The sequence below is a fragment of the Sphingomonas sp. SFZ2018-12 genome (assembly GCF_022496715.1).
GTDB lineage: Bacteria > Pseudomonadota > Alphaproteobacteria > Sphingomonadales > Sphingomonadaceae > Sphingomonas.
The window spans coordinates 506,053-562,824 of sequence record NZ_WTFM01000002.1 but is presented as its reverse complement, the minus strand read 5'-3'; the positions used below and the strand labels follow the sequence as shown (position 1 = coordinate 562,824).

The 56,772-nt window shown below is 68.6% G+C and carries 54 protein-coding genes (1 of these 54 only partly in view); 23 read left to right on the top strand and 31 right to left on the bottom strand.

Features of this window, described 5'->3' with window-relative positions; translation table 11 throughout:
* Nucleotides 1-62: 62 nt before the first annotated feature.
* From GO308_RS11705 to GO308_RS18725, 11 genes are all read right to left on the bottom strand, one after another.
* On the bottom strand, nt 63-1,403 hold the full coding sequence (locus GO308_RS11705) for a terminase family protein (RefSeq protein ID WP_240885551.1): 1,341 nt from the start codon (nt 1,401-1,403) through the stop codon (nt 63-65).
* Entirely contained in the window at nt 1,390-1,953 is a 564-nt protein-coding gene (locus tag GO308_RS11700; RefSeq protein ID WP_240885550.1) for a hypothetical protein, read from the bottom strand. Before GO308_RS11700 ends, GO308_RS11705 begins: the two co-directional genes overlap by 14 nt.
* Before the next feature lie 232 nt (nt 1,954-2,185).
* Entirely contained in the window at nt 2,186-2,545 is a 360-nt protein-coding gene (locus GO308_RS11695) for an iron-sulfur cluster assembly accessory protein (protein WP_066546576.1), read from the bottom strand.
* Nucleotides 2,545-3,018 carry an SUF system Fe-S cluster assembly protein gene (locus GO308_RS11690; protein ID WP_240885549.1) on the bottom strand — a complete coding sequence of 158 codons (474 nt, stop codon included), beginning with the start codon at nt 3,016-3,018 and terminating at the stop codon, nt 2,545-2,547. Before GO308_RS11690 ends, GO308_RS11695 begins: the two co-directional genes overlap by 1 nt.
* Nucleotides 3,015-4,280 (bottom strand): cysteine desulfurase, encoded by a 1,266-nt coding sequence (locus GO308_RS11685; RefSeq protein ID WP_240885548.1) that lies wholly within the window; start codon nt 4,278-4,280, stop codon nt 3,015-3,017. The genes GO308_RS11690 and GO308_RS11685 overlap by 4 nt, the downstream gene beginning before the upstream one ends.
* Complete coding sequence (locus GO308_RS11680; RefSeq protein ID WP_240885547.1) at nt 4,273-5,046, bottom strand: SufD family Fe-S cluster assembly protein; 774 nt, start codon at nt 5,044-5,046, stop codon at nt 4,273-4,275. The genes GO308_RS11685 and GO308_RS11680 overlap by 8 nt, the downstream gene beginning before the upstream one ends.
* A complete protein-coding gene (sufC, locus tag GO308_RS11675) occupies nt 5,043-5,879 on the bottom strand; it encodes a Fe-S cluster assembly ATPase SufC (RefSeq protein WP_240885546.1) in 837 nt (278 codons plus the stop codon). The genes GO308_RS11680 and sufC overlap by 4 nt, the downstream gene beginning before the upstream one ends.
* Nucleotides 5,880-6,228: 349 nt before the next feature.
* Nucleotides 6,229-6,747 (bottom strand): DUF559 domain-containing protein, encoded by a 519-nt coding sequence (locus tag GO308_RS11670; protein ID WP_346769088.1) that lies wholly within the window; start codon nt 6,745-6,747, stop codon nt 6,229-6,231.
* Nucleotides 6,744-8,207, bottom strand: a complete 1,464-nt coding sequence (gene sufB, locus GO308_RS11665; RefSeq protein WP_240885545.1) for a Fe-S cluster assembly protein SufB — start codon at nt 8,205-8,207, stop codon at nt 6,744-6,746. Before sufB ends, GO308_RS11670 begins: the two co-directional genes overlap by 4 nt.
* A 4-nt stretch (nt 8,208-8,211) precedes the next feature.
* Nucleotides 8,212-8,643, bottom strand: a complete 432-nt coding sequence (locus tag GO308_RS11660; protein ID WP_066477311.1) for an SUF system Fe-S cluster assembly regulator — start codon at nt 8,641-8,643, stop codon at nt 8,212-8,214.
* A gap of 58 nt (nt 8,644-8,701) precedes the next feature.
* On the bottom strand, nt 8,702-9,553 hold the full coding sequence (locus GO308_RS18725) for an AraC family transcriptional regulator (RefSeq protein WP_240885544.1): 852 nt from the start codon (nt 9,551-9,553) through the stop codon (nt 8,702-8,704).
* Between the two features lie 287 nt (nt 9,554-9,840).
* Here GO308_RS18725 and GO308_RS11650 point away from each other — a divergent pair, with 287 nt between their 5' ends.
* From GO308_RS11650 to GO308_RS11635, 4 genes are all read left to right on the top strand, one after another.
* On the top strand, nt 9,841-10,830 hold the full coding sequence (locus GO308_RS11650; protein WP_240885543.1) for a quinone-dependent dihydroorotate dehydrogenase: 990 nt from the start codon (nt 9,841-9,843) through the stop codon (nt 10,828-10,830).
* Nucleotides 10,831-10,960: 130 nt separating this feature from the next.
* On the top strand, nt 10,961-11,197 hold the full coding sequence (locus GO308_RS11645; RefSeq protein WP_240885542.1) for a DUF2061 domain-containing protein: 237 nt from the start codon (nt 10,961-10,963) through the stop codon (nt 11,195-11,197).
* A 46-nt stretch (nt 11,198-11,243) separates the two neighbouring features.
* Nucleotides 11,244-12,911, top strand: a complete 1,668-nt coding sequence (gene ggt / locus GO308_RS11640; RefSeq protein ID WP_240885541.1) for a gamma-glutamyltransferase — start codon at nt 11,244-11,246, stop codon at nt 12,909-12,911.
* Between the two features lie 67 nt (nt 12,912-12,978).
* Entirely contained in the window at nt 12,979-14,772 is a 1,794-nt protein-coding gene (locus GO308_RS11635; RefSeq protein ID WP_240885540.1) for a long-chain fatty acid--CoA ligase, read from the top strand.
* Nucleotides 14,773-15,155: 383 nt separating this feature from the next.
* Here GO308_RS11635 and GO308_RS11630 read toward each other — a convergent pair whose 3' ends face one another.
* Complete coding sequence (locus GO308_RS11630) at nt 15,156-16,421, bottom strand: aspartate kinase (protein ID WP_066547728.1); 1,266 nt, start codon at nt 16,419-16,421, stop codon at nt 15,156-15,158.
* 55 nt (nt 16,422-16,476) lie between these two features.
* Between GO308_RS11630 and ubiG the strand changes: the two genes are divergently transcribed.
* The 7 genes from ubiG to GO308_RS11595 all read left to right on the top strand — a co-directional run bounded on the left by ubiG (nt 16,477) and on the right by GO308_RS11595 (nt 25,250).
* The gene (ubiG, locus tag GO308_RS11625; RefSeq protein ID WP_240885539.1) at nt 16,477-17,226 is read left to right on the top strand and encodes a bifunctional 2-polyprenyl-6-hydroxyphenol methylase/3-demethylubiquinol 3-O-methyltransferase UbiG; all 750 of its coding nucleotides are present in this window, start codon (nt 16,477-16,479) and stop codon (nt 17,224-17,226) included.
* Between the two features lie 259 nt (nt 17,227-17,485).
* Nucleotides 17,486-19,036: a S41 family peptidase gene (locus GO308_RS11620; RefSeq protein ID WP_240885538.1), complete on the top strand. Its 1,551-nt coding sequence runs from the start codon at nt 17,486-17,488 to the stop codon at nt 19,034-19,036.
* A 119-nt stretch (nt 19,037-19,155) separates the two neighbouring features.
* Nucleotides 19,156-19,440, top strand: a complete 285-nt coding sequence (locus tag GO308_RS11615; protein WP_240885537.1) for a DUF427 domain-containing protein — start codon at nt 19,156-19,158, stop codon at nt 19,438-19,440.
* A gap of 50 nt (nt 19,441-19,490) precedes the next feature.
* On the top strand, nt 19,491-22,262 hold the full coding sequence (polA, locus tag GO308_RS11610) for a DNA polymerase I (protein WP_240885536.1): 2,772 nt from the start codon (nt 19,491-19,493) through the stop codon (nt 22,260-22,262).
* Nucleotides 22,259-23,521, top strand: coding sequence for a cation:proton antiporter (locus tag GO308_RS11605; protein ID WP_240885535.1), 1,263 nt, complete (start codon nt 22,259-22,261; stop codon nt 23,519-23,521). The genes polA and GO308_RS11605 overlap by 4 nt, the downstream gene beginning before the upstream one ends.
* Nucleotides 23,518-25,026 carry a lipopolysaccharide biosynthesis protein gene (locus tag GO308_RS11600; RefSeq protein ID WP_066477283.1) on the top strand — a complete coding sequence of 503 codons (1,509 nt, stop codon included), beginning with the start codon at nt 23,518-23,520 and terminating at the stop codon, nt 25,024-25,026. Before GO308_RS11605 ends, GO308_RS11600 begins: the two co-directional genes overlap by 4 nt.
* Nucleotides 25,027-25,091: 65 nt before the next feature.
* Nucleotides 25,092-25,250 (top strand): Flp family type IVb pilin, encoded by a 159-nt coding sequence (locus GO308_RS11595; RefSeq protein WP_066477281.1) that lies wholly within the window; start codon nt 25,092-25,094, stop codon nt 25,248-25,250.
* A gap of 15 nt (nt 25,251-25,265) precedes the next feature.
* On the opposite strand, the gene purH is transcribed toward GO308_RS11595, so the two are convergent.
* The 5 genes from purH to htpX all read right to left on the bottom strand — a co-directional run bounded on the left by purH (nt 25,266) and on the right by htpX (nt 31,717).
* Nucleotides 25,266-26,855, bottom strand: coding sequence for a bifunctional phosphoribosylaminoimidazolecarboxamide formyltransferase/IMP cyclohydrolase (purH, locus tag GO308_RS11590; RefSeq protein ID WP_240885534.1), 1,590 nt, complete (start codon nt 26,853-26,855; stop codon nt 25,266-25,268).
* Between the two features lie 38 nt (nt 26,856-26,893).
* Nucleotides 26,894-28,630 (bottom strand): heparinase II/III family protein, encoded by a 1,737-nt coding sequence (locus GO308_RS11585; protein WP_240885533.1) that lies wholly within the window; start codon nt 28,628-28,630, stop codon nt 26,894-26,896.
* Nucleotides 28,627-29,289, bottom strand: coding sequence for a ribulose-phosphate 3-epimerase (gene rpe, locus GO308_RS11580; protein ID WP_066670947.1), 663 nt, complete (start codon nt 29,287-29,289; stop codon nt 28,627-28,629). The genes GO308_RS11585 and rpe overlap by 4 nt, the downstream gene beginning before the upstream one ends.
* Nucleotides 29,290-29,331: 42 nt before the next feature.
* Nucleotides 29,332-30,615: a transcription antitermination factor NusB gene (locus GO308_RS11575; protein WP_240885532.1), complete on the bottom strand. Its 1,284-nt coding sequence runs from the start codon at nt 30,613-30,615 to the stop codon at nt 29,332-29,334.
* Between the two features lie 154 nt (nt 30,616-30,769).
* Nucleotides 30,770-31,717 (bottom strand): zinc metalloprotease HtpX, encoded by a 948-nt coding sequence (gene htpX / locus GO308_RS11570; protein ID WP_240885531.1) that lies wholly within the window; start codon nt 31,715-31,717, stop codon nt 30,770-30,772.
* A gap of 66 nt (nt 31,718-31,783) precedes the next feature.
* On the opposite strand from htpX, the gene GO308_RS11565 reads away from it, so the two are divergent.
* Nucleotides 31,784-31,969: a DUF1674 domain-containing protein gene (locus tag GO308_RS11565; RefSeq protein ID WP_240885530.1), complete on the top strand. Its 186-nt coding sequence runs from the start codon at nt 31,784-31,786 to the stop codon at nt 31,967-31,969.
* Between the two features lie 146 nt (nt 31,970-32,115).
* On the opposite strand, the gene GO308_RS11560 is transcribed toward GO308_RS11565, so the two are convergent.
* Both GO308_RS11560 and tsaD read right to left on the bottom strand, forming a co-directional pair.
* A complete protein-coding gene (locus GO308_RS11560; protein WP_240885529.1) occupies nt 32,116-33,087 on the bottom strand; it encodes an NAD(P)H-dependent glycerol-3-phosphate dehydrogenase in 972 nt (323 codons plus the stop codon).
* On the bottom strand, nt 33,084-34,118 hold the full coding sequence (tsaD, locus tag GO308_RS11555) for a tRNA (adenosine(37)-N6)-threonylcarbamoyltransferase complex transferase subunit TsaD (RefSeq protein WP_240885528.1): 1,035 nt from the start codon (nt 34,116-34,118) through the stop codon (nt 33,084-33,086). The genes GO308_RS11560 and tsaD overlap by 4 nt, the downstream gene beginning before the upstream one ends.
* 42 nt (nt 34,119-34,160) lie before the next feature.
* Here tsaD and hemC point away from each other — a divergent pair, with 42 nt between their 5' ends.
* The 7 genes from hemC (at nt 34,161) to GO308_RS11520 (ending at nt 41,183) form a co-directional block, all read left to right on the top strand.
* Nucleotides 34,161-35,081, top strand: coding sequence for a hydroxymethylbilane synthase (gene hemC / locus GO308_RS11550; protein WP_240885527.1), 921 nt, complete (start codon nt 34,161-34,163; stop codon nt 35,079-35,081).
* Nucleotides 35,078-35,746, top strand: coding sequence for a uroporphyrinogen-III synthase (locus tag GO308_RS11545; protein WP_240885526.1), 669 nt, complete (start codon nt 35,078-35,080; stop codon nt 35,744-35,746). The genes hemC and GO308_RS11545 overlap by 4 nt, the downstream gene beginning before the upstream one ends.
* Before the next feature lie 32 nt (nt 35,747-35,778).
* Nucleotides 35,779-36,714 (top strand): hypothetical protein, encoded by a 936-nt coding sequence (locus tag GO308_RS11540; RefSeq protein WP_066477260.1) that lies wholly within the window; start codon nt 35,779-35,781, stop codon nt 36,712-36,714.
* A 9-nt stretch (nt 36,715-36,723) separates the two neighbouring features.
* Complete coding sequence (locus tag GO308_RS11535) at nt 36,724-37,908, top strand: acyl-CoA dehydrogenase (RefSeq protein ID WP_066671042.1); 1,185 nt, start codon at nt 36,724-36,726, stop codon at nt 37,906-37,908.
* A 135-nt stretch (nt 37,909-38,043) separates the two neighbouring features.
* A complete protein-coding gene (locus GO308_RS11530) occupies nt 38,044-38,565 on the top strand; it encodes a GNAT family N-acetyltransferase (protein WP_240885525.1) in 522 nt (173 codons plus the stop codon).
* A complete protein-coding gene (locus GO308_RS11525; RefSeq protein WP_240885524.1) occupies nt 38,562-39,689 on the top strand; it encodes a CaiB/BaiF CoA-transferase family protein in 1,128 nt (375 codons plus the stop codon). Before GO308_RS11530 ends, GO308_RS11525 begins: the two co-directional genes overlap by 4 nt.
* Nucleotides 39,690-39,797: 108 nt before the next feature.
* The gene (locus GO308_RS11520) at nt 39,798-41,183 is read left to right on the top strand and encodes an alpha-amylase family glycosyl hydrolase (RefSeq protein ID WP_240885523.1); all 1,386 of its coding nucleotides are present in this window, start codon (nt 39,798-39,800) and stop codon (nt 41,181-41,183) included.
* On the opposite strand, the gene GO308_RS11515 is transcribed toward GO308_RS11520, so the two are convergent.
* The 6 genes from GO308_RS11515 to GO308_RS11490 form a co-directional block, all read right to left on the bottom strand.
* Nucleotides 41,167-41,994: a DUF72 domain-containing protein gene (locus GO308_RS11515; RefSeq protein WP_240885522.1), complete on the bottom strand. Its 828-nt coding sequence runs from the start codon at nt 41,992-41,994 to the stop codon at nt 41,167-41,169. The genes GO308_RS11520 and GO308_RS11515 overlap by 17 nt on opposite strands.
* Complete coding sequence (locus GO308_RS11510) at nt 41,987-43,012, bottom strand: AI-2E family transporter (protein ID WP_276616524.1); 1,026 nt, start codon at nt 43,010-43,012, stop codon at nt 41,987-41,989. The genes GO308_RS11515 and GO308_RS11510 overlap by 8 nt, the downstream gene beginning before the upstream one ends.
* 117 nt (nt 43,013-43,129) lie before the next feature.
* Nucleotides 43,130-44,140, bottom strand: coding sequence for a DNA polymerase III subunit delta (gene holA, locus GO308_RS11505; RefSeq protein ID WP_240885521.1), 1,011 nt, complete (start codon nt 44,138-44,140; stop codon nt 43,130-43,132).
* 10 nt (nt 44,141-44,150) lie between these two features.
* Nucleotides 44,151-44,648 (bottom strand): LPS assembly lipoprotein LptE, encoded by a 498-nt coding sequence (gene lptE / locus GO308_RS11500; RefSeq protein ID WP_240885520.1) that lies wholly within the window; start codon nt 44,646-44,648, stop codon nt 44,151-44,153.
* The gene (gene leuS / locus GO308_RS11495) at nt 44,645-47,200 is read right to left on the bottom strand and encodes a leucine--tRNA ligase (protein ID WP_240885519.1); all 2,556 of its coding nucleotides are present in this window, start codon (nt 47,198-47,200) and stop codon (nt 44,645-44,647) included. The genes lptE and leuS overlap by 4 nt, the downstream gene beginning before the upstream one ends.
* Before the next feature lie 10 nt (nt 47,201-47,210).
* Nucleotides 47,211-47,645: a DUF3576 domain-containing protein gene (locus GO308_RS11490; RefSeq protein WP_066477351.1), complete on the bottom strand. Its 435-nt coding sequence runs from the start codon at nt 47,643-47,645 to the stop codon at nt 47,211-47,213.
* A gap of 188 nt (nt 47,646-47,833) precedes the next feature.
* Here GO308_RS11490 and GO308_RS11485 point away from each other — a divergent pair, with 188 nt between their 5' ends.
* On the top strand, nt 47,834-48,556 hold the full coding sequence (locus tag GO308_RS11485) for a hypothetical protein (RefSeq protein WP_066477350.1): 723 nt from the start codon (nt 47,834-47,836) through the stop codon (nt 48,554-48,556).
* Here GO308_RS11485 and GO308_RS11480 read toward each other — a convergent pair.
* A complete protein-coding gene (locus GO308_RS11480; RefSeq protein WP_240885518.1) occupies nt 48,529-49,092 on the bottom strand; it encodes a thiamine phosphate synthase in 564 nt (187 codons plus the stop codon). The genes GO308_RS11485 and GO308_RS11480 overlap by 28 nt on opposite strands.
* A gap of 22 nt (nt 49,093-49,114) precedes the next feature.
* Here GO308_RS11480 and GO308_RS11475 point away from each other — a divergent pair, with 22 nt between their 5' ends.
* Nucleotides 49,115-49,798, top strand: coding sequence for a YggS family pyridoxal phosphate-dependent enzyme (locus GO308_RS11475; protein WP_240885517.1), 684 nt, complete (start codon nt 49,115-49,117; stop codon nt 49,796-49,798).
* Nucleotides 49,795-50,475: an HAD family phosphatase gene (locus GO308_RS11470; RefSeq protein ID WP_240885516.1), complete on the top strand. Its 681-nt coding sequence runs from the start codon at nt 49,795-49,797 to the stop codon at nt 50,473-50,475. Before GO308_RS11475 ends, GO308_RS11470 begins: the two co-directional genes overlap by 4 nt.
* Nucleotides 50,476-50,562: 87 nt before the next feature.
* On the opposite strand, the gene GO308_RS11465 is transcribed toward GO308_RS11470, so the two are convergent.
* The 5 genes from GO308_RS11465 to GO308_RS11445 all read right to left on the bottom strand — a co-directional run bounded on the left by GO308_RS11465 (nt 50,563) and on the right by GO308_RS11445 (nt 55,941).
* A complete protein-coding gene (locus GO308_RS11465; RefSeq protein ID WP_240885515.1) occupies nt 50,563-50,787 on the bottom strand; it encodes a hypothetical protein in 225 nt (74 codons plus the stop codon).
* A 5-nt stretch (nt 50,788-50,792) separates the two neighbouring features.
* Nucleotides 50,793-51,854, bottom strand: coding sequence for a GTP cyclohydrolase II (ribA, locus tag GO308_RS11460; protein ID WP_240885514.1), 1,062 nt, complete (start codon nt 51,852-51,854; stop codon nt 50,793-50,795).
* Nucleotides 51,851-52,645, bottom strand: coding sequence for an exodeoxyribonuclease III (locus GO308_RS11455; protein WP_240885513.1), 795 nt, complete (start codon nt 52,643-52,645; stop codon nt 51,851-51,853). The genes ribA and GO308_RS11455 overlap by 4 nt, the downstream gene beginning before the upstream one ends.
* Before the next feature lie 248 nt (nt 52,646-52,893).
* Entirely contained in the window at nt 52,894-53,523 is a 630-nt protein-coding gene (locus tag GO308_RS11450; RefSeq protein WP_066477220.1) for an outer membrane lipoprotein carrier protein LolA, read from the bottom strand.
* A 78-nt stretch (nt 53,524-53,601) separates the two neighbouring features.
* Nucleotides 53,602-55,941 carry a DNA translocase FtsK gene (locus GO308_RS11445; protein ID WP_240885512.1) on the bottom strand — a complete coding sequence of 780 codons (2,340 nt, stop codon included), beginning with the start codon at nt 55,939-55,941 and terminating at the stop codon, nt 53,602-53,604.
* A gap of 128 nt (nt 55,942-56,069) precedes the next feature.
* On the opposite strand from GO308_RS11445, the gene GO308_RS11440 reads away from it, so the two are divergent.
* Nucleotides 56,070-56,772, top strand: the 5' portion of a protein-coding gene (locus tag GO308_RS11440; protein WP_240885511.1) for an FAD-dependent monooxygenase. 515 nt of this gene lie beyond the right edge of the window; only the first 703 of its 1,218 coding nucleotides appear in the window; its start codon is at nt 56,070-56,072; its stop codon lies beyond the right edge, outside the window.

Genomic DNA, 56,772 nt, shown 5'->3' with positions numbered 1-56,772 from the left:
CCCCGCCGGCCGGGGCGGGCGCCGGGCGGCGGATAGCCGCAGCTATCCGCCTGCGCCCGCCCTCACACCACCCGTACCCCCGCCATCGCCCGCTTCCCCAGCATCAGCTCGGTCAGCGCCCACACCAGCGCATCCGCCCGGTCCGGCGACCGCCCCGGCCCGGCATAGCCGCCGCCCGCCACCAGCCCGCACAATTCATCCTCCAGCTCGGGGAACGCCCCGACATGGTGCACCCGCCCACTTTCATACAGCGTCGCGACCGGCTCCGCGCGCGCTGCCTTGCCGTGGCTCGCGTGCACCAGCGTGATCGGCAGGCGGTGGTCCGCCGCCATCAGCACGCTGCGCACCATCGCCCCGCCCTGATTGGCTTCCGCCACCACGCGCATCGCGCCATGTCGCGCCGCACATGCCGCGACCGCCGCTGCCCAGCGTTCGGGCGACGCGCCCGCGACGCTCGAATCCGCGACGACATAGCCATGCCCATCCACCCCGAGCGCGACGGCGACGATGCCGCACGCGTCGCCCTGTTCACCCGCCGGCGGATCAACCCCGACCACCACGCGCACGCTCGATGGAGCCGCGCGCACCCGGCACGCCTCGATCGTCGCGCGCGTCCACAGCGCGCCCTCGACATCCTCGATCAGCTCGCCGTCCAGTTCCTGACGCCCCAGCCGCGTGCCCTGATAGGCGGCGATCATCGCATTCAGAAAGGCCGGGGCCAGGTTGGCGCGATTGTCCCGCGTCCGCCCTTGCGTCTCCACGACGCCGGCATCCTGCTTCAATCGATGGATCAGCGGCACCGCGCGCGGGGTCGTCGTCGCCATCACCCGTGGCCCCTGCCCCTGCCCCCCGTTCAACCGCAGGGTCAGCATCAGATTGTCCCACGCTTCCTCGCCACGCGGCCATTTGGCGATCTCGTCGGCCCACGCCAGGCTATGCTGCGGCCCGCGCAGCCCCTCCGGGTCGGCCGCCGAATAGACATAAGCCACCGCGCCATTGGCCCAGCTCAGCTTGCCGATTGACGGCTCCCAGCGTGGCCGCGTTGCCATCGGCGCAATCCCCAGCAGCCCGCTCTCGCCTTCCACCATCACCCGTCGCACCTCCAGCATGCTTGCCCCGACCAGCGCGATGCGCTGCGCGCCGTCGGCTTCGGCGGCAGCGCGCACCCACTCCGCCCCCATCCGCGTCTTGCCGAAGCCGCGTCCGGCCATCACCAGCCACACCCGCCAGTCGCCGGGCGGCGGCACTTGTCCGGGCCGCTGCCACCACCGCCAATCGTGCAGCACCTGACAGGCGGTGCGTTCCTCCATATCGGCCAGCACCTTTGCCCCCAGGCCATCGGGGTTCAGGAGCGCGCGCTCGATCATCGACCGGTCGGCCATCGCCGGGTCAACCCGCGTCATCGTCGCCTGTCGCGGCCGGCTTTTGTCCTTCATCCTCGGCAAGGGCGACCCGCATCCGCTCGAACATGGCGTCCAGCTTCATGCGCGCATCCGCTTCCTCGACGCGCGCGCCGGCAGCACTTCCGCCGTCACGCTCGCGCTGTTCACGGATCGCCTGGCGGTGGTGCTGGATCAACGCCAGCATCGCGCGCTCCGACAATTCCGGCCCATTCGCGGCCTTTCGCCGCACCTTGACCGGCTCTGGCGAAGCAGCTTCGGCGGGCTCGGCCTCATCCTCGGGATCGAGCGTCTGGAGCGCACGCTCCAGCAGCATCATCTCCAGCCGGACGAACCCTTCCGACAGCGCCTCGGCCATCGCCGCGCGAAACGCCGGATCGGCGCGGCGGCGGCGCTGCACGCCTTCCTCGGAAATGCCCGCCGCCTTGGCCGAACGCCGGATGTTGCAAGTCATCGCCAGCGCGCTCAGGAACCGGTCGATGTCCTTCTTGGTATAGCGCGCGCCCGGCGTGCGCTTGCGGGGTGGTCGCGCCTGTGTCTTTGCCCGCGCCATTTGGTCCTCCCCCTGACTGTCCGAACCGCCGCTGGCCGCCCTAGACGCAATCGGGCCGGAAGGCGTCGCCGCCCCGGCCCGACTCGCAATTCGTCATCGTTCCCGTTATGTGCCAGATCAGCGTGACGATGTCAAGCAAATCTAACCTCTACGGTTAAATGTTGCGGCCGTCACAAAGCCCACTCCCCTTCAGGGGAGGGGTTGGGGTGGGGGCTATCCGTTGCAACCGCCCTCAGACGGTAAAGCTCTCCCCACACCCGCACGCACCCTTTGCGTTAGGGTTGTTGAACACGAAACCGGCGGTGAAATCATCCTCCACCCAGTCCATTGTCGAACCGATCAGGTACAAAACCGAACCGCCATCGACGAAGAAGGTGCCGCCCGGCGTCTCGATCCGCTCATCCATCGGGTTGGCGGCGGTGACATAATCGACCGAATAGGCCAGCCCCGAACAGCCGCGCTTGGGCGTCGACAATTTGACCCCGATCGCATCGGCGGGCGCGCGCGACATCAGCTCGGCGATGCGCGCTTCGGCGCGTTCGGTCAGCAACACGGCGGCGGGCCGCTGGCGGGTGGTGGTCGTCGTGGTCATCACAGCATTCCCAATTCGAGCCGCGCCTCGTCGGACATCTTGCCCGGGTCCCAGGGCGGATCCCACACCAGGTTGACGTCGACGGTGCTGACGCCCGGCACCGCGCCGACGCGCAACTCGACTTCGCCCGGCATCGTTTCGGCAACCGGGCAATGCGGCGTCGTCAGCGTCATCATCACGTCGACATGCCCCTCCGCGCTCACCTCGACGCCATAGATCAGGCCGAGCTCATAGATGTTGACCGGAATTTCCGGGTCATAGATTTCCTTGAGCGCGGCGATGACGTTTTCGTAAATCTCGCCGCCCGGCGCGTCGGGGGCCACGCCCTCGGGCTTGTGCGCCAGGAACCCGTCCAGATAGTCGCGCCGGCGCGGGCCTTCGGTCGCACCTTCGGGCGCGTCCTGCACCCGGGCACGCGGCGGCGGCGCGACCGCGTCGACTTCCTCGATCCTGAAACCCGGTTCGTCGCTCATCCGAAGATCCTCGTCACTCGCTTGATGCCCTCGACCAGCCGCTCGACATCCGCCGCCTGGCTGTGCACCCCGAAACTCGCCCGCGCCGTCGCCGGCACGCCCAGCACGTCCATCAGCGGCTGCGCGCAATGATGCCCGGCGCGGATCGCCACGCCGCTCTCGTCCAATATGGTGCCGATGTCGTGCGGGTGCACGCCCTCGATCGCAAAGCTGACGATGCCCGCCGAATCCGCCGGCCCGAACAGCGTCACCGAATTGATCTTCGACAATGCCTCGCGCGTCATGGCCACCAGTTCGGCTTCGTGGCGGTGAATGCGATCCAGCCCGATCGCGTCGACATAATCGATCGCCGCGTGCAGCCCCAGCGCGCCGACGATATGCGGCGTCCCCGCCTCGAACCGGCCCGGCGGCGGGGCATAGGTCGTGCCCGCAAAGCTCACCCGGTCGATCATCGCGCCGCCGCCCTGCCATGGCGGCATCGCCTCGAGCAGCTCGGCCCGCGCCCACAACGCCCCGATCCCGGTCGGACCATAGAGCTTGTGCGCGGACAGGACGTAGAAATCGCAATCCAGCGCCTGGACGTCGACCGTCATGCGCGGCACCGCCTGGCACCCGTCGAGCAACAGCTTCGCCCCCACGCCGTGCGCCAGATCGGCGGCGCGGCGCGCATCCAGCACCGATCCCAGCACGTTGGAGACATGCGCCAGCGCGACCAGCTTGTGCGCGGGCGTCAACATCGCCGCCATCGCGTCCAGGTCGATCCGGTGATCCGGGGTCAGCGGCACCACGTCGATATGTGCGCCAATGCGCTCCGCGACCAGCTGCCACGGCACGATGTTGGAATGATGCTCCAGCGCGGACAGCAGGATGCGGTCGCCCGGCTTGAGCTGGCTCGCTGCCCAGCTGTGCGCGACCAGGTTGATCCCCTCGGTCGCGCCGCGCACGAACACCACCTCGCCCGCCTCGCGCGCATTCAGGAACGTCGCCACCCGCGCCCGCGCGGCTTCATAGGCGATCGTCATGTCGGCCGACCGCCGGTAGACGCCGCGATGCACCGTCGCATAGCTCGTGTCATAACCGCGCGCGATCGCATCGATCACCGCCTGCGGCTTCTGCGCCGTCGCAGCCGTATCCAGATACGCCCAACCCGCCGGAATCGCCGGAAAATCCGCCCGCACATCCAGCGGCGCCCTGTGCTCCCCCTCCCGCGCGCGGGAGGGGGTCGGGGGGTGGGTCTGGTCCAGCCGAACCGCTTCACCCATGCCCGCCATCCTTTTCACCCGGCATCGCTTCCAGCACCGCCTGCGCCGCGATTTCAAGCGCCGCGCCTTCCGCACCCGCAGCCGTGAAGGCTTGCGTCACGAACGCCTGCAGCATCAGCCGCTTGGCCAGTTCCGGCGGAATGCCGCGCGCCGCCATGTAGAACAGGCCGGCCTTATCCAGCTCGCCCACCGTCGCGCCATGCGCGCACTTCACGTCATCGGCAAAGATTTCGAGCTGCGGCACCGCATTGGCGGTGGCCGTGCGGTCGAGCAGCATCGACTTGACCGACTGGCTGCCGTCGCTCTTCTGCGCGTGGCGCGCGACGCGCACCGCGCCGATATAGCTGCCCGTCGCCCGTCCGCCCAGCACGTTGCGCACCGTCTGGTTGCTGGTCGCTTCCGGCTCGGCATGATGCACGTCGGTGACGATCTCCAGCGTCTGCGCGCCCGTGCCCAGGATCGCGCCGCCCAGCTCGAAATGGCTGCCGCGCGCCAGCCGCACGCCGATCGACAGCCGCCCATAGTCACAGCCCGCGACCAGCGCCTGGACGTTGAGCGTCGCGCCCTCGCCCAGCTCCGCCTCGATCGCGCGCACCGCCACGCCGTCGACCGGCTCCAGCGCCGGGATCAACAGGGTTTGCGCTTCGCCCGCTGCCACGACAATCTTCTCCGGCGCGTCCAGCCGCGGCCAGACGCGGGCGAGCGCGTCCAGATCGGCATAGCGCCATGTCTCGTCACGCCGGGTGGGAAGCGCGGCAATATTCACGCCGCCACCCCCGCATAGCCTTCGCGCTCCAGCTCCAGCGCCAGCTCCGCCCCGCCCGATCGCACGATGCGCCCATCGGCCAGCACATGGACGAAATCGGGCCGGACATAGTCGAGCAGCCGCTGATAGTGCGTGATTAGAATGACCGACTTGTCGGGCGCGCGCATGATCCGGTTGATGCCGTCGCCCACCGCCTTCAGCGCATCGATGTCGAGGCCGGAGTCGGTCTCGTCCAGGATGGCGAGCCGCGGGGCGATAATCCCCATCTGCACCATCTCGTTGCGCTTCTTCTCGCCGCCCGAAAACCCGACATTGACCGGGCGCTTCAGCATCTCGGCATCCATGCCCAGCGCCGCCGCCTGCGCGCGGGCGAGCTTCAGGAACTCCGCGCCCGACAGCGGTGCCTCGTCCCGCCCCTTGCGCTGCGCATTCAGCGCCTCGCGCAGGAACTGGACGTTCGACACGCCGGGAATCTCGACCGGATACTGAAAGCCCAGGAACAAGCCGGCAGCGGCGCGCTCATGCGGGTCTAAATCAAGGAGATCAACCCACCCTTCGTCGCCCCGGACTTGATCCGGGGCCCCGCTGCCTTGCGCGTCAGAAGAAGAAGCGGGACCCCGGGTCAAGCCCGGGGTGACGGCTGTTTGGAACCGCACCGATCCCCCCGTCACCTCATAACCCGGCCGCCCGCCCAGCACATACCCCAGCGTCGACTTGCCCGCGCCATTCGGCCCCATGATCGCATGCACCTCCCCCGCATTCACGGTGAGGGACAGCCCCTTGAGGATCGGCTTGCCGTCGATTTCGGCGTGGAGGTTATCGATTTCGAGCATGGATGATCGCGATCTTAATGATAAATGAACGTTTAAATTACGTCGGGATTTGGAAATAGAAGCTTATGAAGATCAGAACCAACTCTCTCTCCATATTTCGTCGACAAAAGTGATATCAAATAAAAAGGAATAGAGAAAATTACGAATAAAAATACAACGAAAAATATTCGCATTCCCAAATCCCCATCCCAACTATATACCCAACCAAACAATATTGCCGGCGAGATTAAAGCGATAACATAATTAAAGGGTTTTTTATGAAATACAGTGTTGAATACAATGAAGAATATTATAGATGAAATAACAAACTGGCATAGGAGTATTGCTACGCAGAAAATCAACAATAGCATCACTCCATGCTCCTCTCGCGCGAAATCCCCAAAATTTTCTCCACCTCGACCTCCTTAAGCCCCTCCCCTTCAGGGGAGGGGTTGGGGTGGGGGCTCTCCGCACGCCCCAACGCATGCAGGATCGTGACCTTCACGCCTTCGACATTGCGCATCACGTCGTCGTTCGTCACACGAAGCACGCGAAAGCCTAGGTGACCCAACTCGGCATCGCGAACGGCATCCGCCTCTGCGTCATGGGTATCGCCATCGACCTCCACGATCAGCTTTGCTGACGGGCACACAAAGTCGGCGATGAACCAGCCGATCACCTGCTGGCGGCGAAATTTCCAGCCGCCGAGCTGGCGGTTCGACAGGTTGCGCCACAGCCGCTTTTCCGGCTCGGTCGGGTTATTGCGCATGTGGCGGGCGCGTTCGTTGAGTTCAGCGAGGCGATTGGCGGAGAGGCCCCACCCCTTGCCCCTCCCCTGAAGGGGAGGGGTTTGCAGGCGCTTCGCATCATCGGTCGGCGTCAGGTTCACCCCACGCTCCCCTCGAGCGAAATCCCCAGCAGCTTCTGCGCCTCCACCGCGAACTCCATCGGCAGCTGCTGCAGCACTTCGCGGGCGAAGCCGTTGACGATCAGTGCGACTGCCGCTTCCTGATCCAGCCCGCGCTGCATCGCGTAGAACAACTGATCGTCGGAAATCTTCGACGTCGTCGCTTCGTGCTCGATCTGCGCCGAGGGATTGCGCACCTCGATGTAGGGCACGGTATGCGCGCCGCACTGGTCGCCCAGCAGCAGGCTGTCGCACTGGGTGAAGTTGCGCACCCCTTCGGCGCCCGGTGCCACGCGCACCAGCCCGCGATAGGTGTTGTCGCTGCGCCCGGCCGAAATCCCCTTCGACACGATCGTCGATCGCGACCCCCTGCCGTTGTGGATCATCTTGGTGCCGGTGTCTGCCTGCTGGCGATTATTGGTCACCGCGACCGAATAGAATTCGCCGACCGAATTCTCGCCGTTCAGCACGCAGCTGGGGTATTTCCAGGTGATCGCGCTGCCGGTCTCGACCTGGGTCCAGCTGACCTTGCTGTTCCTGCCCTGGCACAAGGCACGCTTGGTCACGAAGTTGTAGATGCCGCCTTTGCCGTCGGCGTCGCCGGGATACCAGTTCTGGACGGTCGAATATTTGATCTCGGCATCGTCCAGCGCGACCAATTCGACCACGGCGGCGTGCAGCTGGTTCTCGTCGCGCATCGGCGCGGTGCAGCCTTCCAGATAGCTGACATAGCTGCCCTTGTCGGCGACGATCAGCGTGCGCTCGAACTGGCCGGTATTCTCGGCATTGATCCGGAAATAGGTGCTCAGCTCCATTGGGCAGCGCACGCCTTCGGGAATGTACACGAAGGTGCCGTCCGAAAAGACCGCGCAATTGAGCGCCGCGAAATAATTGTCGTGCATCGGCACGACCTTGCCCAGCCACTTGCGGACCTGATCGGGATATTCCTTGATCGCTTCGCTGATCGACCGGAAGATGACGCCGGCGGCTTCCAGCTCCTTGCGAAACGTCGTCGCCACCGACACGCTGTCGAACACCGCATCCACCGCCACCCGCCGCGCGCCCTCGACGCCGGCGAGCACCTTCTGCTCCTCGATCGGGATGCCGAGCTTCTCGTAAACGCGCAGGATTTCGGGATCGACCTCGTCCAGGCTGCCCAGCTTCGGCTTCGCCTTGGGCTCGGCGTAATAATAGGCGTCCTGGTAATCGATCGGCGGCACATTGAGCTTCGCCCAGTCGGGCGGCGTCATCGTCAGCCAGTGGCGATAGGCCTTCAGCCGCCAATCGAGCATCCATTCCGGCTCGTTCTTCTTGGCGCTGATGAAGCGGACGGTGTCCTCGCTCAGCCCTTTGGGCGCGAACTCCTGCTCGATGTCCGAGCTGAAGCCCCATTCATATTTCTTGTTGGCGGCGGCAATCGCCTCGACATTCTTGGTGGCCATCGGTTCAGTTTCCAATTGCATGAGGCCGGGCGTCGGCGGACAGGCTGGCCAAGCTGACCCCGGCGAGCGCGCCGCGCATCGCGTCGTTGACCATGCCCCAGTGCGGCTTGACCCGGCAATTCGCTTCGACCGCGCAGTCATGCCGGCCATGATCGACGCACGCGGTGAGCGCGATCGGGCCTTCAATCGCCTCGACAATGTCGGCCAGGCTGATCGCGGCGGGGGGCCGCGACAGGCGAAAACCGCCGCCGGTGCCGCGCGCGCTTTCGATCAAACCCGCCGCCGACAGCTTGCTGACCAATTTCTGCACCGTCGGCAGCGGCAGGCCGGTTTCCTCGCTCAGCACCGTGGCGTTCAGCCGCCCCGACACCCCGCAATGGCGCGCGGCCGCGCTCAACATCACGACGGCATAGTCGGCAAGGCTGGAAAGACGCATCGGATCCAATCAGACGAATTCAATCTGATTTTGCAGATGGGCTTCCGTACCGGGGGAGTCAACCGGCCGCGTGCGGGGGCGCCGTCACTGGCGCAAGTTCATTGAACGCGGTCGATTGCAGCGTGAGCGCCAGCACCGGGTCGATGGCGCTCGCCAGCGTGCCCGGCGTGTGGCCGGTGAAATGGCGGATTTCGCGGATCATGTGCGACTGGTCGTAAAAGCGACCGGCGACTTCGGCCGGGTCCGCCCCCTCGACCAGGTCGCTCGCCGCGCGGACCGCCCGGAACTTGCGTTCCAGGAATTTGGGTGGCGCGCCGAAATAATGGTTCACCCACCGCGTCACCTGGCGCGGGCTGAGCGCGACGCGCGCGAACAAGCCGTCGACACAGATCGGGCCGTCGCTCGCCAGCCACTGGCGGACCGCCTCGGCCAGCCGGTGATGCGCATCGGGGATGGGCCGTGCATGGGCAAGCAGCGCCGGCTCGACGATCGCCTTCATCGCCTCGACATCATCCACTGCACGCAGCCGGTCGATGAGCGCGACCATCCCGTCACCGAAGATCGTCGCGCCATCGGTCAGATGGTCGGCGCGCTCGTGCGCGGGCAGCCCGACCAGCGCGCCCCAGCCGATCGGGCGCAATGCAACGCCGAAACAATGAAAGGGCCCCTCGACACGATAGCGCGCGGCGCCGGTGCCGGGGCCATGGATCATCACCGGGGTCGACCGTTCGCACCGGCCATCGGGAAAGGTGACCGAACCCGCGCCGTTCAGCATGAAGCGGATCTGGCCGATATCGGCGCGTTCGATCCCTTCGACCACCGGTGCCTCGGAGCGGAACAGATAATAGAGCGTCGCGAAAGGTGCCGCGGCCGGCGAGGGCTGCGCAAAGGCGAGCAAGGGCTGCGACACTCAGCCCGCCTCGCGTCGACGGAAAATCTGCGATCCCATGCGCTGCGTGCCCCCGTCCAACTTGCCGCAAGCTAGCGTCGTGGCTGAAAAAAAAGAAGCCCGGCGCAAAGGCCGGGCTCAAAGGAAAAGGTTCCCGTTACCGGGAGCCTTTGGGTCGCGTGTGTCCCTTAAATCGGCGGATCACCGATTCGCTTGGACGAATTGGACATTCGTGCGGCGCCGGTGGCGAACTGTCCCAGATCGGGAGGCGCTTTACGCCGCCGTGCCACGGTGTCATGCGCGGCGACATGCTGTTCCGCCTCGCTCGCCCCGCGCTGTTCGCGCTCGACCCGGAGGTTGCGCACCGCGCCACGATCCGTGCGCTGGCAGCATGGTCGGCCCTCGGCGCACCGGCCGGCGGCGGCCCGGCCCCGCGGCGACCGGTCACGATTGCGGGCCTGGCTTTCCCCAATCCCGTCGGGCTCGCCGCCGGTTTCGACAAGGACGGCGAGGCGATCGACGGCGCGTTCGCGCTCGGCTTCGGCTTTGTCGAAATCGGCACGCTGACCCCGCGGCCCCAGCCCGGCAATCCGCGCCCGCGCCTGTTCCGGCTGGTCGAGGACGAAGCGGTCATCAACCGCATGGGCTTCAACAATGGCGGGATCGACGCCGCGCTAGGCCGCGTGGCGCGGGCGCGGCGCGCCGGCGTGCTCGGGATCAATGTCGGCGCGAACAAGGATTCGGACGATCGCATCGGCGACTATGCGACCGGCGTCGCCCGTGTCGCGCCTGCCGCCGACTATGTGACGATCAACATCAGCTCGCCCAACACGCCGGGCCTGCGCGATCTGCAGAGCCAGCCCGCGCTCGGCGAGTTGCTCGCGCGCTGCGACGCCGCCCGCCACCTCGGCGACGGCACCCGCCGGCCGCTGTTCCTGAAAATCGCGCCCGACCTTGATCGCGCGGCGATCGACGTCGTCGTCCGTGCGGCGTGCGACCATCATGTCGACGCGCTGATCGTCGGCAACACCACCCTTTCGCGCCCGCCGCTCGACAGCCCGGAAGCGGGCGAGACGGGCGGGTTGTCGGGCCGGCCGCTCGCCCCGCGCGCGCGGAAGGTGCTGGCGCAAGTCCATGCGGCCAGCGGCGGCGCGATTGCGTTGATCGCGGCCGGAGGAATCGACAGCCCGGCGGAGGCTCGCGCTCGGCTGGATGCGGGTGCCAGCCTCGTTCAGCTCTATTCGGCACTGGTGTTTCACGGGCCCGGCCTCGCCCGGTACATCGCTACCCACCTCTGATCGTCCAGAACGATCACTTTTCCAAAACTGATCGTACAAGTCGATAACTCTGCCCGGATCAATCCGTTGGCGCGTCGCCCCGGATGGGCGCATCTCCAGCGTACATCCAATCGGGTGCGAGGAGCTGAGCATGTCGCACGACCTGGCCAAGACGTTGACCTATCTGGCGGTCCACCTGACGATCGGCTTTTCGGTCGCCTATCTGCTTACCGGCTCGGTCGCCGTCGCCGGCGGGATTGCGCTGATCGAACCCTGTGCCAACGCGGTCGCCTTTTTCTTTCATGAGCGCGCCTGGCGTGGCGACTATGCCGCGTTCGTGCGCCGCTGGTTCGGTCGCGACGACCTGCGCGCCGCAACCGACGTTTGACGTAGCGGCTTTGCCCCGGCGCGAAAGCCCGCTACCACTCCGTGCCATGATCCGTTTGTTCGTCGCGCTCCTCGCGCTCTTCGTCGCGACCCCCGCCACCGCGCAGGGTGTCGTTGCCTCGGCTGATCCCCGCGCGACCGAGGCCGGTCGGGACATCCTGCGCCAGGGCGGGACCGCGGCTGACGCAGCGATGGCGATGATGCTTGCCCTGACCGTGGTCGAGCCGCAGTCGAGCGGCTTTGGCGGCGGCGGCTTCATCATTCATCACGGCGGCAAGACCGGGCTGCTCGAATCGATCGACGGCCGCGAAAAGGCCCCTGCCGCCGCGCGGCCCGACCGGTTCCTGACGCCCGACGGCAAGCCGATGGGCTTTCGCCAGGCGGTGCCGGGCGGGCTTTCGGTGGGCGTACCGGGCAATATCCGGCTGGCGGCGATGACCCATGCCAAATGGGGCAAGCTCGAATGGCGGGCGCTGTTCCAACCGGCGATCAAGCTGGCGGAGGATGGCTTTGAAGTTACCAAGCCGCTCAACGGCGCGGCCGGCTATTTCCCGGAGCTGTGGAAGAACTTCCCCGACATCGCCGCGCTCTATCTCGGCCCCGATGGCAAGCCGCTGCCGGTCGGCACCCGCATCCGCAACCCCGCGCTCGCCAAGTTCCTGCGCGACATTGCCGAGGATGGCCCCGAGGCTTTCTATACCGGCCCCAATGCCCAGGCGATCGTCGATGCGGTGACCAAGGCGCCGGCCAATCCCGCCGACATGACGCTGGCCGACCTCGCCGCCTATCAGGCCAAGGAGCGCCCGCCGGTGTGCGGCGGCTATCGCGGCTATACAGTCTGCGGCATGGGCCCGCCTTCGTCGGGCGCGATCACCATTCTCCAGATGCTCGGCATGATCGAGCGGTTCGACCTCAACCGGCTCGGGCCCAAGTCCCCGGTCGCCTGGCATGTGCTGGGGGAGGCGATGCAGCTCGCTTATGCCGATCGCGAAATGTATCTCGGCGACCGCGATTTCGTCGACGTGCCGATCGCCGGGCTGATCGACCCCGGTTATCTCGGCAAGCGGTCGAAGCTGATCGCCGAACGCCGCGCGCTCAACGATTACCAGCCCGGCACGCCGCCGGGAGCCAGGCCGCGCACGCTGGCCGTTCAGGCCGAAACGCCCGGCACCACCCATTTCGTCGCGGTCGACCGCGACGGCAACATCGCCAGCATGACCTCGACCGTCGAGGGGCCGTTCGGCAGCCAACTGATCGCCAACGGCCTGGTGCTCAACAACGAGCTGACCGACTTCACCTATGTGCCCGAGCGCGACGGCGCGCCCGTCGCCAACCGGGTGGAGGGCGGCAAGCGGCCCTTGTCGTCGATGTCGCCGACCATCGTCTATGACCGCGCGGGCAAGCCGGTGCTGGCGCTCGGCTCGGCGGGCGGCAAGCGGATCATCATGCACGTGATGAAAACGCTGGTCGGCGTGCTCGACTTCGGGTTGTCGGCCGAGGAAGCGATGGCATTGCCCAATCTCTATTTCGGCGGCGGCAAGCTGCTGATCGAGGACAACGCGCTCGGCAAGCAGCTCGCCCCGGAAATCGCCAGGCTCGGTCAGGACACCCAGGCAAGCGATCTCGGATCGAAGCTGACCGTGCTGCAGCGCGGACCCGATGGCTGGCGCGGCGCGGCCGATCCGCGCAGCATCGGCACGGCACTGACCGAATAAGCGGATAATGACCGGCCCCACCGGCGCGACAGACGCCGGGGCCAACAGGGTGGATGCGGGAGCAACGATGCGACAACTGGAACATTTCCCCAACCTGGTGACGATGTTCTTCACCCGCGCGCGCGAACAGGGCGACAAGCCGTTCCTGTGGGCCAAGCGCGGCGGGCAATGGCAATCGACCAGCTGGGCGGAAGCCGCGCGACAGGTCGCGGCGCTCGCGGCCGCGCTGGAGGGGCTTGGCCTCTCACGCGGCGACCGGGTGATGCTCGTTGCCGAAAACAGCCCCGAATGGTGCATCAGCGATCTGGCGATCATGGCGGCGGGCATGGTGACCGTCCCGACCTATGTCACCAATACCGAACGCGACCATCACCATATCCTGGAGAATTCGGGCGCGGCGGCGGTGATCGTCTCCAATGCCAAGCTCGCCCGGACATTGCTGCCCGCCGTGCTGCGCTCCAACACCGCGCGCCACGTCATCGCCATCGACGATTTCCGCATGAGCCAGCCCGGCGCGGTCGAGTTTCACAGCTGGCGCGGGCTGATCGCCGCGCATCCGACCGAGCCTGCGCTGGTCGCCGACCGCTGCGACTTCGCGCGCGAGGACCTGGCCTGCATCATCTACACCAGCGGCACCGGCGGGTCCCCACGCGGCGTGATGCAGCATCACGGCGCGATCCTGCACAATGTCGAAGGCTGTGTGGACGTTATCTCGACCGATTTCGGCTGGGAAGACGAAGTGTTCCTGTCGTTCCTGCCGCTGAGCCACGCCTATGAGCATACCGGCGGCCAGCATTTCCCGATCGGGCTGGGCGGGCAGATCTATTATTCCGAGGGGCTCGACAAGCTCGCGTCGAATATCGAGGAAGTGCGCCCGACGATCATGGTCGTTGTCCCCCGCCTGTTCGAAGTGCTGCGCACCCGGATCACCAAGACGGTGGAGAAACAGGGCAAGCTGTCGACCTATCTGCTCGACCGCGCGGTCGCGATCGGCGGGCGCAAGGCGGACAGGGGCAGCGTCGGCGTCACCAACCTGCCGATGAACCTGATCGTCAATTCGCTACTCAAGCCCAAGATCCAAAAACGCTTCGGCGGGCGGATCAAGGCGATGGTGTCGGGCGGCGCGCCATTGAACCCCGAAGTCGGCATCTTCTTCCAGTCACTCGGCCTCACCTTCCTGCAAGGCTATGGCCAGACCGAAGCCGCCCCCGTGATCTCGTGCAACCGCCCCAAGGTCGGGCTGAAGATGGACACGGTCGGCCCGCCGCTCAAGAATACCGAGGTTCGCATCGCCGAGGATGGCGAAATTCTGGTGCGCGGCGAACTGGTCATGCACGGCTATTGGCGCAACGAAGCGGAAACCGCGCGGGTGCTCAAGGACGGCTGGCTCCACACCGGCGACATCGGCATCATCGACGACAAGGGCCGGATCAAGATCACCGACCGCAAGAAGGACATCATCGTCAACGACAAGGGCGACAATGTCGCGCCCCAGAAGATCGAAGGGATGCTGACCCTCCAGCCGGAGATCGTGCAGGCGATGATCTCGGGCGACCGCAAGCCCTACATGGTCGCAGTGCTCGTCCCCGACCCCGAATGGGTGCAGCAGTGGTGTGCGAAGAGCGCGACCGGCTGCGACTTCAAGTCGCTGGCCCAGAATCACGCGTTCCGCAGCGCGCTGGGCACGGCGGTCGAGCGCGTCAACAAGGAGCTGTCGGTCATCGAACGCATCCGCCAGTTCATCATCGCCGACGAACCCTTCACGATCGAGAACCAGCAGCTGACGCCCAGCCTCAAAATCCGCCGCCACGTCCTGCGCGAGGTCTATGGCGAGCGGCTGGAAAAGCTCTACCGCGCGTAAGGCCCGTCGCCCCGGCGTCCGCCGGGACGACGCGCAACGGCAGTCAGCCCAGTAGAGCGGTTCGCGATCAAGTTGATGCGCTTAGAGCGTGACGACGTTAGCTTGACTCGCTCTCTAACGACTTCCTCGTCACCCCGGCCTTGTGCCGGGGTCCACCGGGCGGCGCAGTCCCGGCGGTTGTAACGTGTGGCGCCGTGGACCCCGGCACAAGGCCGGGGTGACGAAAGGTGATTCCATGCAAGGTCATCCCGCTCTAAGCCCCTCCCCTTCAGTGCAGGGGTTGGGGTGGGGACTCTCCGCCGGGCGCATCGCCTGAGGCACGCCCCCCGTCCCCTCCCCTGAAGGGGAGGGGTGCGCCGGGTGGATCGCAAACCGCTCCAAACTCACGCCGCCTCGTCCGCCGCATCCAGCCCATAGGCGGTGTGCAGCACGCGCACGGCCAGTTCGGTGTAATCCTCCTCGATCAACACGCTGACCTTGATTTCGGAGGTCGTGATCGCCTGGATGTTGATGCCGCGATCACCGAGCGTCTGGAACATCGTCGACGCGACGCCGGCGTGGCTGCGCATACCGACGCCGACGATCGAGATTTTGGCGACGCGGGTGTCGTGGACCAGCTTGGTATAGCCGATCGTGTCGCGGGCCTTGTCGAGCACGTCGAGCGCGCGCGCCAGTTCCGCCTGCGGCACCGTGAACGTCACGTCGGTCGATCCCGACGAATGCGCCACGTTCTGGACGATCATGTCGACATTGATGCTGGCCGCCGCGAGCGGCGCAAAGATCGACCCTACCGCACCCGGCCGGTCGGGCACGTCGGCCAGCGTGATCTTCGCCTCGTTCTTGTCGTGCGCGATGCCGGTGATGAGCTGGCGTTCCACGTCTTCGATCTCCTCTTCACCCACGATCAGCGTACCGGGCAGCGATGCGGCGTCGGGGGCCCCGTCCGCGTCGCCGAAGGAGGAGAGCACCTGGATGCGCACGCCTTCCTTCATCGCCAGCCCGACCGATCGGGTCTGCAGCACCTTGGCGCCGACGCTCGCCAGCTCCAGCATTTCCTCATAGGTCACGCGCCTGAGCTTGCGCGCGCGCGGCACGATGCGCGGGTCGGTGGTATAGACGCCGTCGACATCGGTGTAGATGTCGCAACGATCGGCCTTCATCGCCGCGGCGACCGCGACCGCCGAGGTGTCGGACCCGCCACGGCCCAGCGTCGTGACCCGTCCGTCGCCGGCCATGCCCTGGAATCCCGGGATCACCGCGACTTCGCGTGCGGCGGTGGCGGCGAGCAGTGCATCGGTATCGATCGCCTCGATCCGTGCCGCGGCATGCGCGTCGTTGGTCCGCACGGGCAGCTGCCAGCCGAGCCAGCTGCGCGCCGGCACGCCGATCGCCTGCAGCGCGATCGCCAGCAGGCCCGATGTCACCTGCTCGCCGCTCGCCACCACGACATCATATTCGCGCGGATCATAGAGCGAGGACGCCTCGCGGCAAAAGCCCACCAGCCGGTCGGTCTCGCCGGCCATGGCGGAAACGACCACCGCGATCTCGTTTCCGGCTTCCCATTCGCGCTTCACCCGCTGGGCGACGTTGCGGATACGCTCGATGCCCGCCATCGACGTGCCACCGAATTTCATCACGATCCGCGCCATTTTATTTCGCCAAACGCCTCTTGGGAGCAATGGGGCGCTCTGATAGGAGCGCACCATGGCAAAGGCAAGTGACGCGCTCGCACCCGCAGCATCCACGATCGACGCGCGCGAGGCCGCGCATTTCGGTGCGCTCGCCGCCGACTGGTGGAATCCGCGCGGGACGTCCGCGATGCTCCACCGGCTGAACCCGGTCCGGCTGAAATTCATCCGTGCCGCGGTCGATTCGCATTGGGATACGGACGCCGCAGCCTTCCGACCGCTGCTGGGCCGCCGCGCCCTCGACGTCGGCTGTGGCGCGGGACTGCTCGCCGAGCCGCTCGCCCGCATGGGGGCGACCGTCACCGCCATCGACGCCGCGCCGGAGAATATCGGTGCGGCGCTCGCGCATGCCGAGGCATCGGGTCTGGCGATCGACTATCGCGCCGGCGGGATCGAACAGGTCGCGGGTGCCCGCTTCGATCTCGTCACCGCGCTTGAGGTGATCGAGCATGTGACCGATCCGGCGGCGTTCGTCGCCGGGCTTGCGGCAGCGCTCGCGCCCGATGGGCTGCTCATCCTCTCGACCCCCAACCGTACCGCGCTGTCGCGGCTCGCCATGGTCGGCGTCGCCGAGGGGCTGGGCGCGATCCCGCGCGGCACGCATGACTGGGACAAGTTCCTCACCCCCGACGAGCTGGTCGCGCTCCTGGAGGCGGAAGGGCTCGCGATCGGCGAGCGGCGCGGCATCGGCTGGTCGCCGACTGCGGGCTTTCGCATCGGCGACGATGAGCGGCTGAACTATATCCTGACCGCCCGGCCGCGCTGATCCGCGCGGATCGGCACCGTCCCTGGGCCTCGTCGCGCCGCCTTCCCCCCTGGCGGGCAGCTTTCCCGGTCCGGTGCCGACGCGAAGGCCCGCGCGGCTGGCAACATGCCGCGACGTGCGGAGGCGGGCGTCCGGAAAAAGGGAGTGAACCCGACCGCCCGCATTCACACCATCCGTCATTTTCGCAGGGCGCGAAACAGCCAATTCGGTCGTGGAGCGGCCGGGCTGTATCGCGGCGGGACGCACGCATGTCGCGCGGATGTGGACCAAAATCCAGCTGGCGTTCACCAATGCCCGCGTTATGCATGGCCGCGCGAGCGGTGGGAGAGTGCGCGTGCGTGCGGGACGTCTGGGCGTAGGGTTGAGTTTGCTGGCCCTGCTTGGGGCATGCGGCGGCGGCGGTGGCGGCGGCAGCCGGACGAGCGGAACGGTGACTGCGCCGCCGACCTCGGCCGCACCCGCACCCGCACCCTCGCCGACACCCGCGCCCACCCCGACGGCGACGACCGCCGGATGCTCGGTGCGCGAACGCCAGGACTGGGTCGCGGCGCAAATCAACGAATGGTATCTTTTCCCCGACCTCCTCGCGACGGGACTGAACCCCGCCGCCTATGCCACCGTCGATGCGTATATCGACGCGCTGACCGCCAACGCCCGCACGCTGAACCGCGACCGTTATTTCACCTATCTGACCTCGATCGCCGAGGAGAACGCCTATTACGCGTCGGGTGCCACCGCCGGTTTCGGCGTGCGTTTCGGGTTCTCGGGCGACCGCCTGTTCGTGATCGAGGCGTTCGAGGGCGGGCCCGCGCTCGCGGCCGGCGTCGATCGCGGTGCGGAGATCGTCGGCGTCGGCACGACGAGCGCGAATGTCCGCAGCGTCGCCGCCATCCTGGCCAGTGAGGGCGAGACGGGGCTCGGTACGGCGCTCGGCCCGTCGACCGAGGGCACCGTCCGCGTGCTGCGCGTCCAGGATGCCACCGGCACGCGCGAGGTCAGCATTACCAAGCGCATTTTCGATTTGACCCCGGTGTCGTCGCGCTATGGCGCCCGCATCCTCGACGATGGCGGCCGGCGGGTCGGCTATCTCAACCTGCGCACCTTCATCTCGACCGCGGATCAGGCGCTGCGCAACGCCTTCCAGCAGTTCCGCGACGCGGGCGTGACAAACCTCGTCATCGATTTCCGCTACAATGGCGGTGGCCTCGTCTCGACGGCGGAGCTGCTGAGCGACCTGCTCGGCGGGGCGCGGACCGCGTCGAATGTCCAGTCGATCACTGCGTTCCGCCCGTCCAAATCGGCCCAGAACGAAACCCGCTATTATCGTGCGCAGCCCCAGTCGGTCGCGCCGATGCGCATTGCGTTCATCGGCAGCGGCGGTACCGCGTCGGCCAGCGAGCTGGTCATCAACGCGACCCTGCCCTATCTGCGCGCCAATTCCGCGCTGATCGGCACCAACACCTATGGCAAGCCGGTCGGCCAGATCGCGCTCGACCGGCCGGCGTGCGACGACCGGCTGCGCGTCGTCGCCTTTGCGAGCCAGAATGCGGACGGCCAGGGCGGCTACTACAACGGTCTCGCGTCGGTGATGGAATCGAGCTGCCAGGCATCGGACGATATCAGCTTCCCGCTCGGCGACCCGCGCGAGGCATCGGTGCGCACGGCGCTCGACTTTCTCGCGGGACGCAGCTGCACCCGGATCGCCGTCGGAACCCAGGGCCCGCAGGCCGCGCGCAGCACGACTGCCCGGCGGCTGTTCAGCCCGACCCGCCCGACCGCTGCGCAGCGCGAGACGCCCGGCCTGTTCTGACTCCGCCTACCGCGCATTTCCAGCTTCTTGCGATCCGGGCGGGCGGGCGGCGGCGCGGGCTTGTGCGGTCGCCACCGCTTTCCCATCTGTGACGGGTCGAACCCCGGGAGACGCGTAACATGGTCGAGGCACGCTGGAACGGTCACGTGATCGCACGCAGCGACGACACGGTCGTCGTCGAGCGCAACCATTATTTCCCCGCCGACAGCATGACCGAGGCGGTGCAGCTCAAGCCGAGCGCCACCACCAGCGTCTGTCCGTGGAAGGGCACCGCACATTACTACACGCTCGTCGTCGACGGCGCGGAGAATGTCGATGCGGCCTGGTACTATCCCGAGCCCAAGGATGCGGCGAGGGAGATCACCGGCCGCATCGCCTTCTGGAAGGGCGTGACCGTCGCCTGAGCCGGTTTAACCCGCTCGCCCCCCGCGCGGCGCCCTGCTAAGCCGCGGCCATGCCCAACCATCTCTACCTCGTCGACGGCTCGAGCTTCATCTTCCGCGCCTATCACGTGCTGCCCCGGTTGACCAATCGCCATGGCGAGCCGGCGGGCGCGGTCTATGGCTATACCACGATGCTGTGGAAGCTCGCGAAGGAGCTGCACGAAGCCGACGGCCCAACCCATCTGGCGGTCATCCTCGACAAGTCCGAACACACGTTCCGCAACGACCTGTACGATCAGTACAAGGCGCATCGCCCCCCTGCGCCCGAGGATCTGGTGCCCCAGTTCCCGATGATCCGCGATGCGACGCGCGCGTTCAGCCTGCCCTGCATCGAGGAGCTGGGGTGGGAAGCCGACGACCTGATCGCGAGCTATGCGAAGGCGGCGCTGGCCCAGGGCTGGCACGTCACCATCGTCAGTTCCGACAAGGACCTGATGCAGTTGCTGACCGAACCCGGCATCGACATGCTCGACACGATGAAGGACCGCCGCATGGGGCCCGAGGCGGTGGTCGAGAAGTTCGGCGTCGGCCCCGAGAAGCTGGGCGAGGTGCTGGCGCTGATGGGGGACAGCGTCGACAACGTCCCCGGCGTCCCAGGCGTCGGCCCCAAGACGGCCGCCAAGCTGATCCTGGAGCATGGCGATGTCGAGGCCGTGCTCGCCGCCGCGCCGAACATGAAACCGGGCAAGCTGCGCGACAATCTGATCGAGCATGCCGACATGGCGCGGCTGTCGCGCCGTCTGGTCACCCTTGCCGATGACGTGCCGCTGCCGCACCCGCTCGAGGAGATGACGCTCGACGGCATTCCCGAACCGCCGCTGCGCGCGTTCCTGGAGCATCACGGCTTCAAGTCGCTGCTGGCCAAGCTTGCGACGGTGGCGGACCCGGTCGACACCGGCAGCACGCCGCCGCCGGTCGCCGCAGAGGAAGCCGCCGATCCGGCGTGCGATCACGACGCCTATGAAACCGTAGTCGACGACGCCGCGCTCGACCGCTGGATCGACGCCGCCCGGCACCAGGGCTGGGTTGCGATCGATACCGAGACCACCGGGCTCGATGCGATGTCGGCCGATCTGGTCGGCATTTCCATGGCGCTCGCCCCCAATCGGGCCTGCTACATCCCGGTCGGCCATGTCGGGCACGACATGTTCAGCGAGCGCCCGCAACAGATCGAGCGCGCGGTCGCGCTGGCGAAGCTCAAGCCGCTGCTCGAGGACCCGGCGGTGCTCAAGATCGGCCACAACCTCAAATACGACCTGATCGTCCTGCGGCGCTGCGGCATCGATGTCGCGCCGTATGACGACACGATCGTCATGTCGTTCGACCTCGATGCCGGGCGGCACGGGCACGGCATGGACGAGCTCGCCGCCACGCACCTGTCGCACAGCTGCATCGCGTTCAAGGACGTGGTCGGTACCGGCAAGAACCAGAAGCATTTCGGCGAAATCGATCTGCATGCCGCGACCCGCTACGCGGCCGAGGATGCGGACGTGACGCTGCGCTTCTGGCGGCGGTTCAAGCCGCGGCTCGCCTATGAAGGCGGAACGCGGATCTATGAGCTGGTCGATCGCCCGCTGGTCCGCGTCATCGCCGGGATGGAAATGGCGGGCGTCAAGGTCGATGCCGGGCGGCTCGCCCAGCTTTCATCCGAATTCAGCCAGCAGATCGCGCGGCTGGAGGAGGAAATCCACGCGCTCGCCGGGTTCAAGTTCGCGATCGGCAGCCCAAAGCAACTGGGCGACGTGCTGTTCGACAAGATGGGGATCAAGGGCGGCCGCAAGGGCAAGTCGGGCGTCTATTCGACCGACGTCAACGAACTGGAGCGGATTGCCGCCGACAAGGACTCGCCCGGCCGCGACATGGTGCTCAAGGTGCTCGACTGGCGCCAGCTCAGCAAATTGAAGTCGACCTATACCGACGCGCTCCAGGCCCAGATCAACCCGCACACCGGCCGCGTCCATACCAGCTACAGCCTGACCGGGGCGCAGACCGGGCGCCTCTCGTCGACCGACCCCAACCTCCAGAACATCCCGATCCGCACCGAGGTCGGCCGTCAGATCCGCGACGCGTTCGTGGCTGAGCCGGGCCATGTCATCCTGGCCGCCGACTATTCGCAGATCGAGCTGCGCCTCGCCGCGCACATCGCCGACGTGCCGGCGCTGCGCGACGCGTTCGCCAACGGCGACGACATCCACAACATGACCGCGATGGAGCTGTTCGGCGAGGTCAATCGCGACACGCGCGGGCGGGCGAAGACGATCAACTTTGCGATCCTCTACGGCATTTCGCGCTGGGGGCTGGCGGGGCGGCTCGACGTGACGCCCGATGAGGCACAGGCGATGATCGACCGCTATTTCGATCGCTTCCCCGGCATCAACCGCTACATCGCCGACACGCTGATGACGGCAAAGGAACGCGGCTATACCGAGACGCTGTTCGGGCGGAAGACGCACTTCCCGCGCCTCAAGTCCCCCAATCAGAACGAGCGCGCCGGATCCGAACGCGCCGCGATCAACGCACCCATCCAGGGTACGAGCGCCGACATCATCAAGCGCGCGATGGCGCGCATGGGCCCCGCGCTGGAACAGGCCGGCCTGCCCCGGGTTCGCATGCTGATGCAGGTCCACGACGAACTGGTGTTCGAGCTGCCCGAGGGCGACGTCGACGCGGCCAGGCCCGTGATCGAGCACGTGATGGCGACCGCCGCCGAACCCGCAGTCAGGCTCACCGTCCCGCTGGGCGTCGAAATCGGGGTCGGGCCAAGCTGGGGCGCCGCGCATTGATTGCAGCGCCGCCGGCGATCGTCGAGCTGTACATCCCGGTCCTGCTCGGCCTCGGCCTGCTGATCCTGCTGGTCGCGTGGCTGCCGCTGGTCCTGAAGGAATGGCCGCTGTCGCTGCCGATCGTGTGCGTCGGCATCGGCGCGGGCCTGTTTTCGATCCCGCGGTTTCAGCCCTTTGCGATCCATCCGATCGAGACGCCGTTCATGGTCGAGAAGGCCGCCGAGCTGATCGTCCTCGTGTCGCTGATGGGGGCAGGGCTGAAGATCGCGCGGCCGTTGAGCTGGTGGGGCTGGCGGCCATGCTGGCGGATGCTGGGGATCGCCATGCCGCTCACCATCGTGGCGCTGACGCTGCTGGGTGCCGGGCTGCTCGGCGTCGGGCTGTCGACCGCGCTGCTGCTCGCCGCGTCGCTCGCGCCGACGGATCCGGTGCTGGCATCCGACGTCCAGATCGAAAAGCCGGGATCGGACAGCGATGACGAGGCACGCTTCACGCTGACCTCGGAAGCCGGGCTGAACGACGCCCTCGCCTTTCCCTTCGTCCATCTCGCCATTGCGGCGGCGGCGGGCGGCTGGACCTGGGTGACGATGGGATGGTGGGTGCTGGACGACGTCGTGTTCCGGCTTGCCGTCGGCGCGATTGCGGGGGTGGCCGGCGGCTGGCTGCTCGGCTGGATCGTCTATCGCCTGCCCGGCGAGACGCGGCTGTCGCGAACCGGCGACGGCTTCGTCGCGCTGGGGGCGACGCTCGTCATCTATGCGCTGACCGAATTGGCACATGGCTATGGTTTTCTGGCCGTGTTCATCGCGGGACTGATGCTCAACCGCGCCGCCGCCACCGACGTGTTCAACGACCGGTTGCACGACTTTGCCGACGAAACCGAACGGTTGCTGATGATGGTGATGCTCGTGATGTTCGGCGGCATGCTGAGCGCGGGCGGGCTGCTGGCGCTGGTGCGCTGGAGCGATGTCGTCTTCGCGCTGATCGCGGTGTTCCTCGTCCGCCCGCTGGTCGGCTGGATCTCCCTGGCCGGGCTGCGTCGCTCACCGCTGGAGCGGGGCGCGATCGCGTTTTTCGGCATTCGCGGGCTGGGTTCGGTGTTTTATTTCGCCTACGGCATCAATCATGGCCAGTTCGACCAGCCGACGCGATTATGGGGTGCGATCGCGCTTGTGATCCTGATCTCGATCCTGCTGCACGGCACGACCGTCACCCCGGTGATGCGCCGGCTCGACCGCCAGCGCGAGGTCGACGCATGACCGCGCCCGACGAAATGGCCGCGCTGGCCAGGGGCGGGCGGACCAATATCCTCGGTTTCGGGCTGCGGCTGGCGGCGCGGATCCCCTTCCTGTTCATCGCCGGGCGGATTTACGGCGCGGAGATTGTCGGCCGGTTCGCGGTTGCCATCCTGGTGGTCGAATTCGCCGCGCTCGTCGCGACGATCGGGCTCAAGCGCGGGCTGGCCCAGGCGCTGGCGCACACCGATCGCCCGCACGCGCACGTCGTGTGGGACGCGATGCTGGTCGCTGCAATCGCATCGCTGGTCGCCAGCGCCGTCCTGTTCGCCTTTCCCCAGGCGATGTATCCCAACAGCCAGGTCATCGGGTTTGAACGGCTGCTGCCGCTGGTCGTGCTCGCCATCGCCTGGTCGGACATCGCGCTCGCCGCGCTCGCCTATCGCCACAATATCCGTGCGGCGGTGACCGCGCGTGCGGTGATCGAGCCATGGACGATCAGCATCGCGGCCTTTGCGCTGTCCTACATTTCGTCGCGCGACGGGCTGATCATCGCCTATGTCCTGTCGATGCTCGCCGCGCTCGCGGCCTCGTTGGTCCCGTTCGTGCGCAGCTATGGCCTGCCGCACGGCTGGTCGCCGCATCTGCCCGAGATGTTCGCGCTCGCCCGCCGCAACGCGCCACTGGCCGGGGCGGATGCGATCGAATGGGGCACGCGCAACGTCGACCGCTTCATCCTGGGCCTGTTCTTCGCCCCCAATGTCGTCGGCATCTATTACATGGCCCAGCAGGTCGCGTCGCTGCCGCAGAAGCTGAAGACCAGTTTCGATCCCGTGCTCGGGCCCGTCATCACCCAGGCGCTCGCGCGCGGCGACCGGGCCGCGGTCGCCCGCCAGATCCGCCAGGTCGGCTTCTGGATCATCGCCGCACAGGCCGGTCTGGCGCTGATCGGCGGGCTGCCGGCCGAAGGCGTCATGGGCGTGGTCGGCCCCGCCTTCGTGGCGGGCGCGGGCGCGCTCATCTTCCTGCTCGCCGCCGAAGTGCTCGCCGCACCGGGGGCCGTGGCGGAGGCCGGGCTGGTCTATGTCGCGCGGCACCGCAACCTGATCCTGTCGATCACCGTCCTGTCGTTGCAGATCGGGCTCAGCTTCGCGCTGGTCATCGCCGCGCGCACCCTGGGCCTGCCGGAAGGATGGGCGGCTGCCGCGCCCGCGGTTGCGCTCACCGTGTCGCTGGCGCTCGGCTCGCTGCTCAAGACGCGGCTGCTCGCCCGCCTGCTCGACGCGCCGGTATCGTCGCTGCGCTGGTCGTTCGCCTGGGCGGTGGCGGCGGCGGGCGTGGTCGGCTGGGTCGTGACGACCCAGCTGCCCGAATGGGCCGAGCTGGCAATCGGCATCCCGGCGATCCTGCTCAGCTACCTGTACGTCCTGTGGCGCTGGGGCTTCGGGCCGCAGGACCGCACGCTGTTCCGCAAGCTGCCCGGCGCGCCCGAGATCCCCGCGAGCGAGGACGCGGCCGAAGCAGCGTAAGCGGTTACCGTCGGGTAAGAATTGCCGAATATGTGCGGAGCGTCATCCGCACAGGAGCCGACGCAATGCCCCGCACGCTATGGCAGGACGAACGCGCCGCGACCGCCATCGAATATGGTCTGCTCGCAGCCCTTATCTCGGTCGCGCTGATCGCCGCGTTCAATGCCCTCGGTCTCAGCCTCGCGGGCATTTTCACGACGATCACCAACGCGCTGAACGGTTAGAGCGCCCTCGCCCGCTCAGTGGCGGAAGTGGCGCATGCCGGTGAAGATCATCGCCAGCCCGGCCTCATCGGCGGCGGCGATCACCTCGGCATCGCGGATCGACCCGCCCGGCTGGATCACCGCCGTCGCGCCCGCCTCGACCGCGGCCAGCAGCCCGTCGGCAAAGGGGAAGAAGGCGTCGGACGCCACCGCCGAGCCGATGGTGCGCGGCTCCGCCCAGCCGGCCTTTTCGGCGGCATCCTTCGCTTTCCATGCGGCAATCCGCGCGGATTCCAGTCGGTTCATCTGGCCGGCGCCGATGCCCGCCGTCGCACCGTCGCGGGCATAGACGATCGCGTTCGACTTCACATGCTTGGCGACCGTCCAGGCAAAGCGGCAATCGGCCAGCTCCTGCGCCGTCGGCTGGCGGCGCGTGACGACGCGCAGCGCATCGTCCGCCACCCGGCCATTGTCGCGCGACTGGACGAGCAGCCCGCCCGCGATCGACTTGACCATCAGCCCGCCGCGCGCCGGATCGGGCAGGTCGCCGGTCAGCAGCAGGCGCAGATTTTTCTTCGCGGCAAAGATCGCGCGCGCGTCATCGGTCGCATCGGGTGCGGCGACGACCTCGGTAAAGATCTCCGCGATCGCCGCCGCCGTCTCCCCGTCGAGCGTGTGGTTGACCGCGATGATCCCGCCGAACGCCGACACGCTGTCGCAGGCCAGCGCGGCGCGATAGGCGTCGATCAGCGTGTCGGCGCTGGCGACGCCGCACGGATTGGCGTGCTTGACGATCACCACCGTCGGCGGGCCGTCGCGAAACTCGCTGACCAGCTCGAGCGCGGCGTCGGCGTCGTTATAGTTGTTGTAGCTCAGTTCCTTGCCCTGCAGCTGCTCGGCCTGGGCGATCCCGCGCGCCGCCGGCCCCTGGGGCAGATAGAGCGCGGCCGACTGATGCGGGTTTTCGCCATAGCGCAGCGTATCGCCACGCGCGAACGCCAGCGGCAGGGTCGCCGGAAACATCTCGCCCTGGTCGGCGAAGGCGAACCATTGCGCGATCGCGCTGTCATAGGCGGCAGTGGCGGCATAGGCCTTGGCCGCGAGCTTGCGGCGCGTATCGATCCGCGTCGCACCGCCGGTCTCGTCCAGCTCGGCGACCAGCGCGGGATAATCGGCCGGATCGGTGACGATCGCGACATAGGCGTGGTTCTTTGCGGCCGATCGCACCATGCTCGGCCCGCCGATGTCGATATTCTCGATGATCGTCGCGCGGTCGGCGCCGCGCGCCACCGTCCGGGCAAAGGGGTAGAGGTTGACGACGACCAGGTCGATCGCGCCGATCCCATGCGCGGCCATCGCGGCGGCGTGGTCCGCATCGTCGCGCACCGCCAGCAAGCCGCCATGCACCATCGGGTGAAGCGTCTTGACCCGCCCGTCCATCATCTCGGGAAAGCCGGTCAGGTCGGCGATGTCGCGCACTGCCAGGCCCACATCACGCAGCGCGGTGGCGGTGCCGCCGGTCGACACCAGCTCGACACCGTGGCGGGCGAGGGACTGCGCGAGTTCGACGATGCCCGTCTTGTCGGATACCGAAAGCAGCGCGCGGCGAAGGGGGATGTCGGTCATGCGCGTGCCCATCGGCCAAGCGGAGGCGCGGGGCAAGCCTATTTGGCGCGGTGGAACAGCCAAGTGACGCTGGCGCCGCCCGGCGGCGACTGGCCCGACAGCACGATCTGGCGCGTCGCATGCGGGCGACCCGCTCCGTCGACCCACAGGCTGTCGTCGACCGCCAGCGTCGCCTCGCGACAGCGGAACTGCCACACCGCCCCGCCGGGCAGGCGCAGGAACGCGGCCTGGTTGTCGGTCGTCGGCGACACCTCGATCCCCGGCGCCAGGTGAAAGCGGATCGCGAAGGGGATGTCGCCACGCTGGCGCTTCTTGCCCGCCGGGATCAACAGGTCCTCGCCGCGCAGGTCGCGCCCGTCGGCGGACAGCAGCAGCTGGCGGCGATGGATCAGGCCGTAACGCCGGACATAGCCGTCATGGCTGGCGTCGAGCCGGGCGGTGCCGCCCCCGTCCTGACGGCTCAGCTCGACCGAAGCGACCCCGCGCCCCAGCGTGCCGTCGCCATGGATCGCGGTCGAATTGCTGTCGTCGACGATCAGCGTCGAATGCGCCGCCGTGGTGCGCAGCCCTTCGGTCAGGCTGGCGGGCACCGACGCATGGACCGACCGCGCGCCCCCGCAATTGACCACCAGCCGGCGCGTGCCGTCGGAAAGCTCGAACGCCAGCGTCGACGCGCATCCGCCCTCGACCAGCCGCGCGACGGGCGGCGGGGCGGCGTCGATCACCAGCACCGTCTGACCGGCGGCGAGCCGATGATAGCCCCAGTCGCGCGCCTGGCGCAGCGGCCGGGTGCGCACGCCGGTCGCCTCGACAATTGCGGCGACCTGATCGGCCGCCACCGGGTTGCCGCCCTGCCAGCTCGACAGCGCACCGTCGCCCAGCGTGAGCCCCTGCAACGCGCCGACCATCCGCGCCAGCGTCGCGTCGATCAGTTCGGGCGGATCGATCCGCCGCGCGGCATAGGTCGCGCGCAGCATGGTCAGCAACATGATCGCGTCGATCAGCCCCAGCGGCGACCGGCCCGTCACCCCGCCGTCGCTGCCGACCGATGCGGCGATCGCGCGCGCCAGTCCCGCTTCGTCGAGCGCGCGGCGGGCATCGCCGCCCGGAATCATCAGCCCCGCCGCGACGATCCCCGCGCAAGCCGCGATCCGGCGCGGGCCGGCAGGCGCGCGATCGGCGGTGCGGTCCAGGTGCCGGGCGCCGCGCGCCAGTCCGTTCAGCACGCGCGAACGATAGACGAGGTCGGTCGACGACAGGATCAGCGGCGCGTGCGCCACCCAGAACAGAATGCGCTTCCCCCACAGGTCCGCGCGCCACGCCGGATCGGCGACGACCTCGCCATGCGCGTCGAGCCATTTGCGCATCAGCCCCTCTGCGATCGGCGCGCCGACCGCGCGCGTCGTCACCGTCGACAGGTCGCGCAGCCACATGAAGCTGTGCAGATAATCGGCAAATGCAGGCGAATAGGCCGGCTTCGCCAGGTCAATCGCGGGCAGGTTGACGACTTCACCGCGAAAGCTGAGCATCCCGTCGAGCATCGCCTGGCCGCGGCGCGGATCGCCCAGAAACGGATCGTCGGCGACCGCCAGCAGCTTGAGCGGAAAACGCCCGCGTAGCCGCAGCGTGTGGAGCGGGGTGCGCCACGCGATCCAGCGGAACCGCTCGGCCAGCCGGTCGGCAAGCGACAGGCCATGATCGCCCCCCACCCGGACCAGCCGCTTGCCCTCCTCGATCCCGTCGGCGGCGGGACCGGCGGGAGCGGGATCGTTCACCCGGCCCTCAGCGCCCGGATGTTGTCGGCATAGTTGGCGGGGCCGCCCGCGAAGCTGGCGGTGCCCGCGACCAGTGCATCTGCGCCCGCGGCAATCGCGCGCGGCGCGGTCGCCCGGTCGATGCCGCCATCGACCTCCAGGTCGATCGCGCGCCCGCTCGCGTCGATGCGCGCGCGCAACGCCGCGATCTTGGCGAGCTGGCTCTCGATGAACTTCTGCCCGCCGAAACCCGGATTGACGCTCATCACCAGGATAAGGTCGATCAGGTCGATCACCTCATCGACCACGCCGACCGGCGTCGCGGGGTTGAGCACCACGCCGGCGCGCTTGCCGAGCGACCGGATCGTCTGGAGCGTACGGTGCAGGTGCGGCCCCGATTCGGGATGGACCGAGATGCAGTCCGCCCCCGCCTCGGCAAAAGCCTCCAGATAGGGATCGACCGGCGCGATCATCAGGTGGACGTCGAACGGCTTGGCCGAATGCGGACGCAGCGCGCGCACGACCGCCGGGCCGATGGTCAGGTTGGGGACGAAATGCCCGTCCATCACGTCGATATGGATCCAGTCCGCCCCCGCCGCGTCGATCGCGCGAACCTCCTCACCCAGTCGCGCGAAATCGGCGGACAGGATCGATGGCGCGATGCGGACGGGTTGCTGCATGTTGCGTCTCTAGCATCCCGGCACCGCCCGGCAAGCGATGCGTCACGCGTTTCGCATCAGCCGCACGATGAAGAACCCGTCGACGCCGCCTTCTTCCGCCAGCATCCCCGGCAGCACCCGCACCCAGCCCCGTGGCGCGGGGGTAACACCGCCCGGAAGCTCATCGGCGCGGACCGGATCGACCGCGAATTCGGGATGGTCGGCCAGGAAGCGTTCGACCTGCGCCTCGCCCTCGGCCGGTTCCAGCGAACAGGTCGCATAGACCAGCCGGCCGCCGGGCGCGAGCCACTGCGCGGCGCGCGCAAACAACTGCTGCTGAAGCGCGGCGGTCTCCGCGATCAGCGAAGGCCGGGCGCGGTGCAGCACATCCGGGTGGCGGCGAAAGATGCCGGTCGCGCTGCACGGCGCGTCGAGCAGGATCGCGGCCACCGGCGCGGGCGGTGCCCAATCGAGCAGGTCGGCGGTGACCACCGATGCGCGCAACAAGGTACGCTCCAGATTCTCGCGCAGTCGTCCCAGACGACTTTCGGAGATGTCGACAGCGGTCACATCCCAGCCGGCGGCCGCCAGTTGCAGCGTCTTGCCCCCCGGAGCCGCGCACAAATCGAGCGCCTTGCCCGAACCCCCGCCGAGCAGCCGCGCGGGCAACGATGCCGCCAGGTCCTGCACCCACCAGTCGCCCTCGGCAAAGCCCTCCATGTCGGGAATGTTGCCGCGCTCGGCGAGCCGCAGGTGACCGGGCATCAGGCTGACGCCGGGGTGCGCCGCCTGAATGCGTGGCAATGCGTCGGCGACCGCCAGTGAGAGATCGACCGGTGGTGGCGCAGCGATCGCGCGCGATGCCGCAGCGACCATCTCGTCCCCCCACGCCGCTTGCCAGCGCAGGGCGGTGGCGGGCGGCAGGCTCGGCGCATCCGGCAACGTGGCCGCGCCCCGGTTGAGCGTGCCGAACACGCCATGCACCAGCTTGCGCGGGCCGCCATCGACCAACGGCAGCACGGTCGAAATCGCCGCGTGCGGCGGCGTGCCGAGCCGCAGCCACTGGGCGAGCGCGATGCGCAGCGCAAAGCGCGCCTTGGCATCATCGGGCATCGGGCGCGGCGTCGCGCTGTCGATCAGCGCGTCGAGATCGGGCAAGTAGCGCAGCACCTCGGCAGCGATCGCATGGGCGAGCGCGCGGTCCTCCCGCTTCTTGAGCGGGCGCGCGGCCTGGTCGAGCGCCGCCTCCAGCGCCTGACCCCGCCGCAGCACCGCGTCGAGCAGGCGCAATGCCGCACGGCGGGCGGGCACGCCGGGCGGATCGCTGGTCAGGACGGGTCTGGGCATTGCGGGGGGAAGACCTCTTTCATTGCAGCCCGTTCGCTTCGAGCGAAGTCGAGAAGCGCGCCACGTGTCTCGACTTCGCTCGACACGAACGGAGAGAAGACTGACCCGCTGCCTAGCCGAGCATGGCGATCACGTCCACGCGGCCGCCCAGGCGTCACCCCCGCCGGTGCGGATCGAGCGCGCTGGAGCGGCGGCGAGTGCGCGGGACGCTGGTCGCGGCCGCAGGACGGGCCGAACGGCCGCCGCCGCCGGTCATCGCCGTCATGTCACCCATTTCGGCAGCGATCTGTTCCAGCGCGGCGATGCGGTTGCCGGTGTCGGGGTGCGTCGAGAACAGGCTGTCGCCGCCACGCGCGAGGCCGGGGACGATGTAAAGCTGCGACGTCGCTGGAATCCGCTCTGCCACCGGATTGGGAATACGCGCCGCGCCCTGCGAGATTTTCGCCAGAGCCGAGGCGAGCGCGCGCGGGTTGCCGCTGATCTCCGCACCTGCCCGGTCTGCGCCATATTCGCGCGTCCGGCTGATTGCCATCTGGACGATCATCGCCGCGAACGGCGCGACCAGCACCGCCAGCAGCCCGGCCAGCCCCGCGCTGCGCCCATCGCCCGAGCGGAAGAACAGCCCGAAATTGGCCAGCATCGAAATCGCACCCGCGATCGTCGCGACCATCGTCATGATCAGGGTATCGCGGTTCTTCACATGGCCCAGTTCGTGCGCCATCACGCCGGCGATTTCATCGCGGCTCAGCATGTTGAGCAGGCCCGTCGTCGCGGCGACCGCGGCATGTTCGGGATCACGTCCCGTGGCGAACGCATTGGGCTGCGCCTGGTCGACGATATAGACGCGCGGCATCGGCAGTCCGGCGCGCGTCGCGAGTTCGCGGACCAGCCCGACGAACTCGGGCGCGCTGCGGTCATCGACTTCGCGCGCGCCGTGCATCTTGAGGACGATCTTGTCGGCGTTCCAGTAGGTGAAAAGGTTCATCCCCACCGCGATCACGAGCGCGAGGATCATGCCGCCGCGCCCGCCGAGCGTCAGCCCCAACGCCATGAACAGCGCGGTCAGCGCCGCCAGCAGCATCGTCGTCTTCAAACCGTTCACTTGAACCTACTCCTTCGCCGACCAATGTGGGGAAGGACCGATTTTTCTTCAATCATGGAGCCCCGCATGGCCGCATCGACCCGCAACCGTCCCGGCCAGCGCCCGGCGCATGTCCGGCCGCCCGCTTACCTCTCGAAAAGCCCGCCGGTGCCCCAGCCCGAGCCGATGGTGCGCCCCGACAGCGATCCACTGGAAAAGGATCCGGTGCGCTATGGCGACTGGGAGCTGAAGGGCATCGCGATCGATTTTTGACAACGGATACTGACGGTCGACGTTCAAAGCCGATCGCCAAAAACCGTCACCCCGGGCTTGACCCGGGGTCTCGCTGTTCTTCGCGCCGGATCAGGTGGCGGGACCCCGGGGTCAAGCCCGGGGTGACGAGATAAGTACAGCTCGGGCTATTCGGCCCTGAGCGGTCGGTTAAGGAGCGCCTCGATCACCTCGCCGACGGGCTCGCCGGCGATCAGCGCGCAGACCGCGTCGGTCACCGGCATCTCGACGCCGGCGGCGTGCGCCGCTGCCTGAAGTACCGGCGCGGTATGCGCGCCTTCGGCCACCGTGTGGCGGTCGGCGAGCAGCTCGGCGGCTGCCCGGCCCCGACCCAGCCCGACGCCGAAGCTGAAATTGCGGCTGTTGGTCGATGAACAGGTCAGCACCAGGTCACCCAGCCCCGACAGCCCGGCCAGCGTTTCAGCTCGGCCACCCCGCGCCAGGCCGAAGCGAGTCATTTCGGCAAAGCCGCGCGCGATCAGTGCCGCGCGGGCGTTCAGACCCAGCCCCGCGCCCTCGACCACGCCGCACGCGATCGCGATGACATTCTTGACCGCGCCGCCGATTTCCGCGCCGATCACGTCGCTGGAGGCATAGAGGCGAAACGCGGGACCCGCGAGCCGTTCGATCAACCGATCGCGCAGGCCGTCGGCCTCACACGCCAGCGTCACCGCGGTCGGCTTGCCCGCCGCGACCTCGTGGGCGAAGGTCGGGCCGGACAGCACCGCGATCGGCGCGTCAGGGTGCACCTGCTGCGCCACTTCGCCGACCAGGAGCTGGCTGCCGGCCTCGATCCCCTTGGCGCACAGCACCAGCGGCGTGCGCTCGACCGCCAGCGCCGCAACGGTCGCGCGGACATGCTGGGCCGGCGTCACCACCAGCAGCGCGTCCACGCCGGACAGATCATCCAGCGAACCCGTCGCGACGACGGCGGGTGACAGCGTAACGCCAGGCAGGAACATCGTATTTTCATGCGCGGCGTTGATCGAAGTCACCACTTCGGCCTCGCGCGCCCACAGCGTCACCGGCTGGTCGCCGCGCGCCGCCACCTGCGCCAGCGCGGTGCCCCACGCCCCGCCGCCGATCACGCCGATCCTCACGCCTTGACCCCGGCGCCGCGCGCGTGCTCCGCATCGGGGTCGAGCGGCCAGCGGGCACGCGCGGGCGTATCGAGCGGATCGGTCAGCCCAGCGGCGAATCGCTCCGCCCCGGCCCAGGCAATCATCGCGGCATTGTCGGTGCACAGCCATTGCGGCGGCGCGACGAAGCGCAGGCCATTGGCTTCCGCCAGTTCTGCCAGCGCCGCGCGGACCGACTGGTTGGCCGCGACCCCGCCCGCGACGACGAACGCGGTCGCCCCCTCGGCGCGTGCGATGGCACGGCGGCTGCGGTCGATGAGGCAATCGATCACGGCTTGCTGGAACGAGGCGGCGATATCGGCGGGCCGCCAGCGATTTTCGTCGCGTACGCGCATCACCGCGCTCTTCAGCCCGGCGAAGGAGAAATGCGGCTCGGGCGATCCGACCAGCGGGCGCGGCAGCGGCACCATGTCGGAATCGCCCGATTTTGCCGCGCGTTCGACCGCCGGCCCGCCGGGAAAGCCGAGCCCCAGCAGCTTCGCGGTCTTGTCGAACGCCTCGCCCGCCGCATCGTCGATCGTCGTCGCCAGCCGCGAATAATCGCCGACCCCGCGCACGAACAACAGCTGGCAGTGACCACCGGATACCAGCAGCAACAGATAGGGAAAGGCGAGGTCCGGGTCGGCCAGCCGCGGCGACAGCGCGTGCCCCTCCAGATGGTTGACCGCGATCAGCGGCTTGCCCGACGCCAGCGCCAGCGCCTTGGCGGTGACCAGCCCGACCATGACCCCGCCGATCAGCCCCGGCCCGGCGGTCGCCGCGATCGCGTCAACCTCGCTCAGATCGACCTCCGCCTCGGCCAGCGCTGCCTCGACGAGTGGCGCCAGCATCTCGACATGCGCGCGCGCGGCGATCTCGGGCACCACGCCGCCGAACGGCCGGTGCGCGGCTTCCTGCCCCGCCAGCTTGTGCGCCAGGATGTCGCGGGTAGAAGTGACCAGCGCGGCTGCGGTTTCGTCACAACTCGATTCAAGACCGAGGATCAGGGCCATGGCCTTGTCCTCTAGCCCATGCCCGCGCTAGCACAAGCCACCATGCCAAATCCAATCCGCCTCGGCACCCGGGGCTCGCCGCTCGCACTCACCCAGGCCCATATGACGCGCGCGGCGCTGATCGCCGCGCATGGCCTCGACGAAAACGATGTCGAAATCGTCGTGATCAAGACCACCGGCGACCAGGTGCAGGACCGCGCGCTTGCCGAGATCGGCGGGAAGGCGCTGTGGACCAAGGAGCTGGACCGCGCGCTGATGGATGGCGAGATCGACGCCTCGGTCCATTCGATGAAGGATGTCGAGACAATCCGCCCGACCGAGATCGCGATCGCGGCGATGCTGCCCCGCGCCGATGTGCGCGACCGCATCCTCGGCGCGCCGTCGGTGGCCGAGCTGAAGCCGGACCCCGTCGTCGGCACCAGCTCGCCGCGCCGCGCGGCGCAGGTCCGCCGGCTCCGCCCCGATGCGCGCATCGTCCTGTTCCGCGGCAATGTCGCCACCCGCATTGCCAAGCTGGACGCGGGCGAGGCGGACGCCACGCTGCTCGCCGCCGCCGGGCTCGAACGGCTGGGCCATGCCGATATCGGCCATGTGATCCCGATCGACGTGATGCTGCCGGCCCCGTCGCAGGGCGCGGTCGGTATCGAGTGCCGCGCGGACGATGCGCGGATGCGCGCGATGATCGGAGCGATCAGCCACGCCGACACCTATGCGTGCGTCATGGCCGAACGCGGGCTGCTCGCGGCATTGGGGGCGGACTGTCACTCGCCGGTCGCAGCACTCGCGCGGATCGCGGATGGCCGGATGCGGCTGCGCGCCGAATTATTCGCGGAGGACGGCAGCGATCACGTCGCAGGTGAGGCGGAAGCCGCCAGCGATGACGCCATGATGCCGCGCGCCCTCGCCGCCGAGCTGCTGGCGCGCGCGCCGGCATCGATCACCCGGCTGTTCAGCGGCGGATGAGCCGTCCGATCGCGGTGCTGCGGCCCGATCCGGGCAATGGCCGTACCGCGGCGACGATCGAGGCGGCGGGCCAGGTGGCGATCCGGCTGCCGCTGTTCGCGGTCCGGCCGATCGACTGGCAGCCGCCGGATGCCGCCGATCATGACGCGCTGATCCTGACCAGCGCCAATGCGGTGCGCCAGGCCGGCTCGGGGCTGGCGGGGCTGGCCGCCCTGCCCGCCTATGTCGTCGGGGCGCGGACGGCGGCGGCGGCACGATCCGCCGGACTGCGCGTCGCCGCGACCGGTGCGACCGATGCGCTGGACCTCGCGCGCCTCGCTGCCGTTGCCGGGGTTTGTCGCGCGCTGCACCTGGCCGGGCGCGATCATCGGCCGTTGCCGGGCGAAATCGTCACCGCGACCCGTATCGTCTATGCGAGCGACGCGCTGACGGTGGCTCCCGGCCGGCTGGCCGCGCTGAACGGCGCGGTCGCGCTCGTCCATTCGGTGCGGGCGGGCGCGCGCCTCGCCGAACTGATGCCGCCGCCGGCCCGTGCCGGAACGGCCATCGCGGCGATCAGCGCGAGTGCGGCCGCCGCGGCGGGCAGCGGATGGTGCGCGGTCGCGATCGCCGCCCGGCCGGCCGACGCGGACGTGATCGCTGCCGCTCGCGCGCTCGCCGATTGACCCGCCGCGCATTGACCGGGATAAGGGCGCGCATGGACCAGACCGAAGTGACGTTCGACGCCGGGGCACCGGCGCAAAGTCCGCGCCGGAGTCGCTGGCCGATGGTCTGGACGGTCGCGCTGGCCGCCTTCGTGCTCGGGCTGGTCGCAATGGCGCTCGCCTATCGCACCTGGGGCGACGCGTGGGTCATGCCCGATGCCGCGCCCCAGCCGGTGATCGGCGCGGACCCCGCCGGGCAAGCGCCCGCGACACCGGAAACCCTGGCGACGCTTGATGCGCGCGAATCGGCGCTCTCGGCGCGCATCCGCGAGCTTGAAGGGCGGCTCGCCGCGATCGACAGCGACTCGCGGCTCGCCTCGACCTTCGCCGGGCGTGCCGAGGGGCTGCTGCTCGCCTTTGCCGCGCGCCGCGCGCTCGATCGCGGGTTGCCGCTCGGCTATATCGAGGGCGAGCTGCGCCAGCGGTTCGAACCGAGCGAACCGACCGCGATCGCGATCATCATCCGCGCCTCGCGCGCGCCGGTGACGCTTGAGGAATTGCGGCTCGCGCTCGACACCATCGCGCCGAAACTGTTGACCGCGGGTCCGGAGACCGGCTGGTGGGACGGCCTGCGCCGCGAACTGTCGTCACTCGTCGTGCTGCGCCAGGAAACGACGCAGAGCCCGCTGCCCGCCGACCGGCTGGTGCGCGCCCGCCGCCTCCTCGATGCCGGGCAGGTCGAGGGCGCGCTGGCGGAGATCACGCGGATGCCGGGTGCCGCCAGCGCGGAAAGCTGGATTTCCGCAGCAAAGCGCTACATCAATGCGCGGCGCGCGCTGAACGCGATCGAATCCGCCGCGATCCAGGGTCGCGCCACCGCGACGCCGCTGCCCGTACTCCCGCCCGTCGTGACGCTGCCCAGCGTCGCGCCATCGCCCGGTGCCAGCCCCGCGCCGGCAGCGGGACAGGGTTCGACCGACACGCAATGAGGACAGATGATGGCTGAGATGGGCCGGTTCGACTGGCAGGATCCGTTCGCGCTCGACGCGCAACTGACCGACGAGGAGCGGATGGTCCGCGACGCGGCACGGGCCTATGCGCGCGAACAGTTGCTGCCGCGCGTCACCCGCGCGTTCCTGGACGAATCGTTCGACCGGGCGATCATGCGCGAAATGGGCGCATTGGGCCTGCTGGGTCCGACGATCAGCCCGGAATATGGCGGCGCGGGGCTGGGCTATGTCGCCTATGGCCTGGTCGCGCGCGAAGTCGAGGCGATCGACAGCGGCTATCGCAGCGCGATGAGCGTCCAGTCCTCGCTCGTCATGCACCCGATCAACGCCTATGGCACCGAGGAACAGAAGCGGAAGTATCTGCCCGGGTTGGCGTCGGGCGAGCTGGTCGGTTGTTTCGGCCTGACCGAGCCCGATGCCGGCTCTGATCCCGCCGGGATGCGCACACGCGCCGAGCAAGTGAACGGTGGTTACCGGCTGACCGGATCGAAGATGTGGATCACCAATTCGCCGATCGCCGACGTTTTCGTCGTCTGGGCCAAGTCCGACGCGCATGGCGGCGGCATCAAGGGTTTCGTGCTCGAAAAGGGCATGAAGGGTCTGTCCGCGCCCAAGATCGAGGGCAAGCTGAGCCTGCGCGCGTCGATCACCGGCGAAATCGTCATGGACGGCGTCGAAGTGGGCGAGGACGCGCTGCTGCCCAATGTCCAGGGGCTGAAGGGGCCGTTCGGCTGCCTCAACCGCGCGCGTTATGGCATCGCCTGGGGCACGATGGGCGCGGCCGAGTTCTGCATGGAGGCCGCGCGGCAATATACGCTTGACCGCCACCAGTTCGGGCGGCCGCTCGCGGCGACCCAGCTCGTGCAGCTGAAGCTCGCCAACATGCAGACCGAAATCGCGCTGGGCCTGCAGGCGGCGTTGCGCGCCGGGCGGATGTTCGACGAAGGCACGCTCAGCCCCGACGCGATCAGCATCATCAAGCGCAACAATTGTGGCAAGGCGCTCGATATCGCCCGGGTCGCGCGCGACATGCATGGCGGCAACGGCATTTCCGCGGATTTCCATGTGATGCGCCACGCGATCAACCTTGAAACCGTCAATACCTATGAGGGCACGCACGACGTGCACGGGCTGATCCTGGGCCGGGCGATCACCGGCATCGCGGCGTTTTGATGTGGTCCAGACTTCCTTTCCTTCGTCATGCCGGGCTTGTCCCGGCATCCACCGTGCCGCCAGGGCAGCGGCCGGAATCGGGCGCGGCGGGGTGGACCCCGGAACAAGTCCGGGGTGACGGGGTAAACGACTGATATGACCCCGCCCGATCGTCAGCCCGTGCTGGCGGGCGAGCTGGTCCGGCTGCGCCCGACCGTCGCCGCCGACTGGGACGCGCTGTTCGCGGTGGCCAGCGATCCTTTGGTCTGGGAAGTCCACCCTGCGCATGACCGCTGGCAGGAACCGGTGTTCCGCGCCTATTTCGACGCGGGGCTGGCGAGCGGCGGGGCTTTGACCATCCTGGATCGCGCCACCGGGGCGGTGATCGGGTCGAGCCGCTACGACAACTGGAAGCCCGAGGCGGACGAGATCGAGATCGGCTGGACCTACCTCGCCCGCGCCTATTGGGGCGGCGTTTATAATCGCGAGATCAAGCGGCTGATGCTCGGCCACATCCACGCGCACGTCCGCACCGTCGTGTTCACGGTCGGCGAGACCAATGTTCGCTCGCGCCGCGCGATGGAGAAGATCGGCGGCGTGCTGCGCCCCGGCACCGAGATGCGGCTGATGGCGGGCGAGATGAAGCCGCACGTCATCTACGAAATCGTCCGCCCGTGAAGCCGCTCGAGGGCATCCGCGTCGTCGAGCTCGCGCGTATCCTCGCCGGCCCGTGGTGCGGCCAGCTCCTCGCCGATCTCGGCGCGGAGGTCATCAAGGTCGAGCGACCGGGCGCGGGCGACGACACCCGTCATTGGGGGCCGCCCTTCCTCCACGATGCCGACGGCCGCAATCTGGATGCCGCCTATTTCCACTCGGCCAATCGCGGCAAGGCCAGTCGCTTCGTCGACATCACCACGTCCGAGGGCCAGGCGGAGGTCAGGGCGCTCGTCGCCGACGCCGATGTCGTGCTGGAAAACTACAAGGTCGGCGGGCTGGCCAAATACGGCCTCGACCATGCGCGACTGCTTGACGTCAATCCGCGCCTCATCACCTGTTCGATTACCGGTTTCGGCCAGACGGGCCCCTATGCGCCGCGCGCCGGCTATGATTTCATCATTCAGGCAATGGGTGGCTTCATGTCGCTGACCGGCGAGCCCGATGGCCCGCCGCAAAAGGCGGGCATCGCCTATGCCGACATCTTCACCGGCGTCTATTCGGCGGTCGCGATCCTGGCCGCGCTGCGCCGGCGCGATGTGGAAGGCGTGGGCGCGCATATCGACATGGCGCTGCTCGACACCCAGGTCGCGGTGCTGGCGAACCAGGCGCTCAACTGGATGGCCGATCCGGCGAAGGTGCCGGGCCGCATGGGCAACGGCCATGCCAATCTGGTGCCCTATCAGGCGTTCGCAGCGGCCGACGGCGAGCTGATCATCGCGGTCGGCAATGACGGCCAGTTCCGGCGGCTATGCGCCGTGCTCGGCCTCGACCTCGCCGACGATGCGCGCTTTGCGACCAATCCCGCGCGCGTCACCCATCGCGCCACGCTGATCCCGCTGATCGAGGTGGCGGTCGCGCACTGGCTGAAGGCCGATCTCGCCAACGCGCTGGATGCCCAGGGCATCCCCGCCGGGCCGATCAACCGCATCGACGAAGCCTTTGCCGATCCTCAAGTGATCGCGCGCGGGATGCGCGTGGCCATAGACGGCCTGCCAGGCGTTGCCAGCCCGATCGTCATCGATGGCGAGCGGATGGTCGCCGACCGCGCCAGTCCCGCCCGACCCGCCGGCACCGCAACAGACTGAATCCCCATACGTATTCATGGCGCCCGCGGCTGGCCCCGGCCGGCGCAACATGGTCCTATCCGCCACAAGACAAGCCCGATCAACGGGCTGCCGACCCAGGAGCCCCGGATGACCCGCACCCTCGCCCTCATGCTTGCCCTTGCCCCGCTGATCGCCGCTGCCCCCGCCGCCGCGCAGGACGTGCCTGCGCGCTACACGCCGCGCCCCTTCGTTCAGGTCAAGCACCCCGAATGGTCGAAGAACGCGACCATCTATCAGCTCAACACCCGCCAGTTCACGCGCGAGGGCACCTTTGCGGCCGCCACGCGCGAGCTGCCGCGCATCAAGGCGCTGGGGGCGGACATCATCTGGCTGATGCCGATTCATCCGATCGGCGAAAAGAACCGCAAGGGCACGCTCGGCTCACCCTATGCGGTACGCGACTATCGCGCGGTCAACCCGGAATTCGGCGACATGGCCGATTTCAAGCAGTTCGTCGACGCCGCGCACAAGCTGGGAATGAAGGTGATCCTCGACTGGGTCGCGAATCACTCGGCGTGGGACAATGCGCTCGTGCGCGAACATCCCGACTGGTATGTCCGCGACTGGAAGGGCGATTTCATGCCGACGCCCTGGTTCGACTGGTCGGATATCATCGACTTCGATTATTCCAAGCCGGGCCTGCGCCAGTACATGACCGAGGCCATGGCCTTCTGGGTGCGCGAGGCCGGGGTCGACGGCTTTCGCTGCGATGTGGCGGGCGCGGTCCCGGTCGATTTCTGGGAAAATGCCCGCGCCGAGCTGGACGCGATCAAGCCGGTGTTCATGTTGGCCGAGGCCGAGGATACCGCCCTCCACGCCCGCGCGTTCGATGCCAGCTATGGCTGGAGCTGGGCCAACACGATGAAGGCGATTGGCGAGGGGCATGGCGATGTCGGGGGCCTCTACGGCTTTTACTCGGCCAATTCGTCGATGTGGCCGCATGACGCCATGCGCCTGATGATGACCGAGAACCACGATTTCAACTCGTGGGACGGCACCGCGTTCGAACGGCTGCGCGACGCGCAGACCAACGCAATCGTGCTCTCCGTGGTCGGGGCGGGGATCCCGATGATCTACAATGGTCAGGAAGCGGGCAACCAGAAGCGGCTCGAATTCTTTGAACGCGATCCCATCATGTGGCGCGACCATCCCAACGCCGCGCTGTTCCGTCGCCTGTTCGCGCTGAAACATGCCAATCGCGCGCTGTGGAACGCCGATTGGGGCGGCGCGATGGTCCGCGTCGTCAACAGCCAGCCCGCCAAGGTGTTTTCGTTCACGCGCGAAAAGGACGGCGACAAGGTGTTCGCAGCGCTAAACTTCTCCGGCGAACCCCAGACGGTCAGCTTCACCGACAGTCCGTTCGCGGGCGACTATGTCGATTTCGACGGCGGCGCGAAGGTGACGCTGGCGGCGAACGCGACGATGACGCTTCAGCCCTGGAGCTATCGCGTGCTGGTCAAGGGCGGCCGCTAGCGTCTGCCCCCGCCCAGCCCAGTCGCGCCAACACCGCGCGCGCCGCGGCGGGTGCGCGCTCCTTCGCGCCGTTGATCATGAAGACGAAGGTCTCGCGCGGCGATCGGGGCGCGGGCGGGCCGAAGGTCGGCAGCCCCTCGGGCACCCCGCCCTCCGCCCAGGTGCGGGCCGCATCGGTCCAACGATCGAGCGCGTCCGGCGCATAGCCCGCCGGCTCCTCCGCCCGCGCATTTTCGAGCCGCGCATAGACGAAACCGGCGGTCACATCGGCGATAGCGGGGTAGTCCGCCGAATCGGCATAGACGATCGCGACCCCGGCATCGCGGCACATCGCGACGAACGACGGCACGTGAAAACTGTCATGGCGTACCTGCACCGCATGGCGCAGCCGCACGCCCTCCTGCACGCCGGGCAGCAGCTTGAGGAACGCGCCGAAGTCGTCGGCATCGAATTTCTTCGTCGCCATGAACTGCCACAGGATCGGCCCCAGCTTGTCGCCAAGCTCGGCGACGCCCGATCCAAGGAATTTCTCGATCGACTCGCCCGCTTCGGCCAGGACGCGGCGGTTGGTGGCATAGCGCGACGCCTTGACCGCGAACACGAAGCCGTCGGGTGCGCCCCTGGCCCAGTTGGCAAAGCTCTCGCGCTTCTGCGTGCCGTGATAGGTCGCGTTGATCTCGATCGCGGTGACCGCGCGCGTCGCATATTCGAACTCGCGCTTCTGCGGCAGGCCGTCGGGATAGAACGGCCCGCGCCACGGCGCATAGGTCCAGCCGCCGATGCCGACGCGGATCGTCGCCGCCTCAGTCATCGCCCGCCCGCCTGTCCTGGCCGGGCACGCCGATATCGTGCCCCAGCGTGTCGCGCGACCACAGCATCGCGACGAGCGTGTAGAGGACGACGGCAAGCGGCGCCGCCACCAGCACGCCGATCACGCCGAACAGCCCGCCCAGCCCGGCGAGCGCAAAGATCAGCACCGCCGGCGGGATCGACACCGCGTAACGCTGGACGATCGGGGTCAGCACATTGCCCTCGACCTGCTGCGCGATGAAATAGACGACCGCCGCCCACAAGGCGGTTTCCGGGCTGACCGAAAAGGCGAGCAGGATACCCGGTACCGCGCCGATGAACGGCCCGATCAACGGCACGAAATTGGCGAGGCCGACGATCACGCCCAGCGCCGCGGCCGACGGCACGCCGACGATCGCGACCCCGATACCGACCAGAGTACCCACGAACACCATCGTGAACAGCTGGCCGAGCAGATACTTGCGCAGCGCATTGCCACTGGCATTGAGCGCCGCGACCACGCGCGGCCCGTTTGCCCTGGGAAACAGCAATTCGACGCCGCGCACATACAGGCTTGGGTCGAGGGCGAGATAGATCGCGCCGATCAGCACCAGCACCAGGTTGGTGATCGCCCCCACCGCGCCGAAGGCAAAGGTGAGCGCGCGTCCCGCCACCGTCTGCAGGTCGGGCGTCGTGGATGCGATGCCGCTCCCAAAGGGCTGGCGCGCCAACCAGTCGCGCACGTCCGTCGCCGCACCGGGCAGCCGTTGCGCCAGCTGGCCGAACTGTTCGCCCAGCACGGAACCGAACATCCATCCGACCAGGCCAAGCAGCGCCAGGATGCCGGCGACCGCGATCAGCACCGCCGGGGTTTCCGGGACGCCCGAACGATGGATCGGATCGGCGACCGCGCGGATCAGCACCGCGATCAGGATGGCGGCAAAGATCAACAGCCACACCGCGACCATCTGGGTCATCAGCAGCGCCAGGCCGGTCAGCAGCAGCACGATCAGCGCCGTGCGCACCACCCGCGAAGTCATCGTCGGATCCATCGCTCCCCCCTCGCCTTCCGGTCCCCGCCTCGGCCTTGCGCCGATATGCGCGACAACCGTCCGCGCCGCCACCCGTTCCTTGCGCTCGACCGCCGGTGCCGCCGGTCAGCGCCGGCGACGCCGGGTCATCCCCAGCAACTCGGCCGCGCCCGCCACCTCGCCCGCGGTCCCGGACGCCTTCAGGTCGCGCTCGATCCGGCCGAGCCGCGCCAGCGCCTCGCTCAGCCGCGGCGCATTCCAGTGCTGGAGCGCCTGGCGGGTGGGCTCCTTGTCCTTCCAGAACAGGTGTGCGCGCTCGATCACCTCATGGATCGACCGGCCCCGATCGACCTCGGCGCGCAACTCCGCCAGCCGATGCAGCCGTCGGCCGAGCTGGCGCACCACGCTGATCATGCTGACCCCCTCATGCGTCAGCGCGACCAGCTCGCCCGCCAATGCCGGGCTGTCGCCGGCGACCAGCGCCTGAATCGCTGCGCTGGGCTCGGCTTCGTCGACCGATGCGCACACCGCGCGCAGGTCGTCGACCGATGCGACCCGTGGCGCATCGGGCGCGGCGTCGAGGAACAGCGCCAGCTTCTCGAGCTCGCGCGCCATGACCGCCCGGTCGCCGTTGCACGCGCGCATCAGCCGCTCCGCGACATCCTGGTTGAGCGTGATGCCGTGCGCGCGTCCGGCTTCCGCCGCGATCCGCGTCGCCGCCTGCCCCTCGGGCACGTAACAGGCGTAGGCGAACGCATTGGGCGCGGCGGCGACCAGCTTGAGCAGCTTCGACGTGCCCTTGAGCGCGGGCGCGATCATCACCGCGGGATTGCCGGCGCGGTCGGCGGCGAGCAGCTGTTCCACCGCGGCGAGCGATTCGTCGCCGACGCCGGTCACGCGGATATGGCGGCGCTCGCCGAACAGCGACATCGACGCGGCTTCCTCCGCCAGCAGCCCCGGCCGGCCGCGCAGCGTCGCGCCGTCCAGGTCGACGCGCTCCGCCCCCTCGCCCATCGCGCGGGCCAGCCGCGCGGCGAGCTCGGCCGCGCCGGCTTCGTCGGGCCCGTGCAACAGATACAGCCGGACATCGTCGCCCGGCCGGTCGAGGCGCGCGGCGATGCCTTCCTTGATCTTCATGCGCCGCCCGTCACGGCGTCTTGGCGGTGCGGTCCGCGAACAGCGCGAGGCGCGCGGTGATCTGGTCGGCGATCACCACCGACAGGCGTTCCAGCGCGGTCTGTTCGGCCGCGATGACCGCATATTCGGACCGCACGACGTCGATGCCCGCGTCCGATCCCGCGGTGTCGTCGACCAGCGTCTGCCCGGTCGCCAGGTCGACCAGCTGATAGCGCGCGCGCAGCGTCCGGCGCTCGCGCGCGATGCTCTCGTCGCTGCGCACGCCCAGGCCGACGATCGAATCGTCCAGCCGGACATCGAGCCGATAGCGCGGCGCGCCGCCATTCGCCGCCAGCCGGTCGCGCAGCGCATCGCCGACCAGATAGCCCGCGCGCCCCTCGATCGGCGCGACCTCGACGCTCGACAACAGGCTGCCGACCGACCCCGTCGACCCGCCCGAATAAAGCGGCCGCAGCCCGCAGCCCGCCAGTGACAGTGCGATCGCGATTAGGGTGAGCAGGCGGATCATGCGACGATATTGACCAGCCGGTCGGGCACGACAATCACCTTGCGCGGCGCGGCCCCCTCCAGGATGCGCTGCACCTTGTCGGAAGCGAGCGCGGCGGCTTCCGCGGCCTCGCGCGCTGCGCCCTTGGGCAGCATCAGCGTGTCGCGCAGCTTGCCGTTGACCTGCACCGCGACGGTCACCTCGTCGTCGACCAGCAGCGCGGGGTCGACCTGTGGCCACGGTGCGTCGGCGATCAGCGCGTCATTGCCCCAGGCCGCCCAGGCTTCCTCCGCGATATGCGGCGTCATCGGCGCGACGATGCGCGCGAGCGTGCGGATCGCATGGGTGCGCGACGCCGACGGCGCGGCCTTTTCGATCGCATTGACCAGCTCATAAAGCTTGGCGACCGCCTTGTTGAAGGCGAGCGCCTCGACATCCTCGGCGACGCCCGCGATCGTGCGGTGCAGCTTCTTGTCGAGCGCCACATCCGCGCCGTCGGCGTCCTCCAGCCCGTCGAACAGCCGCCACAGCCGCTGGACGAACCGCCACGCGCCCTCGATCCCGCTTTCCGACCATTCCAGGTCGCGCTCGGGCGGCGAGTCCGACAGCATGAACCAGCGCACCGCGTCCGCGCCGTACTGATCGACGATGCCGGTCGGGTCGACGGTGTTCTTCTTCGACTTCGACATCTTCTCGATGCGGCCGCGGGTAACAGGGTCATCAGTACCCTTCACAAAAAGCTCGTCGCCGCGCTTTTCAATCTCGTCCGGCGCAACCCAGTAGTGGTGGGAGAGGCGCGTAGTCACTTCCCCGCTAATCATCTCCTTTTTGAACGCGCTATACGTCTCGTGCGTCACCATGCCTTGCGTGAACAGGCCGGCGAACGGCTCGCTGACGTCAAGGCGCCCGATCCGCTTGAGCGCCCGCGTCCAGAAGCGCGCATAGAGCAGGTGGAGGATCGCGTGCTCGACCCCGCCGATATACTGCGCGACCGGCAGCCATTGCTGCGCCACCGCCGGGTCGAACGGCTCGTCCGCCGGCTGGCTGGCGAAGCGGATGAAGTACCAGGACGAGTTGATGAAGGTGTCGAGCGTGTCGGTTTCGCGCCGCGCCGGCTTGCCGCAGGTCGGGCAGTCGACATGGCGCCAGGTCGGGTGGCGGTCGAGCGGATTGCCCGGCACGTCGAAGCTCACATCCTCGGGCAGCACCACCGGCAGCTGGTCGCGCGGCACCGGCACCGCGCCACACGTCCCGCAATGGATGATCGGGATCGGCGTGCCCCAGTAACGCTGGCGGCTGACCCCCCAGTCGCGCAACCGCCACACGGTGGTGCCGCGCCCCCAGCCCTCCGCCTCGGCGCGCGCGATCACCGCCGCCTTCGCGTCGACGACGCTCAACCCGTCGAGCGGGCCCGAGTTCACGATGCGGCCCGGCCCGGTATAGGCCTCGTCGCCCTCGAACGCCGGATCACTCTGCTCGCCCTCGGCGACGACGCGGCGCACCGGCAGCGCGTACTTGCGCGCGAATTCCAGGTCGCGCTGGTCGTGCGCGGGCACGCCCATCACCGCGCCGGTGCCATAGTCCATCAGCACGAAATTGGCGATGTAGACGGGCAGCTCCCACGCCGCATCGAACGGATGCGCGACACGCAGGCCGGTGTCGAAGCCCAGCTTTTCCGCCGTCTCGATCTCGGCCGCCGAGGTGCCGCCCGCCTTGCAGCGTTCGACGAACGCCGCGACCTCGGCATTGTCCGCCGCCAGCCGCTGCGCGATCGGATGATCGGCGGCGATCGCGACAAAGCTCGCGCCGAAGATCGTGTCCGGCCGCGTCGAATACACCTCGATCGGCTGGTCGAACGGCGCGACGGGTGCGAACGAGAACTGCAGCCCCACCGACTTGCCGATCCAGTTTTCCTGCATCAGCTTGACCTTGTCGGGCCAGTGGTCGAGCGTGCCGAGACCGTCGAGCAGCTCGTCGGCGAAATCGGTGATCTTGAGGAACCACTGGTTCAGCTTGCGCCGCTCGACCACCGCGCCCGATCGCCAGCCGCGCCCGTCGATCACTTGTTCGTTGGCCAGCACGGTCATGTCGACCGGATCCCAATTGACCGCGCTTTCGCGGCGATAGACCAGCCCGGCGGCATAGAGGTCCAGGAACAGCGCCTGTTCATGCCCGTAATAGGCCGGGTCGCACGTCGCCAGCTCACGCGTCCAGTCGAGCGCGAAGCCCAGCCGCTTCAGCTGCGCGCGCATCGTCGCGATGTTTTCATAGGTCCACGCGCCGGGATGGACCCCTTTCTCCATCGCGGCATTTTCCGCCGGCATGCCAAAGGCGTCCCAGCCCATCGGGTGCAGCACCTCCATGCCCTGCATCCGCCGGAAGCGCGCGAGCACGTCGCCCATCGTATAGTTGCGGACATGGCCCATGTGGATCTTCCCCGACGGATAGGGGAACATCTCGAGCACGTAGCTTTTCGGCCGGGGGCTGTCGTCGCGGGCGGCAAAGGTCCGGCGTTCGGCCCAGACCTGTTGCCACGCGGCGTCGGCCTTCAGCGCGTTGAAGCGCGACGCCATTGCGGGTTCCTCAGTTGTCGGCGATCGCGTTACGACGCAGATCGCGGGCGCGGGTCAGGATGATGTCTTCCAGCTTCTGCACCGTCGCCGCCTGTACCGGGGCTTCGACCCACTGGCCGTTCTGGTTGATCTGGCGCAGCGCCGCAACGCGCAGCGCGTCGGCGCGCAGGTCGCGGTCGAGAATGGCGATCGTCACCTTCATCCGCTCGGTCGGGGTGTTGGGATTGACGTACCAGTCGGTGACGATGACGCCGCCGTTCGAATCGGTCTGGAGCAGCGGCATGAAGCTGATCGTGTCGAGGCTGGCGCGCCACAGATAGCTGTTGACGCCGATCGTCGTGACCTGAGACGCGGCGAGATCGGCCCTGGGCCGGTCGCGACCCCCGCATGCGGCCAGCGCCAGCGTCAGCGTTGCCAGCACGGCCAGTTGCGATACGCGGATCATCGGCACATCCTTGAAAGAAGCATTCATCAAATCCGGGCATCTATAGATGCTGGGACGGTCGCCGCAAGCGCCCGCACCCGATGGCCGTACGGAATCGATTGTGGATAAGGCGCAACAGTGACGGGAAAAAGATTCTCCGCGGTGGCACCGCCCGGCCAAAGCATGGTAGCGCAGCAACCGAGGGCATGATGCGCAAGAATCGACTCCTGTTCAGCACCGGTATCGCGGCGATCGTCGCGACCGGCGCGTTGTGCGCGTCGATGTCGCAGGCGCGCGAGACGCGGCGTGTCGTGCCGGTGCGCAGCGCCGCGCCGGTCGCGAGCATCGGATCCTTCACCCCGGCTGCGGGCGATCCCAAGCTCGCCGCGATCATCTCGCGCAGCGGGCTGCCCAATTCCGGATTCCGTTTCACCCCGGCCGATGCCGGCGTGGACAAGAAGCGCCCGATTACCGTCGCGGTGCGAGCGCGCGGCACCCGCGCCGTCACCACCGCGGCCGAGCGCGCGCCGGGCGAGGCGACCGCCACCGGCCTCGCCCTCACGCCGATCGCCTATAATCTCGGCGTTTCGGTCGGGTGGAAGCGTTTTGCGGTTTCGGGCGACCTGGCCAAGGTCGATCTGGCCGGCCTGCCGGGCAGCCAGGAGCGGGTCGATCTGGGCGTCAGCTATTCGGGCAAGCGTGTCAGCGGGGGCGTGCGCGCCGCCGCCTCGCGTCCGATCGAGAACCAGCCCAAGCTGATCAGCGACCTGCCGAGCTATTCGGTCGACGTGGGCGGCGCCTATCGCGTCACCCGCAATCTCGATGTGACTGCGGGCGTGCGCTATCGCACCGATCGCGACCGGTTGACCCGCCTGCCCGACGAGCGTCGCGACAGCCAGGCCGTCTATATCGGAACCGCCTTCCGCTTCTGATCCCGGCGCGGCACGGCCCATGCGTCGATCGCCGCCCAGCCATGAATGCCGAAGCGCGCGAGTGTGACTGCGCGCACCGCGTCGACGCCGCCCATCGCGACCACGGGAATCTTCAGCCCGCGCACGACCAGCCCGAACCTCGCGCGTCCCAGCGCCCGCGCGCCGGGGTGGGACCGCGTCGCGAATATGGGCGAGACGAACAGTGCGTCCGCCCCCGCCCGGATCGCCGCGATCGCTTCGCGCCGGTCATGCGCGGCGCGCGTCACGATCCGGTGCCGCCCGCCACGCCGGGCATTGTGCACCCCGTCTTCGCGTCCCAGCCGATCGGGCCCGGCGCGCAGGACCAGATGTCCGCGCCGCCGCGCCATCGCCGCGACCCGTGCGAACAGCGCCCGGCGCGCAGCCGGCGGGGTCGCATAATGGCGGAACACGATGCCGCTGCCACGCGGCAGCCGCCCGATCGCGTCGAACAGGGCGCCGCCCAGTCGCTCGTCGGTCATCAGCCAGGTGCGGGGAATGGGGTGGCGGCGTGGCATCGCCGCACCTATAGCGCGCGCGATGGCAAAGCATTCAACTCTCCCGAGCGATCCCGCCGCCCGGCTGCGCGATGTCGGCGATGCGATCGCGGCGGCCACCCGCCTCGCCGGACGCAAAGCCGCCGACGTGACGCTGATCGCGGTGTCGAAGACGCAGGACGCGACCGCGATCCGGCCGCTGATCGCCGCCGGCCAGCGGGTGTTCGGCGAGAACCGCGTTCAGGAGGCCGCCGCGAAATGGCCCGATCTGCGCGCCGAGACCCCGGATGTGCGGCTGCACCTCGTCGGCCAGCTCCAGTCGAACAAGGCCGAGGATGCCGTCCGCCTGTTCGACGCGATCCATTCGGTCGACCGCGCGTCGCTGGTCACCGCGCTCGCCCGCGCAATCGAACGGACCGGCCGCGCACCCGATTGCTTCGTCCAGGTCAATATCGGCGATGAAGCCCAGAAGGGCGGCTGCGCGATCGGCGATCTGCCTGCGCTGCTCGCGGACGCGCGCACCGCCGGACTGCCGATCGCCGGGTTGATGGCGGTGCCGCCGCTCGATGTCGAACCCGCGCCCTATTTCGCGCTGCTCGCCAAACTGGCGCGGGACCATGGGCTGGCGGGGCTCAGCATGGGCATGTCGGGCGATTTTCCGACCGCGGTCACGCTGGGGGCGACGCATGTCCGCGTCGGCACCGCGCTGTTCGGCGCGCGCGCATGAAGTTCGACGCGATCCTGTTCGATTTCGACGGCGTCGTCATCGAGAGCGAATATGAGGGCAACGCCCATATCGCCGACTATCTGTCGCGCATCGGCCACGCGACGAGCGCCGAACATGCGATGACGCATTTCATGGGCCTGTCGGGACGCCAGTTCATCGACGCGATCGAGAGCTGGATCGGCCGGCCGCTGCCCGAGGATTTCTTTGCCGAACGCGCCGCCGAGGATGCGCGCGCGATGCGCGACGGCGTCGGTGCGGTGGACGGCGCGATCGATTTCATCCGGTCGCTGCCGGCCGATCTGCCGGTCGCGATCGCGTCGTCCTCCAGCCATGCATGGATCCGCCGGCACCTCGACCATATCGGCCTGCTCCACCGGTTCGACGGGCGCATCTTCAGCGGCAAGGAGGACGTGCCCGCCGGTCGCGGCAAGCCCGAGCCCGACCTCTATCTGCTCGCCGCCCGCGCGATCGGGGTCGACATCGCCCGCACCGTCATTCTCGAGGACTCACCCGTCGGCGTCACCGGCGCGCTGCGCACCGGGGCGACGGTGATCGGGGTGACCGCCGGGCGCCACTGCGTCGATGGCCATGCGGACCGCCTGCGCGCGCTGGGCGTCGAGGCGATTGCGCCCGATTATGACGCGGTCCGCGACCTGATCGGCCTGACCCCGGCCTGATCGGGCCGCGGTTCAGGCCGAATCGATCCGCGCAGATCGAGCGTCTCGGCATCGCGCGCGGCAGCAAAAGGGCGCGGCGCATCGCGATCAGGAACCGGGCAAGGTCCCCCGGCGTGGAGGCGGCAACGCTGCCACGATCGCGCGTGCGTCGTGGGGCAGCATGGCGGGCAACGTCCAGTCGCAGCGGCGGGCCGCGTCGACTGCGGGCAGGCCCTGGGGCAGATTCCCGGCGCGAGCCATCCCGCCCGCCGCCGCGACGAGGATCGCACCGGCGATCGCTGCCCCGCCCGGCCGCGCCGCGGCCGATACCAACCGGCTTAAAGCTGGTGCCCGGTGCGGTCGCGCTTGGTTGCGAGATAGCGTTCGTTATGCGGATTGGCGGGCAGTTTGTGGGGGACGCGTTCGGCCACGTCGATCCCGGCGGCGGCCAGTGCCGCAACCTTGTCCGGATTGTTGGTCAGCAACCGGATGCGCCGCTGGCCGAGCAGGGTCAGCATCCGCGCCGCGACCCGGAAATCGCGCGCATCGACCGCGAAGCCCAGCCGGGTGTTGGCGTCGACGGTGTCGAATCCCTGGTCCTGGAGCGCATAGGCGCGCAGCTTGTTGATCAGGCCGATACCGCGCCCTTCCTGGCGCAGATAAATGAGGATGCCCCAGCCGCCATCTTGCATCGCCCGCAGCGCCGCGTCGAGCTGGGGCCCGCAATCGCATTTGAGCGATCCGAACACGTCGCCGGTCAGGCATTCGCTGTGCACGCGCACCAGCGGCGGATTGCCGTCCGGTCGACCGATGACCAGCGCGACATGCTCGCCGGGCGCATCGGGGGTGCGGAACGCCACGATCTCCGCATCGTCGGCCGCGCCGACCGGGAGCCGCGCGCGCGTCGCGATCCGCAACGTCGCCGCATCCTCGAACGCCGCGATCGCGCGGGCTGTCACTGCCTCGAACCCGCCGCCGCCGGGACGCACGAAGAATGCCGGCAGGATGCCCGCGATCCGCGCGAGCCGGAGCGCGGCGGCGGCGGCATCGACCTCCGGCGTCGCGACCGCGCGGAACGGTCCTTTAAGCGGCGTGCCGAGATCGAATTGCGGATCGGCGATCGCGGTCGCGCATGGGTGGTCGATCCACGGCGCGCGCACGATCGTCACCGGCTGGTCGGGATCGGCGGCGTCGCGCTGGTTGGCGAGCCGGAGCGTCGCGGCCCGCCCGGCGGAGACCAGCACATTGGCCGCACCGCCGGGGTCGAACGCGGTCAGCGCGTCAGCATCCGATGTTTCCAGCGGTAACACGCTCAGTGCGCCCGCATCACCCGCGACGTCGATCGCCCACCCCCGGCGCAGCGCGTCGATCGCGCGCGAAACGTCGCGCTGCGCGGTCACAGGGCAAACTCGGTAACGATCGGCACATGGTCTGACGGCTTCAGCCAGCCGCGGCAGTCCTCATGCACGCGATGCGCGACCGCCTGGGCCGCGACATCGGCGCTCGCCCACATATGGTCGAGCCGGCGGCCGCGATCGGAAGCCTGCCAGTCCTTCGCGCGATAGCTCCACCAGGTATAGAGCCGCTGCGGCGGCGGCACGAAGCGTCGGCCGAGGTCGATCCAGTCGTTTGCCCGCTGTAGCCGGCCGAGCGCCGCGACCTCGACCGGGGTGTGGCTGACCACGTCGAGCAGCTGCTTGTGGCTCCACACGTCGCATTCCAGCGGCGCGATGTTGAAATCGCCGACCAGCAAAGTCGGCACGCCGCCCAGCCCTTCCGACCAGCGCGTCATCCGTTCGACGAAATCCAGCTTCTGGCCGAATTTCGGGTTGAGCTCGCGATCGGGAATGTCGCCGCCCGCCGGGACATAGACGTTCTCGAGACGCAGGCCGTTTTCCAGCCGCACGCCGATATGCCGCGCCTCGCCATTGGCCTGCCAGTCGAGCCGGTCGTCTTCTGCCAGCGGCACGCGACTGATCACCGCGACCCCGTGGTGCATCCGCTGGCCGTTGATCGCGATGTGGCGATAGCCGAGCGTGTGGAACGGCGCGTGCGGAAAATCGCCGTCGATGACCTTGGTTTCCTGGAGGCACAGGATGTCGGGTTGCGATTCGCGCAGGAACCGTTCGACGATGTCGAGGCGGAAGCGGACGGAATTGATGTTCCACGATGCGATCTTGAGCGTGTCCATGCCGCGCCGATGTAATCGGGCGGCGTGAATTGCGCCAGCGCCGCGCCCAAGTCGTCTGGCACGACTTCCCGACGTCGCCGCCACCAACGAAAAGGCCCCCGCTCCGGGGGCAAGGAGCGAGGGCCGACCGAGCGTTCGTCACGCAGGGCGGGAAACGCGGGGGCCGGTCAACAGGGGGGAATCCCGGCCGGGGCGCTTCCACTCCCGCTATGTAGGGTGCGAAAGCTGTCGCGCAAATGAACGGCCGGTCAATTTGGCCGTGTGCGGCTCGTCGGGTCGCGCCAGCGGAACGTGTTATCGGAAACCGGGACGTTGAATCGCGTGTTCGACAGGCGGATCGTCGTGCGGTTGTTCTGGGCATCGAGCGCGACCCATCCCTGCAGGCGAAGCCCGCCGGGCGCCGCCGCGTCGCGCGCGAAGATCATGTCGATACGCCCATATTCGGGATGCTTGGGGTCATAGGCCTCGACCCGGATGACGCGCGAATCGCCGGTCGGCAGCACGCGCGCGAATTTGGACGGGTCGCGCGCAGGATTGAGCAGAATGCCGAGCGGCGATTCCCCGATCGGCCAGCGCTGTTTCTGGCGCACCTGATAATCGAGGAAATAAAGCGCCTTGCCATCGCCGACGATCAGGATCGGCACGCCCTTTTCATATTGAAAGCGGATCCGGCCCGGCTTCTTGAGCGTGAGCGTGCCGGTCAGCACCTTGCCCGCGCGGTCGGTCTGGCTGAAGGCGGCGACCATGGTGTCGACCGCGGCGAGATGCCGCTGAACCGAAGCGAGGTCGCCGGTCGGCTGGGCAAGCGCGGGGAGCGCGACCGGCAATGCGGCGACGGCGGCCAGCGGCGCGAGGCGGAGGAGAAGGATGGGGGACATGCGGCTCCGGATCATGGTTCGGGCGTAGGTTGGGGGGGTTGAACGCGCGGTGAACCCGCCCGGTTGCCAGGTCGGGGCCTAATTCAACGGTCGCCCGTCCTCGTCCATCAGCACCTCGCGGCGGCCGACATGGTCGGGGCGGGAGACGAGCCCTTCCTTTTCCATCCGCTCGATCAGCCGCGCGGCGCTGTTGTAACCGATCCGCATCTGGCGCTGCAGCCAGCTGGTCGAGGCCTTCTGGCTCGACGCGACGAAGGAGATAGCCTGGCGATACTGCTGGTCCTCCGGGCTGTCGCCGCCGACCGGCGACCCGTCGAGCGCAAAGCCGCCCTCTTCGGGCTCCTCGGTGACGGCGGTGATGTAATCGGGCTCGCCCTGCGCGCGCCAGTGCTCGGCCACCGCCTGCACTTCGTCATCCGACACGAACGGGCCGTGGACGCGCGCCAGCTGCTTGCCGCCGGGCATGTAGAGCATGTCACCGCGGCCGAGCAGCTGTTCGGCACCCTGTTCGCCCAGAATGGTGCGCGAATCGATCTTGCTGGTGACGTGGAAGCTGATTCGCGTCGGCAGGTTCGCCTTGATGACCCCGGTGATGACGTCGACCGAGGGGCGCTGCGTCGCCATGATCAGGTGGATGCCCGCCGCGCGCGCCTTTTGCGCCAGGCGCTGGATCAGGAACTCGACTTCCTTCCCCGCGGTCATCATCAGGTCGGCCAGCTCGTCGACGATGATGACGATCTGCGGCAGCGGCTGGAGGTCGAGCGTCTCCTCCTCATAGATCGGCTTGCCGGTGTCGGGATCATAGCCGGTCTGGACGCGGCGGCCTAGCGTCTGGCCCTTGGCGCGGGCGGCGCGCACCTTGTCGTTGAAGCTGGCGAGGCTGCGCACATTGACGCTCGCCATCATGCGATAACGCTCCTCCATCTGCTCGACCGCCCATTTCAGCGCGCGCACCGCCTTGGGCGGATCGGTGACGACGTCGGCGAGCAGGTGGGGAATCCCCTTGTACATGCTGAGTTCCAGCATCTTGGGGTCGATCATGATCATCCGGCACTGGTCGGGCGTCAGCCGGTAGAGCAGCGACAGGATCATGCAGTTGAGCCCGACCGACTTGCCCGACCCGGTGGTGCCGGCGACGAGCAGGTGGGGCATCGGGGCCAGGTCGGCGATGACGGGATCGCCGGCGATGTTCTTGCCCAGCACCATCGGCAGCTGCGCGCCCTGTTCCTCGAACTGCTGACTGCCGACCAGCTCGTGCAGGCTGACCATCTCGCGCTTGGCATTGGGCAGCTCGATGCCGATCACGCTGCGGCCCGGAATGGTGGCGACGCGCGCCGAGATCGCCGACATGTTGCGCGCGATGTCGTCGGCGAGCTGGATCACCCGGCTCGCCTTGATCCCCGCCGCGGGCTCGAATTCGTACATGGTGACGACCGGGCCGGGCGAGACCTTCACGATCTGGCCCTTCACATGGAAATCGTCGAGCACGCTTTCGAGCAGCCGCGAGTTGCGTTCCAGCGCGGCCTTGTCCGCGACAGGACTGGCGCGTTCGGGCGCGGGCTTGAGCAGGTCGAGCGGCGGCAGGCGGTAATTGTCGCGCAGGTCGAGCGATTCCTGCTGGGGCTTGGGCCGGGCGGTCGACGGCGGCAGCGCGCGGTCGGCGATGACCGGGCCGGGGCGCGGATCGGGCCGCGCGACCTTGCGCGGGGCGCTGATCAGCGGCGGATCGTCGTGCAGGTCGTCCTCCACATCGCCGCGCCCGCGCCGCATCGGCTCGCCATCGGCGTCGCCGGTCTCGCGGCGCGCGCGTGGTGCCGGCAGGCGCGGCATCCGCCAGCGCGCCTCCGGCCATTCGATCGTCAGCCCGCGCCCCCACAGCACGACGCCGGCGATCGCCACCGCCACGGCCACGCCGCGATTGGTCCAGGTGACCGCGACCGGATCGGGGATGAATCCGACGACCCACTGGATCAGCGACGCGATTGAAAAGCCGATGACGCCGCCCCAGCCCGCGGGCAGGCTTTGCACCGACGCCGTCGAAACGAAGGCGAGCGCAGTGCCCATCAGCGCCACGCCGATCAGGCAGTCGCGCAGCATCCGCCCCCACGGCCCGACCGGCACGTCGCGCCACATCCGCGCCGCCAGGATGGGCCCGAGCGGCAGCACCAGCGCCACCGCGACGCCGAACACCATCAGCAGCAGGTCGGCGAGCCACGCCCCGACCACGCCGGCGCGGTTGGCGACGTCCGGGCCCGCCACCGTGCTGAACGACGCGTCGCCCGGATGATAGGAGGCGAGCGCGACCGCCGCGAGCAGCGTCAGCGCGAACAGCGCCAGCGCGCCGAGCATGACCATGCTGCGCCGCGCACCGGCCTTCATCGAATCGCGCCACAAACTGGGCGGCGTGCGGCTCGCCATCGCGAAACCCCCCGGGGAAAAACTGGAAACCGGCACGGAGTCTCGCTTTGTTCGCGCGTGGCGTCAAGCCGATGCGGGGATGCAACGTCCGTATTGGCAGCGTGGCCGCGCGGCTCTAGACCGCCGGGATGGACCGTGCAGACCTGCTTATCCTTGGCGGCGGACTGGTGGGCAGCGCGCTCGCCGTCGCGCTCGACGCCCATGGCCTGACCGCGATCGTCGTCGATCCGGCCGATCCGGCGGCGACGCTCGCCCCCGATTTCGACGGCCGCGCATCGGCGATTTCCAGCGCGTCGCACCGGATGCTGGGCGCGATCGGCGTTGCCGACCGCATGGCGGGCAAGGGGTGCGAGATCCGCGCGATCCGCGCCAGCGACGGCCTGGCCCCCGGCGCGCTCGATTTCGTCGCCGGCGCGGACGACGATGCGCTGGGCACGATGTACGAGAACCGCGTGCTGCGCTCCGCGCTGCATGACGCGGTGCAGGCGGCCGGCGGGGTCGAGCTGCGGTCGCGACGACGCGCGGTCGACGTGGTGCGCGATGCCCATGGCGTGCGCGCCACCCTTGACGACGGCAGCGAAGTCGCCGCGCGGCTGGTGGTTGCCGCCGACGGCCGCGGATCGCCGATGCGCGAGGCGGCGGGGATCAAGGTCGCGCGCTGGACCTATGACCATGCCGCGATGATCACCGCGTTCCACCACGAACGCCCGCACGACCATGTCGCGTTCGAGATCTTCTATCCCGAGGGGCCGTTCGCGATCCTGCCGCTGAACGACGACCAACATGGCCACCGCTCCGCGCTGGTGTGGACGGTCAAGGCCGCTGATCAGC

Bases quoted from the DNA above. Each gene is read 5' to 3' on its own strand.
- GO308_RS11705 (WP_240885551.1), bottom strand. From the start codon at position 1,403: ATGACGCGGGTTGACCCGGCGATGGCCGACCGGTCGATGATCGAGCGC.
- GO308_RS11700 (WP_240885550.1), bottom strand. From the start codon at position 1,953: ATGGCGCGGGCAAAGACACAGGCGCGACCACCCCGCAAGCGCACGCCG.
- GO308_RS11695 (WP_066546576.1), bottom strand. From the start codon at position 2,545: ATGACCACGACGACCACCACCCGCCAGCGGCCCGCCGCCGTGTTGCTG.
- GO308_RS11690 (WP_240885549.1), bottom strand. From the start codon at position 3,018: ATGAGCGACGAACCGGGTTTCAGGATCGAGGAAGTCGACGCGGTCGCG.
- GO308_RS11685 (WP_240885548.1), bottom strand. From the start codon at position 4,280: ATGGGTGAAGCGGTTCGGCTGGACCAGACCCACCCCCCGACCCCCTCC.
- sufC (WP_240885546.1), bottom strand. From the start codon at position 5,879: ATGCTCGAAATCGATAACCTCCACGCCGAAATCGACGGCAAGCCGATC.
- sufB (WP_240885545.1), bottom strand. From the start codon at position 8,207: ATGGCCACCAAGAATGTCGAGGCGATTGCCGCCGCCAACAAGAAATAT.
- GO308_RS11660 (WP_066477311.1), bottom strand. From the start codon at position 8,643: ATGCGTCTTTCCAGCCTTGCCGACTATGCCGTCGTGATGTTGAGCGCG.
- GO308_RS11650 (WP_240885543.1), top strand. From the start codon at position 9,841: ATGCTGTTCCGCCTCGCTCGCCCCGCGCTGTTCGCGCTCGACCCGGAG.
- GO308_RS11645 (WP_240885542.1), top strand. From the start codon at position 10,961: ATGTCGCACGACCTGGCCAAGACGTTGACCTATCTGGCGGTCCACCTG.
- ggt (WP_240885541.1), top strand. From the start codon at position 11,244: ATGATCCGTTTGTTCGTCGCGCTCCTCGCGCTCTTCGTCGCGACCCCC.
- GO308_RS11635 (WP_240885540.1), top strand. From the start codon at position 12,979: ATGCGACAACTGGAACATTTCCCCAACCTGGTGACGATGTTCTTCACC.
- GO308_RS11630 (WP_066547728.1), bottom strand. From the start codon at position 16,421: ATGGCGCGGATCGTGATGAAATTCGGTGGCACGTCGATGGCGGGCATC.
- ubiG (WP_240885539.1), top strand. From the start codon at position 16,477: ATGGCAAAGGCAAGTGACGCGCTCGCACCCGCAGCATCCACGATCGAC.
- GO308_RS11620 (WP_240885538.1), top strand. From the start codon at position 17,486: ATGTGGACCAAAATCCAGCTGGCGTTCACCAATGCCCGCGTTATGCAT.
- GO308_RS11615 (WP_240885537.1), top strand. From the start codon at position 19,156: ATGGTCGAGGCACGCTGGAACGGTCACGTGATCGCACGCAGCGACGAC.
- polA (WP_240885536.1), top strand. From the start codon at position 19,491: ATGCCCAACCATCTCTACCTCGTCGACGGCTCGAGCTTCATCTTCCGC.
- GO308_RS11600 (WP_066477283.1), top strand. From the start codon at position 23,518: ATGACCGCGCCCGACGAAATGGCCGCGCTGGCCAGGGGCGGGCGGACC.
- GO308_RS11595 (WP_066477281.1), top strand. From the start codon at position 25,092: ATGCCCCGCACGCTATGGCAGGACGAACGCGCCGCGACCGCCATCGAA.
- purH (WP_240885534.1), bottom strand. From the start codon at position 26,855: ATGACCGACATCCCCCTTCGCCGCGCGCTGCTTTCGGTATCCGACAAG.
- rpe (WP_066670947.1), bottom strand. From the start codon at position 29,289: ATGCAGCAACCCGTCCGCATCGCGCCATCGATCCTGTCCGCCGATTTC.
- GO308_RS11575 (WP_240885532.1), bottom strand. From the start codon at position 30,615: ATGCCCAGACCCGTCCTGACCAGCGATCCGCCCGGCGTGCCCGCCCGC.
- GO308_RS11565 (WP_240885530.1), top strand. From the start codon at position 31,784: ATGGCCGCATCGACCCGCAACCGTCCCGGCCAGCGCCCGGCGCATGTC.
- tsaD (WP_240885528.1), bottom strand. From the start codon at position 34,118: ATGGCCCTGATCCTCGGTCTTGAATCGAGTTGTGACGAAACCGCAGCC.
- hemC (WP_240885527.1), top strand. From the start codon at position 34,161: ATGCCAAATCCAATCCGCCTCGGCACCCGGGGCTCGCCGCTCGCACTC.
- GO308_RS11545 (WP_240885526.1), top strand. From the start codon at position 35,078: ATGAGCCGTCCGATCGCGGTGCTGCGGCCCGATCCGGGCAATGGCCGT.
- GO308_RS11540 (WP_066477260.1), top strand. From the start codon at position 35,779: ATGGACCAGACCGAAGTGACGTTCGACGCCGGGGCACCGGCGCAAAGT.
- GO308_RS11535 (WP_066671042.1), top strand. From the start codon at position 36,724: ATGGCTGAGATGGGCCGGTTCGACTGGCAGGATCCGTTCGCGCTCGAC.
- GO308_RS11530 (WP_240885525.1), top strand. From the start codon at position 38,044: ATGACCCCGCCCGATCGTCAGCCCGTGCTGGCGGGCGAGCTGGTCCGG.
- GO308_RS11520 (WP_240885523.1), top strand. From the start codon at position 39,798: ATGACCCGCACCCTCGCCCTCATGCTTGCCCTTGCCCCGCTGATCGCC.
- GO308_RS11515 (WP_240885522.1), bottom strand. From the start codon at position 41,994: ATGACTGAGGCGGCGACGATCCGCGTCGGCATCGGCGGCTGGACCTAT.
- GO308_RS11510 (WP_276616524.1), bottom strand. From the start codon at position 43,012: ATGACTTCGCGGGTGGTGCGCACGGCGCTGATCGTGCTGCTGCTGACC.
- holA (WP_240885521.1), bottom strand. From the start codon at position 44,140: ATGAAGATCAAGGAAGGCATCGCCGCGCGCCTCGACCGGCCGGGCGAC.
- lptE (WP_240885520.1), bottom strand. From the start codon at position 44,648: ATGATCCGCCTGCTCACCCTAATCGCGATCGCACTGTCACTGGCGGGC.
- leuS (WP_240885519.1), bottom strand. From the start codon at position 47,200: ATGGCGTCGCGCTTCAACGCGCTGAAGGCCGACGCCGCGTGGCAACAG.
- GO308_RS11490 (WP_066477351.1), bottom strand. From the start codon at position 47,645: ATGATCCGCGTATCGCAACTGGCCGTGCTGGCAACGCTGACGCTGGCG.
- GO308_RS11485 (WP_066477350.1), top strand. From the start codon at position 47,834: ATGCGCAAGAATCGACTCCTGTTCAGCACCGGTATCGCGGCGATCGTC.
- GO308_RS11480 (WP_240885518.1), bottom strand. From the start codon at position 49,092: ATGCCACGCCGCCACCCCATTCCCCGCACCTGGCTGATGACCGACGAG.
- GO308_RS11475 (WP_240885517.1), top strand. From the start codon at position 49,115: ATGGCAAAGCATTCAACTCTCCCGAGCGATCCCGCCGCCCGGCTGCGC.
- GO308_RS11470 (WP_240885516.1), top strand. From the start codon at position 49,795: ATGAAGTTCGACGCGATCCTGTTCGATTTCGACGGCGTCGTCATCGAG.
- GO308_RS11455 (WP_240885513.1), bottom strand. From the start codon at position 52,645: ATGGACACGCTCAAGATCGCATCGTGGAACATCAATTCCGTCCGCTTC.
- GO308_RS11450 (WP_066477220.1), bottom strand. From the start codon at position 53,523: ATGTCCCCCATCCTTCTCCTCCGCCTCGCGCCGCTGGCCGCCGTCGCC.
- GO308_RS11445 (WP_240885512.1), bottom strand. From the start codon at position 55,941: ATGGCGAGCCGCACGCCGCCCAGTTTGTGGCGCGATTCGATGAAGGCC.